We start from the raw sequence: 48,392 nt of genomic DNA, 5'->3' as shown, positions 1-48,392 counted from the left end.
GTGTGGTAACTTAACAATACAACATATACACAAAAACTGCTATTTTTTTTTGAAAAAAGTAGTGGTTTCACGTACTTAGGGCTAGCCGTCGCGCTAGCGACTTGGTACAATCCATAAGTAAAAAATACAATCTGAATGATTATTCCCAATATATTAATCACAATAAGCTGAATATCACTGTAATCAACTGCCTGTGATTGCAGCGGAAACCTAATTATCATATCAATTATTGTAATTAAGAATGAGAATACAATAAACGCATAGAGAGCAATCATTATATAATTTGCACTCTTTTTTTCTATTACAGGATTTCTTTCTACCAATTTTACCATTTCTTTTCCAGCCAGTAGATCGTCAAGACTTACATCCAGAATCTGAGATATTTTCTTTGTTGTAAGCAAATCAGGATATCTGTCACCACATTCCCATCTGGAAACAGACTGCCTTGTTACGTATAATTGCTCTGCAAGAGATTGTTGAGTCATTCCCTTACCTTCTCTTGCTCTTCTTAGTTGTTCGCCAAATTCGACCATATCAAATCTGCTCCTTTCATTTGATTTTATCATCTGCAGATGTGATTATAGTATCACCTAAAACCAAAACAACATCAAGCACCACCTTAAATTATGGTGTCACCATTATGGTGCGTTGCTCCAAAATCACTCAACTCCCTTAATCCTCTCAACAACAGTTCCATTCTTTTCCAAAACGATCCAGGTAAGCACTGGAACCATAGTACAAACCAGCAAACTGATTCCCAATGCAAATAAAAGTGGAAGTAATGGTACTGAAAACGCAATCCCCCGATAATTCATTGATTCATAAAGAAGATACGTTACTCCCATTCCTACTGTTAGCGTAACAAGCCATGCGCCGCCTGCATAGAGAACTCCTTCCCTGACCAGCATTCCAAGAAGCTGCTTCGGGGTCATCCCGATACTCTCCATAACCGAAAGCTCCGTCATCCGGCTCTGCACATTTACTACAAAGGTGTTCATATAGTTCATGATTCCGATAAAAGCCAGAATCAACACAATCCCGATTCCCACTTGCGGCATATTGCCCTGTGCTTTTTCAATCTCATCTGCATCTTCGATTTTGGATTCCCAGGAAAAGTCTTTTGCATTGTCATTTTCTTCTAATAACGCCAGGATTTCTTGCTCTGTATCTCTATCATATTCTTTGTGATATTTTATGCTGGTCTTTAGTGTAATCGGATTATTGGCAAATGTTTTCACCACCTGATCACTGGCTATAATCGTCGGTGGGTATCCAAGGAGTGCCGTATAATAATTCTCGTCCGTAACTCCTTCTATGGTAAAAGTTTTTGTCGTTTGTTGATCTTCATACAAAGCACATGTCACATTTTTTCCTATTATGTCAGCATCTGCGAAATCCAAACCATTTCGATAAACAATACATGCTTTTCCCGAAAGGAAGTCCTCTTTCTTTATCGGATGCGCAAGACTGTTATTTAAATAATCAAATTCCTGTTCATCAATTCCAATCAGAGAGGATCCAAAATTCTCAGGATGATTCTGATACTCGTCCTTTTCCTTACTATATGGAATGCTCATCCACTTTGCATAAAATTCTTTCATCCACATCTCAGCAAAATCCGGTTCCCATGGAACTGTAATCTCGGCAAATATCATAGAATGTGCTTCAGAGACTCCAGTATTTTCTTTGATTGACTTCACGAAAGATTCATCCAGAATGTCTCTTCTGTCTTCTGATTTTTCTTTGCATGCCGTATCATTATTAATTACAATATCCGTATCCATATAATTTGACACTATGGTTCTTGCTGCCTGACTGTCCAGCATGGTCACAATACAAAGGTACACAGACAGACTGGCTGCCAAAGACAACAGTACCACCGCAGTTCTTTTCTTATCCTTTGTAAACTGCTCCAGGGAAAGTCTTGCTATTACTTTCCCCTTTCCTGCTTTTCTTTCTTTTACGGTTTTGTGGGTCGGACGATAACCAAGCGCTTCTATTGGGGAGATATCTGCTGCCATTTTTGCCGGTTTCCGGCCGGCAAGAAAGATGGTAACTCCAACCAGTAAGATGGTTGTCAGCAGAACTGCCGGATGAAAACGAATCATATCTGTTCCAACATAACCACTTTTGATTCCAAGTGATTTTACTACAACAGGAATCAGGAAAAAGGATACCAGCCCACCTGACAGGCATCCAAGTACTGTCCCTGCAGATCCTATCAGAATCATCTGTTCCTTCATCATCCTTTTTATCTGCTTTTCAGTCATTCCGACCGTCTGAAGCAGACCATAATAACGAACTTTTCCAGCTACGGAAAGATACATAATATTATAAATAAGCAGATACGCACACAAACAGGTAACTGCAATCAAGCCAATAAGGCCTGCCAATATCTGAACCGATGCGCCAAGATCTTCCATGAAGAAAAGATTCTGCTGCTTTCCAAGGTCCATACTTTCGATAAAAGCATTCTGCTTTGTTTTTGTCATTATTTTCTGCTTAAAATCCATAAAGTAACGACCGGAAGCTGCCTGAGAAAGCTTCCATCCCGATTGATCATAGAATGCTTTCGAGACATAAAACTGCTTCTTGGGTCCATATCCGTCCCAGATCCCACAGATTCGAAAAGTCCCTGTAAAGATTCCCTCATGTGTTCCATAAGACATAGCAAGGGTATCGCCTACATCAAGATCTTCGTAACCACATTCTTTTAAAGCGGATTTTGTTACCATTATCTCATCCAAAGCTGTCGGATATCTTCCTTCCAACTTTTCTCTGACCGGCTCCATCATCTGTGTCCAATATCCATCATCTGCCCAGATCAGCCCCACATTAGGTGTGGAATCCTGATCTGTTTTTTCTACCCATCCACAGACTCCTACCGTACCTGTCAGAACAATATCCGGGTTGTTCTCACACATTTGCCTCTGTTCATCCGTCACTCCATACATGATTGCATCAAATTCAGCTCCTGACATACGGATGTTCTGAATTTTCTGAAGTCTAAAATAAGAATCTCCAACTGTGAATATTGTGAATACCAAAAAGGAAGAAAGAAGAACCGCAAGGAACAAAGTAATGGTCTTTCTCCTGTTTACTTTTAAAGCATTCCGTGCCATCCTTTTGATTACTTTCTGATTAGGATTCTTAAGCATAGGAATCACTTCCCTTCCTGGTATCTCCTACAATCTTTCCGTCCTCAATATGTACGATACGATCTGCAAGCTGTGCAATGTCTCTGTCATGAGTGATCAAGATCAAGGTCTGGCTGAACTGTCTTGCTGCCATTTTCAAAAGTCCGAGTACATCATGGCTGGTAACCGAATCCAGATTTCCCGTCGGTTCATCAGCCAGAATAATGGCGGGCTTCGCCGCAAGCGCCCTGGCAATCGCAGCCCTCTGCTGCTGTCCACCAGATAATGTTCCAGGAAGAGCTTCCCTCTTCTCTGACAACCCTAAAAGTTCCAGTATCCTATCCACATACTCCACATCAACCTTTCTCCCATCCAGTTCCACCGGAAGAATAACATTCTCATATACATTAAGATCCGGGACAAGATTATAATTTTGAAAAATAAACCCGATCTTTCTTCTGCGGAATATGGCAAGCTGTTCTTTTTTCAGCCCCAAAAGACACTTACCCTCTACCAACACTTCCCCTTCTGTTGGCACATCCAGTCCACCCAGCATATGCAAAAGTGTACTTTTTCCGGATCCGCTTTTTCCGATAATAGCAACGAATTCCTGATCTTTCACACGAAAATCTACGCCATCCAATGCCTTTACCGTATTTTCACCCATTTGATAGTATTTTTTTAAGCTTCTTGTCTCTACAATGTATTCTTTCATTGGTTTGCCTCCTTCTTTTGATATTCTATAGAATATCTCCTAAAAATCACAAACCTGTCTCAATTTTTAATTATCACAAGATTGTGACAATCCCCGATCGGTTATGTTACGATTTAATCACCGGTAAATACAGGCGAAAACACGCTCCTTTTCCCACTTCAGACTGTACTTCTATGTAGCCCTTCTGAAGTTCCATGATTGTTCTTGCAAGATATAATCCGATCCCAACCCCTGGTTTATCATGAACCTCCGGCTCACGGTAAAATCTTGTAAAGATCTCTGCCTGCCTCTCCGGGGCAATCCCTTTTCCAGTATCGGAAATGCTGATCTTAAAAAATAATTCCTGTCTTTCTGTCTGAATATGGATCTTTCCACCTGGTTCGGTATACTTGAGTGCATTATCCAGAATATTATAAATTGCTTCCTCCGTCCATTTGCTGTCATGACGGATTATCATATTTTCTTCGCAGTTCACATATAGATCAATACCCTTCAACGCCGCCCCCGGAACCACACCGGCAACTGCGTGGCGGATTGTTTCGTATAGATTTTTGTCTTCCTTATGTATTTGCAGAATTCCCGTTTCAAGCCTTGACATTTTTACCATGCTCTGCATTAAAAAATCAATTTTTTCCATCTGCCCTTTGATTTTTCCCAAAAACTCCTGACCGCTTTGCGAAAACTCCTCGTCCTCAAGAAGTTCCAGGTATAGTTTAATATTGGCAATGGGCGTCCTTGTCTGATGGGATATATCAGAAATCAATCCCTTTACTCTTTCTTTCTCACGAAAACCGTCTTCTTCTTTTTTCCGAAATACGTGCCCGGCTTTCACTAATTGTGTTCCTGTTCTTCCCCAGAGGCTATCCTCCAATTCTTCTTCCATATTCCATTCTTTTCCTGTTACGATAGCATCCAGAGCATCTTCCACCTTTTCAGCAAACAACTTTGCTTCTTTTTTTATCCGGTAGTTTTTCCATAACAATACCAGTACTGCTGCAAATAAAATTATCATCATGATATATATCAGCCAATCCATTGATATCCCATCCCATATACATTTGAAATATACCTGTGATTCTTATCTTCAACCTTTCCTCTCAGACGATTCACATTTACTGCCAGTGCGTGCTTGTCCACAAACTGTCCTCCACTGTCCCACAGCCGCTCCAATAACAGATCATAAGTCAGAAGCTGTCCCCGGTTCATAAGAAATTGACGAAGCAGACGGCACTCTGTCGGTGTGACGGGGCATTCCTGACCTTTTACCGTTACTCGTGCATGATCCAAATCTATATATAAATACTCATCTGCAAAAATCAGACGATTGACCGAAGCAGTTCTTTTTAAAATGACTTCTATTTTTCTAAGTAAAATCTTCATTGAAAATGGTTTTGTAACGTAATCTTCTGCCCCGGATTCATATCCTGCCAGAGCATCCTCCTCCATATCCCTGGCTGTCAGGTAAATGACCGGAACTTCTCTTTGCTTTTTTACCCACTGGCAAAAAAAGAAGCCCTCGCCATCTGGAAGATTCACATCCAGAAGGACCATATCTATCTGATTCTCAATAAAAATCTGCTTTCCTTTCTCCATAAAAGTCACACCATAAACTCCATATCCTGACTTTTTCAAAGAATAACAGATCGCCTGATTCAAATTATAATCATCTTCTACAACTAATATATTCTGCATATCCTAATTCCTCCAATACAGATTCTCACAAAGAAATCTCTGCATAGCAATGATACCTTTCAATATTGTACCACAGACTTTTCCTGGGTATGGAAAAAAAAGAAAGAATCTCAATTTTGTGATTATTCAGTGCACAAAAAAGAAAATATTTTACAAGTCTTTTCATATAATGAACCCGGTCAAAAATGACCGGGTTGACGCTAACATTTTTTACAATGCAATATTTTACAGTATCCATCCAATTAAAAATCCCACAATCAAAGTTCCAATAGAAACTATTTGCCAGAATTGCATTCTATTTTTCATATCTAGAACTTTATCGTTTGTTTTTTTGTTTACCTTATTAATTTCCTCTCTGAAATTCTTTTTTGCCATGAAAGTTTTCTGTCTTTCTTCTGCCACCTGATTCAAAGCATCATCTCTTTCTCTTCTCATCTTTTCGTATGCAGTTACGTTCGACATATTTACCAGTCTGTTCAGCCTAGAGTTCTGGACCCGAACGTCTGCGATTTCTCTTTCGAGCTTCTCTTGTTGCTCTCTCAGCGTCCAGCCTCCTCTGTTCCGCAAGTTGTCGTTCTCGATGCTCAGTTGTTGATTGAGCCTCGTTATATCGGACAGATCTGTTAGAACTTTCCGAAGTTCTTCTTGCAGATTGTGATTCACTTCTGATAGCTCCTGATTCAAACACAAGCTCTCTCTGAGCTTTTGTGACATTTCCTGCATCAATATCTTCGAGTTCTCTGTAGTACTGCTCAAGTTCTTGCTCTGACAATTCGGTGTTTTCTCGCTGTCGAATAAATTCACGTTCCAGCCCCTCCTTTCTTACATCCAGATGGAATGTTTTGAACAGATTAGAATCTCTCACTTTTTTACCATCTTTGTTTTCAAAAGTAATATGCTTTCTGGAATCTTTCCAATGAACATTCCATCCGGATAGCTTCATCCTCTCTATAAATTGATCTCTGCTTATACATTGCTTCATGGCATTCACCACTGCCATCGCACAATCCCATAAGTAACTTTTCTTTGCATCATTTTTAAACATCTGGTACTTGTCCTGATTCCAGGTAGTTACCTCTCCGGTTTCCATCGGTGTACCATCAAAATGTTTACCCTTTTCCGCTACCGTCAGATTCCGCTCCTTGCACATTTCATTTGTCATAAGCTTCATCCGCTCTAAGTCTTTTTTTGAAGTGTGATATTTTCTCCCATCTTCATAGCTGACGGAATTTGTTACCAGATGACAGTGAATGTGATCCCGATCCTGATGAACGGCAATGACCGTTTGAAATCCAGCAAACCATTTTTCTGCAAATTCCTGACCAAAGGCAAAGGCTTCTTCTTGTGTAATCTTTTCATCCTTGTGCCAAGAAATGATACTATGTGAACACATCCGTCCTTTATCCTTATGCCAGATTCTCTTTTCCTGCAAAAATGATTGATAAGCAAAATTGGCATTTAATTCCTTATGATGATATGAACCTGTGATTGCTGTCAGCGTTTGTTCTGTCTTATCGAATCGTAGCACATATGCTAAACAGTTTTTTAATCCGCTGTGGCTTTTTGGCGGCTTAGTAATAATCTTATTAATTGCCATGGACGTTCACTCTCCTCTCTCATCTTCTGTAACATTTGTTCAAGTTCGTGCAGTTCTTTTATCTGAGGAATCTCTCCAAATGTGTGTAACCGCTTTGTCATCTGATTCAGATTTACTGCCATTCCACGAAGCTGTCTGTTTTCATCAGCCATAAGCTGACTGATCTTTTGTACTTCCTCTAATTCTTCTTTTGGCATCACCGGTACATGAAGCACTGCATTCGTAACATAGGCCTGTTTTGTCTGGCCTGATTCTTTCACATTGGTACAGAACTGGTTGTATTCCTCATCATCCATTCGTACCATGACATTGTGTGATCTATTTCTCATTTTCAACCTCCGTATAGAACATAATTTCATCCTGGGTACAGGGCGGGCAGCGCCTGTTGGGGGATTCAAGGTGGGCAACGCCCCCTGACAAGTTTAGGAACAGCCCTTCGGCTGGTTCCGGTGCGAATGTGGTATACCACTTTGCGAAACTTGCCTTATACCGAGCAGCCTACTTAGGAGCTTAGGCGTTAGGCTGCCGGGATAAGAAAAGGTACACAGATGGCATATAATCCGTATCGTCATTCTAAAAATGATGAATACGGCAAATCATGCGTATACGTGTATTCATACACATATGGCTAATGTAAAAGCCTTTATATAACTGCAATATACGCATATACACGTGATTTTGCACATTTATGATAATGTGTATTTTATGTGCCATCTGCACGTATCTTTGTAAAAATACCCTTGAAACCACGAGCCTTTTTTCCACCATCAATTGGAATATTGGTGGAAGGCTCAATCCCAAGCTCCTCTGAATTTTGTTTCAGATAACCTAACACTGTTTTGGAAGACATCGGCTTTTCAGCATTTTCCTCACACCATTTGCAATACACATTATAAATTGCCTTACTGGTTGCTGTGGTTCCTTTTTCAAAACGAATATATCCTTCGGACTCCAAAAACGGAATTACGTTATTGGAACTTTGCATTGCCTCAAGAAGGTTGCCTTTTGCCCTGTCACTGATTGTGAACTTATAATTGTTTTCCAATAGCCGTTGCAATCCCTCCAACATCCAGAGAAAGATTCCTTCTTTTTCTGTTACGATTTTTTCTACCAGATAGGGATCATCTACTCGATCTTCTGGTGGTTTTTTCGTTGTAATAATCAACTGCCTTCTGTAAAATCCATAAGACTTATCATGAAGAGCACTTAGACTTCCATTTCCAAAAAGAAGGAATCGAACAAATAGTTTTCCCTGTACACTTTGCTTCTGCTTACGCTCCAGATCCATCTCGTCTTCCAATGTAACAATGGTTTTGATATAATTCGTATCTTTCAATGCTTCCATTTTCATATCATCGTCAATCATTACCAGTTTATTTTCCAAGTCAGCTCTGGCAAATTTGTTATGCTCCACTTTTTCAATACTGCTAAAGTTGAGTGCCTCTGAAAAAATCTTTTTGATGATTAGCCCCATGCGGGATTTGCCTTCTCCACCACGTCCTAAAATCATCATCAGCTTTTGTCCTTTGTTGGATGGAATCAACATATAACCCAGATATTCCTGAATGGTCGGGATATCCTCTTCCTCAACCAGATCCTTTAAATACTTCAACCACATTTCGGGTTTCGGAGCCTCCGGATTATAATTGACATTTAACCGGTTTCTACAGAACTGTTTTTCACCCTCAAAATTCCCATTCAGATAATAGACTCCATTTACAACATGAATACGATCCAATTCCAGCGGAAGTTCTTTCGTATGCGTTTCAAGTTTTAATGCTTCAATCAGATTATCCACTTTCTTTGCAACTCCATTGGTCAGTACTTCACAAATTAATTGATAAATATCTGCTCTCAGATTTTCAATTTCCACCACTCCATCCATTCCATAGAAAATTCCATTTACACATTTGATAGGATTGCTGGCTACAAAAGATTTACAAAATGACACCTCGTCAATCTTTCCATCCTCTGTAATCCAGGAGTAATCTCTTAGTGTAATCGGATCATCCACATTTTCGCTGTTCAATGCAGTTCCAATCTCTGTCCAGGATTGCTTTTCCTGCTCTGAATAATTGCTCTTCAAGCGCCATCACCCCCTTTCGTCCCTGTAAAAAGAACTCTTTCTGCTCTTCTTCTGTTCCAAAACACAAGATATCCATCCAATGATTCAGCTTTGGTTCTGCATGAAGCATTACTGCAAATGCATCATCATTCATTACCATTTCCGGATCTTTATCTGCCTGAGATTCTTTCACTGTTTGAATCAAATTTAATAAGTATAAAAAAGTATGACATTTGTTTGTGCACCATTTGTGAAATCTTTTTTTGATTTCTTCCACCTGATCATTTTCCAAGTCTTTCCTCTTCTTGATTGATTCAGGTGTTTTCCTTTTTCGTTTTTCTCTTTTTTCAAATTCAATAGGCAAATGAAAATCCTGTATTATTTTCTTTGCAGCTTCGATCTGGCTTAATCCAAATGTCTTGGCAACATAATTGATGGCATCTCCTTTTTCACCACACCCAAAGCAATAATAAGTCTGATCAATTTTCATACTTGGATGCTTATCATCATGAAATGGACAACAAGCCATCATATTTCTATTGATTTTCAAACCGTAGGTTTTTGCCACTTCTGCCGCACTCACACGGCTTTTCACTTCTGTAAAAATATTCATACGTATACCTCAAACTTTCCATTGAATCCAACGGATGCCTCTGATATACTGAATTTGCGAGATAGAGCATATCAGAAGCTCTTTGGATCAGTCCTTGCCTACTGTGCAAGGGCTTTTTCTTTTGCGACATTTCGGAAATACCCGGTTTCTTCCCAGACCTTTCGATCTGGACAATAATAGCTATATTCATTTGAATTCTCCATCTTCATTGCAACTCCGAATTTTAAAACTCCGGCCTGGATCGCCAAACGAATATAATGAGGATCTTTCCCTATTGCACTTGCAATTTCTTTAATCGGAACATTCCGTCCAGTAAAAGGTGGTAATTCCACATACAGCTTTTTCTCCATTTTTCATCACCTCCTCAAATATCTGTCATAACATACGTTACATCAATAGTTCTTCAACTCGAACTCCCAGTGCCTTAGCAAGCTTACAGGCTACCGGTGGAGAACAGCTTTTTCCTGCTTTAATACAGGAAATTGTCTGCCTTGATACTTCACTCTTTTCAGCAAGCGATTTTATCGACAGATCCTGTTCACCCATTAGAATCTGTAGTTTAAGTGCGTTTATTTTCATATATATCACCCCCGTTCCATTTAATACGCACTATTAGTTCGCATTTTGATTATACGCATAATTAATGCGCATGTCAACACATTTCTTTTGTAATATGTACTTGTAATTCGTATTTTCTTGTGTTACTATGTAATCGAAGAGAGGTGAACTCAAAAAAATGAAAGACAATAATAATGAAATAGGGCTTAGAATCCGAACTGCCCGAAAGCAAAAAGGTATGAATCAGACGCAGCTTGCAACAGAGCTTGGTAAATCTCTTCGTACAATCCAAAAATATGAAAGTGGAGAGATTGAAGTATCAATCGGTGTGATCAACGATATTGCCAAAGTACTGGACACCACCTCAACTTATCTCATTGGATATCAGGCTGAAACCAAAACCATCACAAATATGGCAGATGTGATGCAGTTTCTCTTCCATTTAGATCAGTTGAATGAATTAGGTTTTTCCATTGATGTAAAACGTCCACCAAATCACGATGGTTGGGAATGTTCTATTACATTCAATGGCAAAGATAACACTGCTTCTGAAAATGCCGATATGTGCCTGTTTCTGGAAGAATTTAATGAAAAACGAGAAGAATATGCTTCCTACGCTCAAACAGCACAGACGTACCAAAATTGGAAAGATAAAACGCTCGCCTATTATGCCAATACTACTCTTTCCGAAAAAGAAGTTGAGGAACTTACAGAGGATGAACGTATAAAAAAAAGAAATGCTTTTCTAGATGAACAGTTTGGAATTTAGGCTCTTAAGAGTTGCTATGTGCGACAAGAAGGAGGCTAAATTTTATGAAATTACCGAATGGTTATGGAAGTGTTACCAAAATGTCAGGGAAAAGAAGAAATCCCTGGGTTGTAAGAAAAACAGACGGATATGAACTCGATCCGAAAAAAGGGACAAAAAAACAGAAATATATCATTATAGGCTATGCTCCTACAAAGGCAGAAGGCTTGAAAATGCTAGCTGATTATAATAATAATCCATTCGATGCAAAGGCTGCCAAGATGACCTTTGAAGAAGTATTTGAAGAATGGTCGAAAACAAAGTTTCCTACCGTATCAGAAAGCAATGTAAAAGGATACAATGCATCCTACAGAGCTTGCAGCTATCTCTACAACAAGGTATTTAAGGATATTAAGCTGGCAGATCTTCAGTTTGTAATAGATGATTGCGGCAAGAATTATCCAACATTGAAAAAGATTAAGGTATTGTTCAATCAGTTGTATGCATATGCTTTGAAATACGATATCTGTAACAAAGACTACTCGACATATGTCGATGTTGTAAAGTATAAGGATCGTAATCCAAACAAACATGACCGGAACAAATTCAGTAAAGAAGAAGTCGAACGAGTATGGACAATGAAAGATGATCCATATTATCAAATTGTTCTGATGCTTCTCTACAATGGTTGCCGAATCAGCGAATTTCTGGATCTCAAGAAAGAAAACGTCCATCTGGAAGAACAGTATTTCGATGTCATCGCCAGCAAAACTGAAAATGGACTTCGAAAAGTTCCGATTCCAGATAAACTTTTACCTTTCTATCAAGAATGGTATGACCGTCATCCGGAATGCGAATATCTCTTAAGCACACCTGACGGGAAACACTTCCTTTATCGAAACTACAAAGACAGTTATTACACCACAATCATGGAACAGATTGGAATTAAGTGGTCGCCACACTGTACACGCCACACTACAATTTCCATGATGAAAGAACACAGCATTGATGAAACTACCATCAAGAAGATTGTTGGACATTCCGGAGCTATGACACTTACAGAACGTGTCTACACTCATCTTGATGTCCGGGTTCTGATCGATGCCATAAACAAAATTGTGGGAGAAAAAGAGAATGGAAAGGAGAATCTGACCACATAGTTGCTGTGATTTTTGATGCATATGTGCTGCATACTTGCTACATATCCACAAATTTCCACCACGTTTCTGGACATCCCATAAAGATTTGAGGGTAAAGAAAAACCCCAGAAACACAAGGTTTCTGAGGTTTTGTATGCATTTTCTCGTCCCAAACGATTATCTCTTTGTGAACCGAAATTAACGCTTGCTGAACTGCGGAGCGCGACGAGCGGCTTTGAGGCCGTATTGCGCGAGTTTTAGAGCCGATTTTCCTTGATATTCCGGGCTTTTCCGGCTTTTTAGCTCTCGGTTATCCTATGTGGTAACCACAAAAAACAGGGGGATTTCATTGAGCCGGAGCCTGATGGAAAGCACCGTTTACCACCCCAAACAGCTCCTCCGGTTTATTATACTTCACCTTGGCGTAGATGTCCATAGTTGTCTTGCTGTTTTCATGTCCCGCAAGATATTGAACCGTCTTTGGATCAACTCCCGCATAGAGAAGATTGGTGATGTAAGTGTGCCGCAGCTGGTGCGGGGTCACATCAAAGTCCAGCGTATATCTGATTTTGGGTTGATTTTTCTGGGTCATGCCCAGCGTTGGGGTAACCGTGTATTTGATGCTCTGCCCATTCACATACTTATAATAGTTCCGGGGCTTAGTGGAGCGGACAACGACATACTGCCACACTCTTTGAAACTGGGATGCGGCCAGCGGCTCTCCGTTGCTGTCTGCAATCACATAGTCCGAATGGGAGTTTCCCTTGGCTTCCCGTAGACAATCCACGAGACACTTGGGAATTGGAATATCCCTCTTGGCTGCTTTACTCTTTAGCACCGTAGAAACCACGGGCCTGTTATGCTCTGTACGCCATGCTCGCCTTACTGATAGATAAGGTGTAGGCTCGTCCAGAAATACGCAGTCCCATTGCAGCGCAAGGATTTCTTCTCGGCGCAGACCGGAATACAATCCAAGCATAACAAATAGGTAGGGGGGAAGTCCTTTGACTGTATCCAGAAGCACGGCTACCTGTTGATCTGTCAATGCCTCCCTCTTTTTTGCTGGCTTTCCTCCCTTGCCCGATATTCCCTCGCAGGGATTGTGTTCGAGAATTTGGCTCCGCTCTGCCGTGTAAAAAACGCATTTTAGGAGCATATTTACCTTATTATACAATCCCTCTGACTTTTTCGACAGCGGGACAAGCGCCAACCGAATATCATCAGAAGTGACTTCCTCCATATACATCTCGCCCAAGGGTTTGATGATATAGTTTTTCATGTCCCTCGTATAGCCTCTGAGCGTAGAGGCAGAAACTTTTGCCGACTGCATCAACAGCCACTTTTCGCAATACTCTGCCACCGTTGGATGCTGCCGATGAAAGATGATCTCCTCCACCTGCCGCCGCGCCTCTAATTCCTTCTCATACAATTCCTCGCAAGTAGTGGCGTACAGACTCACCTGCTTGCCATCTGCGTCCATAATCCGGGTCCTGTAATACTGGATTCCTTTTAATGTAATGGTTCCATACTTCGGGACCTCCGGTTTCTTTTTAGCCATCTTCGATCTTCCTTTCCTGATAAAGTGCAGTTTCCGTATCTACACTCTCTTTTTATCAGAAAGCCTCAATTTAATCAAAGATACGGCCTGGGCAAAACAAAGAGCGAGACATCCTTGCCTCGCTCCTGTTTCACTTCCTATTTTATTCTTAAACTGCTTCCCAGCCTGCAAATGCGCCGCTCATTGATCTCACCAGCTCATCCGGCCGATTGTATTTGACCTTTGCATAGATGTCCATGGTAATCTTGCTGCTTTCATGGCCTGCCAGGTATTGAACTGTTTTGGGATCTACCGACGCATGAATGAGGTTGGTGATGTAGGTATGCCGCAGCTGATGTGGAGTAACCTCAAAATCCAAGCTGTAAACCACCTTGCCATTATGAGCTGCCTTTTCTCCAAGAACAGGGGTAACCGTATGTTTTACACGCTTTCCATCTTCGTACCGATAATACGACCGTTCCTTAACGGTTCTGGTAACAATATACTGCCAGAGCCGCTTAAACTGTGTGTAGGACAGCGGTTCGCCATCCCGGTTTGAAACTACATACTCCGAAGTCGAGGTTGCTTTTGCCGCTTTCAAGCACTCTGCCAAACAAACAGGGAGAGGGATATTTCTCTCCGCAGCCTTTGTTTTCAATTCATCCAGGATGACCGGTCTGTTATGCTCTGTGTGCCATGCCCGCCTTACAGTCAGGTATGGGGTATCCGTATCCAGATATACAGAATCCCATTGCAGTGCAAGAATTTCTTCCCGTCGCAGGCCCGCATACAAGCCGATCATAACAAATACATAAGGCGGCAAGCCTCGGATAGCGTCTAAAAGGCGTTCTACCTGTTCGTCTGTCAAAGCCTGCCGATCCTCTTGGGGAACGCCGCCCCCTTTTGTCGTTAAATGAATTGTCGGGTTGTGGTCGATAATCCGGCTTTCCATTGCAGAACGAAAGATAGACTTATAAAGAATCACCACGGACTTGTAAACTGATACGGATTTCTTGGAAACCGGAACGAGGGCAAGCTGAATATCGTCCAAGCTGACCTCTCCCATCCGCTTATCTCCCAATTCTGCAATAATATGCCGCCTGACCTTTGAGGTATAGTCTGTCAAGGTGGTTGCTCGCACATGGACCGATTGCATCAGCAGCCACTTTTCACAATACTCGGCCACCGTGGGCGTTTTACGATGAAAAGTAGCATTTTCAATCTGCTCCAACGCAAGTGTTTCCCTATTGTAAAGTTCTTCAGGGGTTTTCGCGTAAAGAGCTATGAGCTTTCCATTCGCATCTTTGATTCTGGTTCTATAATACAGGACACCCTTTTTCATAACGGTGCCATATTGAGGAATTATTGTTTGCCGTTTGGCCAATTCCGTCACCTCCTAAGAATAATCTCCAGCGCTGTACCTTTGTTTTATCAGACATTTTAGATTCCAGCAAGGATACGGAATAGCTCAAACTCTTGCGCTTCGCGGCTTACGATATGTAGTGCTTTTTTCCATCGGCTTTGCACGATGGGTACATTTTGCGATATACTCCTGAAGACCAGCATCCGTAAAGTACACGCAACCGTTTTGCACATACTGAACATAGGAAATCAGCCCGCTGTTTCGTGCTGCATCCAAAGTTGCAATGCTGATCCCCAGTAATTTGGCAGCCTCTTTCCGAGAAATCAATTTTTCCATAGGTGTTCCCCCTTTCTGTTAAGGATGTGGTTGTGGCTTTCAAAATCACATGAATGCGCTGGCAACCAAAGCTGCCAGCGCATGGTATCTGACTTTGAAAAGAAAGCTATATCCACATTGCGCTCTGCTGTTGCTAACAGTAAATGGGTACAGCTTTCCTGATCTAATCGGTTATTTTTCGCCACATTTGCCACGCACCCCTGACGATGGGGACACTTCTGGTCTCCGCTGGCGCGGCTGTCATAACTCCACAGCGTCGTTTTACTCGTGCGCCACAGGGTTCCCCCCAAGTCTTTAGGAGGCCGTGAGGAAGTATCTTTAAGCCCCCATGTAGTCACCGCGCTCCGAAGTGCCACCTTCGGGTTCCAGGCTTGCGTTGATCGCTCAGGACAGCTCGTTCATCACCTCCTTGGCTTGTCCTTCTTGGCGGCGCGCCTGATTCGCTCGTACATGGGTTATGTACCAGAAATGCCGTCTATTCGGTTGTCAAAGTACCAATGAAGGGAAGAATTGTCCTTCTAATAGTAGTGAAGAAAACGGCGATATTTTGGCCATGTAAATTAACTTTTTTCAAATTTTTTTGCCAGATGCTTTAAGCCTCTCCTGATACTCTTATATACCCAGCTGAGATCGACACCTTCAATCTGGGCAATTTCCTTGACGGTCATGCCCAGATAGAACCGGGCGTAGATCCACTTGGCTTGCTTGTCCGGCAGCTCCATCACCGCAGCATAGAGATGATCGCGCAGCTGCTTGTCCTCCAGGACTTCTTCCGGGGTCGGCGTGTGCCGTACAATAGCCTTCTCAATGCCATTGTCGCAGTCCAAGGAATAGTGCGCTTTATAGTTATACATCTGCCGCAGGTAGCGTGCTTCAGCTCGTTTGTCGGCCAGAAACACGGCCTGTACTTCATCGGCCACTTCCAAAAAAGTATCTGTTTTATAAATATCGGGATACAGCTCCCGAAGATTGATTTTTTGCATTATGTACCTCCATTTCGGTTCACGGGTCCAGTTGGCGAGTGAGCCGAAATGGGGCGGAGAACGGCACCGGCATAATTCGGGGCCATTCCACAAAAATCGACAAGCAAAAACGCCAGTCTCCCGAAGCGGGAAACTGGCGTCAAGCTCATTTTTCTTGCAGCTGCCGATTAACCGGTAGGATAATGCCGGCGGAGGAACGAAAAGAGCCGAGGCGTAAGCAAGGCTTTTTTTGATGAACTACATATTACTGCTTTCACGGCGGCTCCCTCCCTGGGCCGCCGTTCCTGGTATCACTCTCCTTCAGACAAAATAAGAACGGCGGCCTTGATTTCTCAAAGCCGCCACTGGTTGTATGGGCGTGTCAAAAGGGTTGCTGAACGGCGGCTTTTTTTCTTTACCGTTGTTCGGCAACTTTCTTATTTGTTTCTGATTATAACTGGCAATTCTCGCAGAATTGTCTTTGCTAAACTTTATTTCGACATAATAACAAGCTCAAATCTCGCAGATTTGTGACATTTGAAAAAACCGGGAGAATTTTCTCCCGGTTTTCCCATCGGTTCTATTTAGTTTTGTCTCAGCCTTTCTACAACGCTTTCCTTAACGCCCTGTTTGAAAGTTATAACCGGAGTTACAAAACAGACCAGCAAAACAATAGCCGCAACAGATAACAAAGGAATCACAGGATAACTAAACGCAGCATAAGGAACCATTTTTCTAAAAACTGAGTATATCGGAATATATATCGCTGTTCCCAATGTGGCAAGTAGCAGAAAAGAGATGCTCCAATAATACCCGCCTTCCCAAAGTAGCACATTCCTAATTTGCTTTTTTGTCATTCCAATACTCTCAAGTGTGGCAAATTCATGTTTTCTGGTATTAACACTAACGACCATTGTGTTAATGAAATTCATAATTCCAATCAGCAAAAATACGGCAGACAAACCTGTGGCCAAAACTCTTGAAGTCAGTAAATATCCTGCCATTTCTTGCTGCTTCTCATATCGCGACTGAATATCAATGCCAGATGACAGGGCAGTAATTGATTGAAGTTGTGCCATGATCTCTTTGTCATAACTGCTGTCAACGGTATCAAAAGCTATACGGAAGATTTTAGTTTCCTTGGACAATTTCTTTAACGCTTGTTGGCTGACATACAGATCAGGGGCTGTACCTCTCTCGTTTCCTCGCCCACTTTGAAAATCAGCGTCCAAAAAGCCATTTGCCACCGTAAAGGTATGCTCACCATATTCACCAACAACAGTAATTGTTTGTCCGGGTTGAATCAATGGGTTTCCTTCAGCATCAGTCATGGCAGATAGAATAACCAATTCTCCATTCTCAAAGGCTTGCAGATCAATAGGATTCTCGAGAGTTTCATTAAGTTCCTCAACATATCTGGAATCTATTCCATAAACCCCACTCCAAAAATTATCCGTATAGTTTTTTAGCGTTTCCTCATTTGAAAAATCAAGACCCGACACGCCGTTTAGAGAATCAATATATTTGCCGAATACATTTTGGTCGTAAACAACATTCATTGTAGTTCGCGGCGAAGCTGAGTAAGTGACGCGCACATTTTCAATTCCTTCTATTGCCTCAATCTTTTGCAGCATTTCATCAGAGAGCAGATTTTCTTCTTCGGAAATGCTGTAAGTCAATGCAAAATCACTTTCGCCCCATTGATTTACAAAATTTTCGGGACTCAGGCTCGATAACAGACCGGCTGAAACCAGGAACAAAATTAGCCCTAAAAATAGCGATGCAAAGGTAAGGATGGCGCTTTTAGGATTTCTAAAAATGTTATTTCGGGCCATCCGGGATAGTTTTATTCTGTGGCTTTTATGCTCTCGGTATTTTCTTGCATTAACATTCGTGTAGCGTAAAGCTGCAATAGGAGAAATGCTTGCAGCTATTTTTGCTGGCTTCATACTGCCGATTACCGCAGTAAAAAAAGCAAAGATTGCGGCACCAACAAAGATGAGCGGAGAAAAAGATACTATCGCCCCAAGCTCTGTATTGCCGGAATACATCATATTCATAGCAACTGGGACAAGCCCCAGCGAAACAACTCCACCAGCAATTAAACCGCTGGGAATACCGATCATAGAGGTTCTAAATATTTGAGAACGCACAATTCTCTTGATTTGCCTTTTTGTTGCGCCTATCGTTTTGAGCTGTCCATAAAACTGTGTATCTCTGGAAATTGAGATATACAGAATATTATAGATAAGCAGATAACCACTGATAATGATGAAAACAATAATAGCGGCCAGCGGCAGAATAATTGAAACTGAATTACTCTGAACAGAAGGTACAATTTCAAAGGACTGCCCCTCTGTAAATATGATCTCACTTTTTAATTTTTCGCAGGATCGCTCAACATTGCTGTCATCAGAAAAAGAAATCATTGCGGTAGACACACTATCAAATGAAAGTCCTGTTTGTGTCGCAAAAAGTTCCGAGACATAAGCAGAACCACGGTTGCCTACACGAGAAGTCGAATAATCTGTGTAATAACCTGACAAAACAAATTCGCCAGATAGATATTGATAATCCGTTCCGAGCTGATATGAAACAGGAATGTTCATGCCCACTTGCGGGTCAGAAATCCCCATCGCGCTTAACGCCCAGGTCGGAAGCATAAGTTCATTTTCTGCTTGCGGGTAATTTCCGTGCAAATCCGAAATTGTTGGGACACGATGTTCCTTCCACTCTGCTTCGTCTATCCAGGAAATACTCAGCAGGGCATCGTCCATTCCAGATGTATCAACACTTCCCAATCTTTGACTGACTCCAACTACGGATACTAAACTGGAGCGGCGTAGTTCTTCATATTGGCTCTTTGTAAGATTTGTGATTGCCACATCAGCAGTTGTACCCATTGCACGAATTTGCTGCATTTGAAAAGTTTCAAAATAACTACACCCTAAACTAAATACGGATGTAATCATAAAGGCGGTTAAGAACAACGCAACAGTAACGAAGAAATTTCTTTGTTTATTGGCACGATAGTTCCTTTTTGCAAGGCGCTTAATTGCACCCTGATTATTATTGCCAAATAAAATATCATTCATCAATGCCACCCCCTGTTACTGTGCGATTTTTCCGTCCTCTATACGGACAATCCGATCAGCAAGCTGGGCAAGTTCGTTGTTGTGGGTAATCATTACAAGTGTTTGATGGAATTTCTGACTGGTTACTTTCAGCAATCCAAGAACATCATTACTCGTCCGGCTATCCAAATTTCCTGTTGGTTCGTCCGCCAGTATGATAGCAGGTTTAGAAACGAGCGCACGAGCGATGGCCACGCGCTGCTGCTGGCCGCCGGAAAGATTGTTTGGCATACTGTTCAGCTTATCTTCCAAAGCCAACATCCGCACAACATCCTGCATAAATTTTTTGTCAACACTATCGCCATCCAGTTCCACCGGCAAAACGATATTTTCATAGACATTGAGTACGGGTACCAGATTGTAATTTTGGAATACAAACCCGATTTTTCGCCTACGAAAAATGGTTAGCTGCTCGTCATTCATCGACGACAAATCTTTTCCATCCACAATGACCTTGCCGGAAGTGGGGACATCTAAGCCACCAATCATGTTGAGCAGCGTGGATTTACCACTGCCAGATGTACCAACAATAGCGACAAATTCCCCCGCTGCTATGGTAAGTGAAACCCCATCCAGAGCGCGAGTGATGTTCGGTTCTGACCCGTAGTATTTTTTCAAATCAATAGTTTCTAAAATGTTCATAGGAACACCATCCTTTCTTCCTGGTGGCCTTATTGTAACAATCAATCCTCACAGGAATGTCACGGTCATCCCCAATTTCATCTTGCGAAACCATTGAAATCTCACAATCTCGTGACATTGATATTCAAGAACGAGGCAGGAACACCGAAAAGGTAGATCCAGCACCGACTTCCGAAACGACACGGATAAATCCAGCTTGCCGAGTAATGATCTCGCGAGCCAGATACAGGCCGATCCCTATACCCGGTGCATCATGCACACTGTCCTCACGATAGAACCGCTTGAAAATTGTCCCTTGATGTTGTTCTGGAATACCGATGCCTGTGTCGGAAATATCAATCTTCGCATACATTTCCCAGCACGCCACAGCCACATGAATCTTCCCACCCTCTGGCGTGTACTTTACCGCATTATCCAGAATATTGAAGAGGGCTTCCGTAGTCCATTTCCGATCATGGGCCGCAGATACTGTTTCCGTGCAATCTACTGTAACCTCAATCTGCTTCTTTTCTGCATTAAGCAAAATGCCGCCCAGCGCAGCAGCAAGGGTATCATAGAGAGGTTGTCCTTTTGCTTGTAAAGAAATAACTCCTGTTTCCAGCCGAGAAGTTTTAATCATGGCCTGCATAAGAAAATCCAGCTTATCTAACTGGCCGCCCATAGCACAAAGAAACTCTCGCTGCTTTTCCGGGGATACGGTTTGCTCCAACAAAGTTGCATCAATCATTTTCAAGTTTGCAATAGGAGTTTTTACCTGGTGGGATATGTCTGAAATCAATTCCTGCAAATCTGCTCGTTCTTTTGCAATGCTGCTTTTGCCTTCGCGCAGCACTTCATAGAGCCGAGAAAGCCGGTGCTGGATTTTATAGAACAGGTTTTCTTCCACTGCGTATTGTGGCGGTTCCCGATCTGACGACATCATATCATCGAGCTGCTTGCACAAGGCATCTGAAAACAAGGTGAGTTTCCGCCGTATAAAGGCCAGAAAAAGCGTCAGACAGCCAAAAGCACCAGCAGCATAGAGCAGTCCACAGCATAGAACAAGTGTATTCTTTGTCAGAAAATACAAGAATAGGGACATAGATACCGACAACAGCAACAGAAAGGCACCGATGGCAATGCACACTCTGTTAACGGACAGTTTTTCCGCTTTCATTTGCCACCGCCCCCAATCCACATATAGCCCATGCCATAAACCGTTTTGATATAGGACTTATCCGTCCTTTCTATTTTGCCGCGTATTCTGCTGATTGCCGAAGTCAAAGCGTGTTCATCCACAAAATTGCCATCAATATCCCACAATTTTTCCAATAGCACCTGCCGCGTCAAGACGATCTGCGGATTTTTCGTCAGCACTTTCAAAAGCCGATATTCCAATGGAGTAAACGAAATTGTCTCTCCGTTGAGTGTAGCAGCCATCTCCGAAAAATTGACATACAGATTGCCGTCATTGTAACATTCGCCGCCGGATTGTTTCCTGATTCTGGCCAGCAGCGCAGCTACTTTTTTCTGGAATACGCTCATAGGAAAAGGCTTTGTAACATAATCGTCTGCGCCAAGCTCATAACCTCGGAGCATATCACTCTCCATATCGTTTGCCGTAAGGAAAATCACTGCCGTGTCCGGGGATCGTTCTTTCATGTCACGGCAAAAATCAAAGCCGTTTCCATCCGGCAGGTTAACATCAAGAACGATTAAATCATAGTCCTGTTTTTCACAAAGCCGTTCTGCAACACTTTTACTTAAAGCGGCCTCCACCTCATAGCCAGCGGCAGAAAGATTATAGCAAAGAGTTGTATTCAAAAGGCGGTCATCTTCGACCACTAAAATTCTCATGCGCTCACATCCTTTCTCTGATTATGATAAAAAAGAAATATCGCAGAAATCTCACAAAGAAGCATTTTTTTTGCGCTTATCTATTGGCTTATTGGCACTTTTAGGTATTAACCAGATTGTGGCCACTTTTATTGCACCCTCAATCCGATTAGCTGAACAATAATAATTTATCTGACGGGCAGAAACTCCCCATTTTTCACTTGCCTCTTTCAATGTCATGTAGTCCATTTTGGCACCTCCTGCAATTCATTCCATTATATTTCCGTTACTCGAATAATACAAGCCTACAACCATGCTATCGAAAAGAAAATCGGTATAATCATACCGGAAAACCGGAATGATAAGGTTATTCCTCAAATCAAACCGGAACGATACAATATTATTGAGGTGAACGATAATGCCGATTGACGATTTGACAGCCTTGGGAGACGCACTCCGAGCAGCAAGAAAAGAGAAAAATCTGACGCAGGAACAGCTGGCTGATAAATCCCATGTTTCTACCAAACAGATTGCTGATATTGAGAAAGCCAGGAGAAATCCTTCCTATCTGATTTTGAAAGCATTGGCAAAAGCGGTTCATCTTTCACTGGACTCGCTTATGTACCCGAACCTCACGCCGGACGAAGCAGGGCAGAATGAGATGAAGCTGCTGTATATGAACTGTCCGCCGGAGATGCGGGAAACCTTGTTGCACCACACTCGTGGATTTGCAGAGGAACTAAAGGAACTTTCCAAGAAACTTGAAACAAAGTAGGCCAGTGAGCGAAATTTGAAGGTTTCGTCACTGGCTTATTTTATTCCTACGGGAAAGAGGCAAGCAATGCCCCTGGATAGCCATTCGGCTTCCGGCGCTGCTTGTTGAGGGTGTCCCCCAAGCCCCCATGAACGCAGAATTTCATTCTGCGGCTGCGCGTCCGATGGACGCTTCTGACCATGCTCAGCTCACCGCTGACCGTGGTCTTTTTCTATTTATGCGGATTTTGAAATCACGCAAAATAGAAGCAGAATGCGGCCCGTAAAACGGGACCGCATCCTGCAAACTATTGGCTGATTGATGTTAGCAGAATCAGCCTATTTAAGCTAAGAGTTTCTTTCAGAAAGGCTCTTGGCCAGATGTATCAAACCGCGCTTGATGCTCTTATATACCCAGCTGAGATCAACACCATCAGCCTGGGCTATTTCCTTGACGGTCATGCCCAGGTAAAACCGGGCATAGATCCACTTGGCTTGCTTGTCCGGCAACTCCATCACCGCAGCATAGAGCTGATCGCGGAGCTGCTTGTCCTCCAGGATTTCTTCCGGGGTCGGCGGGTGCTGCACCACTGCTTTCTCAATGCCATTGTCGCAGTCCAGAGAATAGTGCGCTTTGTAGTTATACATCTGGCGCAGGTAGCGTGCTTCCGCTCGTTTGTCGGCCAGGAACACCGCCTGAACTTCATCGGTCACTTCCAAAAAAGTATCTGTTTTATAAATATCGGGATACAGCTCCCGAAGATTGATTTTCTGCATTATGTACCTCCATTTCGGTTCACGGGTCCAGTTGACGAGTGAGCCGAAATGGGGCGGAGAACGACACCGGCATAATACGAGTCCATTCCACAAAAAGCGACAAACAAAAACGCCAGTCTCCCAAAGCGGGAAACTGGCGTCATGCTTATTCTGTGTTGTCTGATTGCCGGTTAACAAGCAGGATAATGCCGGTGGCGGTGCGTAAGGAGCCAGGGCATGAGCAAGGCTTTTTTTGATGAACTACATATTACTGCTCTCATGACGGCTCCCTCCCTGGGCCGCCGATCCTGCACCGAACAATAAGAAAACGGCGGCCTTGATTTCTCAAAACCGCCGCTGGGGTATGTATATTGAGCGCACGAAATCAACCTGCCCGGCAACGGTTTTTTTCTTTCCCCGTCGGGCGGGGCAGGCTGTCGTTGTGTATTGGATAAAAAGAAGCCGATAACCACAAGGGATCAAACCTTGTGTGTTATCGGCTCTGCGGCTGTGCGTCTGGCGCTTTGATAACAGTTATATGAAATTGTTTAACGTCAATTAGGCACTCGCTTTTGCATTTCGGACAAAAGAGGGGGAAATTTTTTAGAATGGTATCTTCCCGTATTTTGTCGCGTGTTTTATTTCCACAGATGGGGCAAAGAATCCAATTTACCTCTTGCATTGTTCATCCCCTTGTCTATTTCAATTTTTTCCAATATTGTAGCCATATAAAAGAATCGTTAAATACGAAGCAAGCGTCGCTATGCCCTCGTCTATGTCTGGCCGGATGTTGTAAATAGTTATTTGATTTTTCTGTCCGTAAAATCGAATACATCTTCAATTTTCATATCAAATAACTGTGCAATATCGAAAGCCAACCAAATGGAAGGGTCACAGCACTCTAATTCTACTGCACAGATCGTCTGGCGAGAAACACTGACCATTTGCCCCAGCTCCGTTTGTGTTAGCCCATTTTCCATGCGAAGTTTTCGGACTTTATTTCTCAAACTGATCTCCCTCCACGGATATATCGTTCGTTTTGGAACAGCGCAGGGATTTCAATATGTTACACTTTTCAATTACCAGATGAATAATTAACTATATTTCCTTTTGAATAGGCCAACCGATAGAATATAGGACAGGGCAAAAATAACAATGGTGCTGACAAAGCCAATAGCCATGCTCAAATCAAAATTATCTACAACGAATCCCATGATCGCATTGTTTGTCATCCTTGACCAGATGCCTAATACCACCAGCAGAATGATTAAAATGAACATAACTGCGAATCCGGCGTTTACACCAAGCCAATAATTGGACGGTAAGATAAAAGCAAGGAACAACAGAACCATGCAGAAAGAAGCGATTGAAAGGAAAAGATAGAATCCAAACTGATATGCAGGGAAGCAAAAATAGGAAATCGTGTTTACAACGAGAGCCACACACAAACCTATGATTGCCGCGATTCCTCCAAAGGCATAACGGCTGCTAACGATCTGTCTTTTGGAGATTGGTAATGCGACTGCATATTTGCCCCATTTCCACTGTTCATCAGAGTTTGCAAGGGTAATCAGCATAGAGGCGACTTCCAACGGAACGAGCAGAAAGCTAATGTAGATAGAACCGGCTCCCTCCAATATAATCATCAAAGCAGCGATAATAGCCAAATCCATGATAAGGCGGGTAATCCCGTATTTTTTCTTTACTGTCAGAAAGTCTTTTGTCAGTAACCCTTTCATTGCATTTCCCCCTTTACATAGAACAACATGATTTCTTCAATCGTGGCAGGGCCAACAATAGCATTTGCATATTGTTTTGCCGCTTTGTTGCGGTCTTTCACCAGAACTTTGAATTGGTAATCTTCTTTGCGATAAGCAACAACTTCGGTTTTATCCAGAGTGTCAAATACGGCAGCGCCGCAATTCAAAATGCCGTAGTTGTCAATCAGATTATCTTTTTCGTGCGTGAAAATCAAATTGCCTTTATGAATAAAAGTGATATAGTCAGCTACTTTTTCCAGATCGCTTGTGATATGGGATGACACCAAAACAGAGTGGCTTTCGTCCTGAACAAAGTCAATCAGCATATCCAAGACATCATCACGAATGATGGGGTCAAGCCCGCTGGTGGCTTCATCCAAAATCAACAGTTCCGCATTGTGAGATAACGCTACCGCAAAAGCCAGTTTCACTTTCATGCCTTTGGAGAAATCCTTGATCCTCTTATCCTTGGGCAATTCAAACTTATCAAGATACTGGCGGTAAAGCGGCCAGTCCCAGCCGGTGTAAATTCCAGACATAAATTTACCGATTTCCTCTGCCGTAAAAATATCAGGGAAATGGTTTTCATCAAAGACCACGCCGAGTTTATCTTTGATTTCAATTTCATCCGAAATGTGATCTTTGCCGAAAATGAGAATTTGGCCGCTGGTTTTCCGTGTTTCGTTCAGAATACAGTTAATCGTGGTGCTTTTTCCAGCGCCGTTTTCACCGATCAGTCCCATAATGACACCGCGAGGAAGGGCAAAGCTCACTTTGTCGAGGACAAAATCCCCATAGTCTTTTGTTAAGTCTTTTATTTCCAAAATGTTTTCGCTCATTATGTGTCCTCCTGATACATGAGTGTTAGTAAGCCGGTCAACTTATCGAGAGATATACCGCTTGTGCGGGCGATCTCGATTGCCTCCGCAAATTTTTCTTCTATCTTCTTCTGTTGTTCTTCAAGATAGAAGTCTTGGTTTTGTGCTGATACATAGCAGCCTTTTCCAGCCGTTGTTTCGATGAAGCCATCTTCTTGTAGGGTGGCATACGCCTTTTGGACTGTAAGAATACTGATGTGCAATGATTTTGCCAGAGAACGCACAGAGGGAATGGCTTCCCCGGCTTTCAGTTCGCCACTCATAATAGCCGCCTTGATCTGTGAAGAAATCTGCTCGTATAGAGGTCGGCTTGCTTTATTGCTTACGACTATCTCCAAATTCTCACCTTCGTTTCCAATCTAACCGTATTACTGTTACAAGTACAGTATAATACATACAAATACGGCTGTCAAGATAGCAAGAGTTTTTTGAGGTTGCGGGAAGAACTGCCATATTTCTCGACGGAACAGACATAAGAAAAAAGAGTGCCGGACGTAAAGGCATACAACCCCTACGCCCGGCATTATACATACATGAAATGAAACGACCTCGTTTCAAATTTTTAATCACTTATAAGGTCTTATCGGCCATGCTCGTGGTCTTTATCTTCCTGTTTTTCTTCCTCCATGCTCATGAGCCGATCCACATTGGCCTTTGCTGCCAGCAGCTCCCGCATTTCCTCACGGGAGCGGCGGTACTCGGCATAGGTTTTTTTCTTTTCCTCCAGCAGCTGAGCATATTCAGCTTGCAGTTCCCTAACTTTGGGCAGCTTCTTGACACCCATATCATCAAAGGCATTTTTTGCCGCCTGATGGAGCAGGATTTCTTCCTCGTGTTCCTGGCGAAATTTCTTGGAGTAACCAGCCTGCCGATAGGCCACATAGGTCTCGCGGGTCTTGGCATAGTTGATAATATGGGTTCGCAGGACGGCGATCTCCGCCATGCGTTTCTCCGCTGCCTTGATTTTTGCGGATAGCTCATTATGGTGGGCCGTGGCCGCCGCAGCCTTTTCTTCCAGCACCGCATACTCCAGCAGGTTATGCTCCGTGAGATAATTCACGGTCTGTGCCATCTGTTTCAGATTAAAGACCTTGGCCCACCGTACATACCCGGCACCTTTTCCGGCCTGGAGCTTTGCCTGAATGTCAACCAGCAGATTGACCTTCGGCGGATCTGCTTGCTTGACCGGCTTCTGACGGGGTGTATGCTCCTTTTGACCGGCGAGGACAGCCAGTAGGTCCTCCAGGGTGTAGCCATCGCCCAGGCTATCTAGGCGGGACACTTTGCCCCAGCCGGGGAGCTTCAAACGGTAGGATTTGCCGCGCTTGGATACTTCGCAGCCGGATTCCCGGAGAATCTTCAGTAGCTCGTCCAGGTCAGCAGGCTTTTTTGCCAGGGCGTTATCAATGGCAGCACGGAGCAATTCCCGATGGGAGGGCTTCGCCTGATCGCCCAGCCATTGGTCGTAACTTTTGCCGTGGGGCTTTGGGTTCTCGACAATGGACAGTCCGTTCTCAATGCAGATGGTGTCGCTCAATCGACGGACGGCTTTTGTGCTGCCCCAAAAGTTGCGGAATTTCCGGTCACAGTCCAGGTTGACCGAACTCCAAATGATATGATTATGGACATGGGCCTTGTCAATGTGGGTACAGACGATAAAGGCGTGTTTGCCCTTGGTGAACCGCTTGGCAAATTCCACGCCCAGCCGGTTGGCTTCCTCCGGGGTGATCTCCCCAGGACAGAAGGACTGGCGAACATGGTAGGCGATCACATCGTCCGCGCCACGGACCCGTCCGGTGGCGGCAATATACTGGCGCTTGGCCAGCATGAACTCGGCGTCGGCTACACGGCTATCGCACTCATAACCAGTGATAAGCCTGCCGTGGTCAGTCTTTTGCGGGTTGGCCACATAGTCGATAATCTTGCTGATGGCTCGGCTCTCAGTCCGGCCCTTGCCGATGTGCAGCGGCATGATGCGTGTGGTTGCCATGAAGTTTCCCTCCCTTCAAAAAATGGGCAGCCTCAGCTGCCCATCTCGTCACGGTATGAAATAATCTGTTTCTTTTTCTGTCTGACGCACCGCAGCGTTGTGGCAGCTCCGCCCCAATCATGGAGGACATACGCTACTACCACATCGGCGGATTCTACCATCCAGCGGTTCCTATGAGAAATAGCAAAACGGCGCGGGACAGTTTCCAACGGCGGATACACGGTGCTGTCGTAACCGGAAGTGTTTCTCCCGGTGTTTAGATAAGCCAAGACAAGTACCAGCTCGATCTGCGGATATTGTTTCTTCTGTTCTCGCAGAACAGACGCTGCCAAGCTGTCAAAGGCTCCATAGCCGCCCAGGTAAAAGGTGGTCGCGCCTTGCTCAATCAGTTTCTGCGTAACATCGTATAACCATTTCTCTATTTTCTCGCTCTGCGAAATTTGTGCATGACCGCAAAAGGTAACAGTCATAAAAACACCCCTGTTCCCATCATAGCGCAAATAACGCCATTAGTACAGTTACAGGGACTAATTTTCGCGCACCTGCCCATATAATACTTTTAGTACAGGGACAGGGACGGTGAGTGAGATTGAAGCTAAATCAGGCGGTCAGCAGACGCCTTTCAGAATTGCTGGAGGAGCGTAAAATGACGCAGTATCAGCTGTATATGAAAAGCGGCGTTCCCAAGTCCACCATAGGCAATATCATCAACTGTTCTTACGATTCCGTAAAGCTGCGAATCATCCATGAGATGTGCCAGGGGCTGGAAATTGGAATAGACACCTTTTTCGCTTCACCGCTTTTCAAGGAAGATAATCTGGAACCATAAGACCTCCGACGAGCTTCGCCGGAGGTCTTATGGTTGTTATTTTGGCTTTTCCTGTTTTGATCGAATTGCGGGGCGCTGCTTAACCTTTTTTTCATTCTTTACTCGTTCCAGCGTAAAAACCATATCGCTGGTACGCTCAAAAAACCCAACATCCTTTTTCCAACTCATTCCGCATTTACAATGCTGTAATCCGATAAATTGACATTTCATTTTCCGGCCGCATACAGGACACACCTTATTGCTTTTTCCCATTAAAACACTCCTTAGCCATAAACCAAATCCTGAATTGCATATTTCAAATCCTGCACCTTGCCCAGCAGCCAAAAGGCCAGCTTCGGCAGCCCAAAGGGGCTTATGAGAAACGCGATCACCAGCAGGATAAGGCCGTTCTGCGGGGAGTATGTTATCAGGACGGCCACGCCCAGCAGGGCAATCACCGTGCTGAGCAGCCCCAGCACCAGGCCGGACACATAGACCAGCCCCACGCAAATCCAGATGGCCAGGGTGAGCAGCAGGATCACCGGCGCAATCACAATCTTCAAAATCAGCTTCAATGCGATCATTTCATGGCCTCCTCTCGACGATCCAAATACTTCTGGCACAGACGGCGGACCTGTTCCTCGTCGGCCTCGTTTTCCTCCCGGCGTCCCTTTGTCAGCTGAATGGAGGCAAAGGATTCGTACTCGACCAGCAGATGGTCAAATAGTTCCTCCGGGGTCCGGCACACATCACCCTCGCAATAGGGCGGGTCCGGGGGCGAGCCGTTGAAGGACACACAGACATATCCGTACCGGCTCTTGTAGACTTCCAGCTCCATATCCTGCACCAGATAGTCCTCGAAAATCTCTAAAACCTTTTCAAAGGTCAACATTGGTATCTCAACTCCTTTGTGAGATGTGAGAACACTTTGCTATCTGCCTTTATTATCCGGCAAGCCCCGTCAAAAGGCAAGGATACAGACAAAAAGAAAAGGCGGAGGGAGGCGCGGCGAAAAGAACGCCGTTCCTCCCTCCGCAGATGGGATATATACCCCTGTCACGATAGATTGGAGAGCTGGGTCAGGATTTTCTTCACGCCCGCCCATAGCTGTTCCTGCCGCTGGGCTATATCCTCCAGGTCAGCGTCATAGACACGCCCGGTCTCATGCACCCGGCGGGTGAGCTGGTTCAAATTGTTGCTACTCCGGCGCAGCAAGGACACCAGCTCCTTCAGCTCCGGCAGGTCCAGCTGCACCACATAACCGTCCAGGGCCATCTTCCGCAGATAGGCTTCCCGGTTCTTCGTCCCAAGTTGGGCCATTTTCTGCTCGATCAGCGCCAGCTCCTCCGGGGAGACCCGGAAATTCACCTGGACATCCCGCTTGCGCTTCGGGGCGCTCACCGCTCCGGCTCCCGTTTCTTCTGGCCCGGAGCTTTGGGGGCTGCCTGTTTCGGTTCCTGCTTCAAATGCTCCCGGACAGAGGGCCGGGGCTGGCGCAGCTCCTTGGAGCGATCCTCGCTGGCCAGGATGGTGGCATAGGTTCCGGGCATCCCTTTCATGCCGGTAAACGCCAGACTGCGAAACGGCAGGAGATTCATCAGCCGGTCATGGTCTTTGCTCCCGGCACGGTTCAAAAACTCCGGGGAAATGCGGGCCATGTAATGGGTTCCGTGGGGGCTGTTCGGCACATCCGGTGCGCGCAGCTCCCGCAAAATCCGTTCCGCCTCGGCCTGGATGTCCTCTGCCGTCAAGGGCTGGCGGCGCAGATGTTCCTCGCGCACCAGATCAATAAACCCATTCAAGACAGCAGGGTGGCTGTTTACTGCATAGCCAACCCGGACGGTATCGGAGTTATAGTTGGGGATGGTCTTGGCCCATTCCTTGTTCCGGGGCGAGTAGCGCCCATCCCAATCCTGGAGCTGGACGGTGTTGGCAAGGACCAGCATGACCCGGTCCATACCATAGGTCTCGATCACGCCCTTTGCGGTATCGTGACTGAGATACATCCCGTCGAAGTGTTCCCGCACCGCCGCTTCAATGGCTTCCTTGCATTGGAGATTTGCGTTGTTTGAGGCCCGGTACTGCTCCAGCTCCCCATGCTCTTTTGCATAGGCAGCCGAGTGAGGATAGACGGCAGCCTTCCGCAGCTCCTCCTGGGTTCTGCACACATCATCGGCCCTGATTTCGATACAGTCCCGAACCACATCCATGTGGTCGGTCTCCACTTTCTCAAAGTAGTGGTACACATCAGCCAGCGGCGTGGGCGAATCCAGCAGCGCCTGGGCCTGGGCATCGGTCAGCTCCAGTTCCTCCATCGCCATCACGATGTCCTCCCGGACAGTGTACGCATAGGCGTGGTTCAGGATCTCTGCCGAGGGCTGGCTTTTCAGCCAGTCCCGGAATTTGTCCTGCTCGGCGGCCATCTTCTCATAGAGGGCCGTATTCAGATCGTTGGGTTTCATGTTATCGCACCTCCTCATGCTGTTTTGGTTTCTTTTCGGGGCTTCGGGGCGGCACCGGGCGCTTCAAGCTGTCCAGCACCGAAGGCCGCGCACTCTTGGCAACCACAGTTTCCGGCTGGGCGTGGCCCTTGCCGTCAATGTTCAGCAGCGTGTCCAGTTCCACCAGACGAGCGGACTTGACTCGCAGATCGTCCTCAAAAGGAAACGGCTTTCCGATTTCCTCTTTGGCTGCGGCTTGCTGCTGGTAAAGGTTGTCCAGCTGGTTTTTCACGGCTTCCAAACGCTGAGGCATCTGAGCCAGTGCATTGTCGATACGGGTGAGGTTTCCGCGCGGGTCTGTGCCGAGGCTTGCCCGGTGGGTCATCTGGCCTTTCAACAGGAGCGTATATTCCTGTTTCCAAGCGGAAAACTCCACGGACATAGTAAAGCCCCGATAGCTGCCGATCTGCACCGGTTCGGAGCCTTTGACCTCCTTACAGGCGTCCAGCAAGGCTGCACCGGCGTTTTCTTTGTCAGTCAGCACATCTCCCCGGATATCCATCCCAGCAAAGCCATCCTCCGGGTGAGGATGGGCGGCCAGGGTCTCCAGGTCCGCTTCAAAGCCTTTGATAAATCCATTGTTGGTTTCGATTTCCTGGGGGAAGTATTTGAGCAACTGATCCTCCAGGCGGTACTGCTTGCTCTGGTGGTCGGCTTTCATCAGCTTCAGGCGGGCAACCTCCACATCCAAATCCATGCGCTCCTTGATACGAGGGTCTCCGGCGCACAGGGCCTTGATCTCGGCAAAGGACAGCGCCGTTTCGTCCACATCATCGCAGCTTCTCACCGGCGATTTGGAAGTCATAATCTGGCTGATGAATTTCTGTTTGTTCTCCACTGTCTGGTCGAGTAGGTCAGCGGTATTACTACCGCTTTCCCCTCTAAGAACCGTGCGTGAGAGTTTCCCCTCACACGGCTCAAGCACTTATAAGCCCTGCGTTAGCAGAACCAGTTCATCAACATTTTCGAGTAATGAAGTTCTCTATGGCAATCAGCATGTAATAAAACATTCTTTTCTTTAAAATCTGCTCCTACTTCCTTATGGATTCGGAATCCCCGTTCCACTGTGATAGGTTCACCACAATGCGGACAAATGCCTTTCTGCATTTTGTACAGTGCATTTAATTTCTTTCTTCCATTGATTTCCCGAAGCATTCTCTTTGTGTCTCTGTCCTCAAAATATTCTGTGAAACACTCGTCAAATGGTGTCGCTTCTGATTTTGTTTTCAGCCACCTTACTATTTTAGTATCAGTAGCATATATCAAATGTAATTCAAATGAGTCTGCCAAATTTACACTGAATGTCCAGTTCCTTGTGCCGACTCTCCTGAAATATTTCTTTGCTATCCATTTGTGGCTTTTCTTCGGATGCCTACGTTTGCACCATCTCCACAGACATCTCCATACATCGAAATCAAACCTGTCAAACGCCTGCGAGGAGACATTATACTTTTGGAAATTTACCCAACCTCTGATGACCGGATTTAACTTTCTTATCAAATCTTCCTGCTTCATAGATGGATTTTGCTTTATAATCCCCCGTATCTTATTCACAATGGCTTTATAGTTCTTTTTGGATGGTTTTGTAAGAAGCTTGTCTTTGTACCACCGTATATTACATCCGAGAAAATCAAAACCATCTTCGATATGGGTAATCACTGTCTTTTCTTCTGACAGTTCCAACCCTCTCTCTGATAAAAATTCCCGGATAATCGGGAGAACACCTGCTTCCAAAAGCTCTCTGCTTTCGCCTGTGACGATGAAATCGTCAGCATAACGTATAAAGTTCACTTTTGGAAAATATGCTTTTCCATCCCTTTTCGTTTTGTGGTATTTCTTCCTAATCTGGATTTCCAGACCATCCAACACCATGTTGCAGATAGTTGGTGAAATAGCCGAACCCTGTGGGCTGCCGAGGTCTGTCGGAAATAATCTTCCGGTCTCAACGTACCCACTCTTTAACCATTTACGCAGAATATCTCTGTCCATTGGGATATGGTTCAGTATCCATTCGTGACTGATATTATCAAAACAGCCTTTAATATCTCCTTCCAGCACCCATTTAGGGGATTTTGCTTTATTCAGACAGGTAAAACACTGTTCGATTGCATCCTGGACACATCTCTTTGCTCTAAATCCATAGGAGTTAGGGTCAGCAGTGACTTCCGCAATCGGTTCCAGTGCAAATTTGTACAATGTCTGCATCGCTCTATCCTTCATACATGGGATACTGAGCGGCCTCATTTTTCCGTTCTTTTTCGGGATATATACCCTCTTTAACGGTAATGGTTTGTAGCCTCTTCGTTTTAAACTGAGAATTGCTTCATATTTCAGTTTGGGAGTAGACCATAAGATTTTGTCTACACCTGCTGTCTTTTTGCCTTTATTACTCGTTACTCTTTTTACAGCTAAAGCACGTCCGTAGAAAGAGTGTGTAAGCAGCCATTGCAAAGACTTTACTTTGCCGGTTCTGCCCTGTTGATGAGCCTTTACGATACGCATTTGCAGTTTTTTAACGTATGCATTCGCTTTGTTCCAGTCGATGCTGTCCCATGCCTTTGCAACGTCAGAAGTCGCACACATTTTCATGTTCATTTGCCTTACTCCTTTCAAAAATTCTATAAACTCTCTCGTAATTAAGCACCATGCGGAATTCTGCTCCCCTTTCGGGTGGGGCAAATTTTGAACCCCTATCCGTCCTCATTACAAGGTCGGCATTCGCTTCCTCCGCACTCCTTTACCCGCATTCCCAACGGCTTCCCTTACGGTCCACTTGCCTTTGCAGGCGAGAATACGGGCTTGACACGTTCCACTTAATCAACAATCATTGATAGTTTAGGTTCCACCTCTACTCCGGCAGTCTTATGTCCGTGTATTCCTATCGTGGAGAGGAATATCCAACTGCACACCTTTTGGTTCAAGCCTGTCAGCTACTTTGGCTTGTTCAGCCTTAACGAAGCTTACGGTGATTCAGTTAATTAACCATGCTATCAGAAAGCCTGCACCCTAACCGCCTTGTAGCTGGCAGTTTTGCTTCTCCCTCACGGGATTTGCTCCAAATAGGGTTCCATTTATATCCGCTTCCGAACAATGCCATTACTGGCAAAGCCGGGGATATTGGCTTCATCCAACGGAATGGATGGTTTGGTCGGAATTACCGCCAAACAGTTAAATTAAGCGACTTCGTGTCGCACCCACAAATAGGCGTCAAAGGTTCCCTCAGTCACATAACGGTACACATGGACAAGAGGGTTCTGGTTGCCCTGGCGCTCAATACGGCCCTTGCGCTGGGCAAGGTCTCCCGGACGCCACGGACAATCCAGGTCATGGAGGGCCACAAGGCGGTCCTGCACATTGGTGCCAGCGCCCATTTTGGAGGTGCTGCCCAGCAGAACACGCACCTGTCCAGTGCGGACCTTGGAAAACAGTTCTTTCTTCTGCACCTCGGTCTTGGCTTCGTGGATAAAAGCAATCTGCTCGGCAGGCATTCCCTGGGCGATGAGCTTTTGCCGGATGTCCTCATAGATGGTAAAGGCAGGCTCCGGCTCATCCAACGGCACAGCCTGTTCCAGCGCATGAAGTGTGGGATTGTCCAGCTGTTTGGCTGCCTTTTTGGAGGGAGCTGCCTGGGGTGTGGAAATGTCGCAGAATACCAGCTGGGTCAGCTTGTCAGCCTCGCCGTCCCGCCAGATCTGCATGATATTACCCACACACTGATTGACCTTGGTTCCGGGTTCATCCGGCAGCAGCTGATTAATGATACGCTGGTCCAGACCCAGCTTGCGGCCATCGCCGGTAATCTTGAGCATATTGTCCTCTGAGGGGTCAACGCTGCCGCTGTGTACTCTGGAGGCACGCTCGGAGAGAACCTGCACCATCTCTTTTTGGTGTTCAGTAGGCTGGGCCACGATGTTGTGGTATTCCACCTCCGGGGTGGGCAAGTTCAGCTGATCGGCGGTCTTGATGTCCGCCACCTCTTTGAACAGGTTCATCAGCTCCGGGAGGTTGAAAAACTTGCTGAATCTCGTTCTTGCCCGGTAGCCGGTGCCTTCCGGTGCCAGCTCCAGCGCCGTGACGGTTTCTCCGAAGCGGCTGGCCCAGCAGTCGAAGTGGGTCATGTTCAGCTCTTGCAAGCGGTCATACTGGAGATACCGCTGCATGGTGTAAAGTTCGGTCATGCTGTTCGATACGGGGGTGCCGGTGGCGAAAATCACACCACGGTTTCCGGTCAGTTCATCCATATAGCGACACTTCGCAAACATATCGCTGGACTTTTGGGCATCGCTGGTGGAGAGACCTGCCACATTCCGCATCTTGGTGTATAAAAACAGGTTTTTATAGTTATGCGCCTCATCAACGAATAGGCGGTCCACACCCAACTGCTCGAATGTTACCACATCGTCCTTGCGGCTCTCGGCCTGCAATTTCTCCAGCCGGGCTTCCAGGGACTTCTTGGTGCGCTCCAACTGCTTGACCGTGAAACGCTCACCGCCGCTGTACTTCACCTCGGCAATGCCCTCGGTGATCTCGTCGATCTGCTCCTGAAGGAGCCGCTCCTGACGCTCTCGGCTGATGGGGATTTTCTCAAACTGGCTATGTCCCATGATGATGGCGTCATAGTCGCCGGTGGCAATGCGGGCGCAGAACTTCTTGCGGTTGTGGGTCTCAAAGTCCTTTTTGGTGGTGACAAGAATGTTGGCGGAGGGATAGAGCCGCAGAAACTCCGACGCCCATTGTTCGGTCAGATGGTTCGGCACCACAAAGAGGGATTTCTGACACAAGCCCAGGCGCTTACTCTCCATGGCGGCAGCCACCATTTCAAAGGTTTTGCCAGCGCCTACCTCGTGTGCCAGCAGCGTATTGCCGCCGTACAGCACATGAGCGATAGCACCCAGCTGGTGATCCCGCAGGGTAATGGACGGGTTCATACCTCCGAATGTGATGTGGGACCCGTCGTATTCACGGGGCCGGGTGGAGTTCATTTCTTCATTGTACTGGCGCACCAGGGTCTGGCGGCGATCCGGGTCTTTCCAAATCCAGTCCTTAAAAGCATCCCGGATGGCCTGCTGTTTTTGTGCTGCCAGCGTGGTTTCTTTGGCGTTCAGGACACGCCGTTCCTTGCCGTCCGCATCCTCCACGGTGTCGTAGATACGGACATCCCGCAAGTTCAAGGAATCCTCCAGAATCTTGTAGGCGTTGGCACGGCTGGTTCCGTAGGTGGTATAGGCTGCCACATTGTTCTGGCTTACGGAGCTTTTGCCTGTGACCTGCCACTCGGCGGTATAGGAGGCGTAATTGACCTGGATGGCGCGCTGGAGATAGTACGGGGTGTTGAAGGTCTCATACATAAACTGCTGGATGTACTCTTTGTCGATCCAGGTAGCGCCCAGGCGCACCTCGATCTCCGAAGCGTCCAGGTCTTTGGGCTGGGCTGCGGTAAGAGCCTCCACATTGACTGCAAAGGAAGGGTCCTGCTGTGCTGCCCGCTGTGCCTGACGCAGCTTGCGCCGCACATTGCCGGACAGGTATTCGTCGGCTGTTACATAATGGGCAGTGCCGTCTTTCTCCACCTGTCCCGGTACACGGAAGATCACGCCTTGCAGCTCGGCGGCCAGTTCGTCGCCGGTCTTGCCGGTCAGCTCCGCCATATACGCCATATCGACACAGGCTTTTTCGGAAATTGATACGGCCAGAGCTTCACTTGCGGTATCCACAGTGTCCACCGCCTTGTGGGGCTTGATGGTGCGCTTGGTGAACATATCCGCCTTACGCTCCAGCTTGCCGTCCTCGTCAATGACTTCCAGCGCGCAGAGCAGATAGTAGCTGGAATCATCAGCAAAGGCCAGCCGGTTCGCCCGGTCATTGATAAGGCCATATTTTGCAGAGAAGCTGTCATAGAGCCGGTTCAGTTCGGCCTGTTTATCCTGGATGGCGCTGTCCGGTGTGGCGGCGTCCATTTGCAGATCAATGAGCTGCTGGACACATTCCCGCAGCCCCACCAGCCCTTTCACACGGGCCTCAGCGGTGGCGTTCAGGTCAGGCCGCACCATACGGCTATTTTCACGGTAGTACACATCACCGTCCACAACGGTGTAGGAGTAGTTTTTCACATTGGGGTCAGCAGGGATAGAAGTGTCGATGGCTTCGCCCTCGCCCAGCTCCGGCAGCTCGGCCTCCTGGTAAGTGCCGCGAATGTACTTCACGGCATCATGCAGCTGATCGGCCAGCTCCAGCCCCTCAATGGGATTCACGGTGTAGTCCATACCATGGGCGGTGCTTTCCGGTTCCTGTCGACCCAGCACCATTTCCGGGTGGTCCAGGAAATAGCGGTTGATGGCAAAGCCGTCCTCGGTCTGGCCGGTCTGCGTCCACTCCGGCACAATATCCAGCGGGCGATCCCGCTTTTGCAGGAAAATGATGTCCGAAACGACCTCGGCACCGGCGTTCTTTTTGAAAGCGTCATTGGGCAGACGGATGGCTCCCAGCAGCTCGGCGCGCTGAGCAAGATACCGGCGCACGATGGAATCCTTGGAATCCATCGTATAGCGGCTGGTGACAAAAGCCACCACGCCGCCGGGACGCACCTGGTCCAGCGCCTTGGCGAAAAAGTAGTTGTGAATGCTGAAATTCAGCTTGTCATAGGCTTTATCCCGAACCTGATACTGGCCAAACGGAACATTGCCCACCGCCAGATCGTAGAAATCCCGCCTGTCGGTGGTCTCAAATCCGGCCACGGTGATGTGCGCTTGGGGATAAAGCTGCCGAGCAATCCGCCCGCTGATGGAATCCAGCTCCACGCCATACAGACGGCTGTTTTGCATTTCCTCCGGCAGCATACCGAAGAAGTTGCCCACACCGCAGGACGGCTCCAGGATGTTGCCAGTCTCAAATCCCATGCGGCCCACGGCTTCATAGATGGCTCGGATCACCGTGGGGCTGGTGTAGTGGGCGTTGAGGGTAGACCCTTTGACGGCAGCGTATTCCTCCGGGGTCAGCAGCTCCTTCAGCTGGGCATATTCCTTGCACCAGCTTTCCTTGTCAGGGTCAAAAGCATCCGCCAACCCGCCCCAGCCCACATACCGGGAGAGGACTTGCTGCTGCTCCGGCGTTGCCTGCCCGGTGGTTCCCTCCAGGTATTTCAGCAGCTTGATCGCCTCGATGTTGGCCTGGAACTTAGCCTTGGGACCGCCTTCGCCCAGGTGATCGTCCGTGATACGGAAATTCTCGGCGGTGCGGCGCAGGTTCTCCTTGTACTCCCCATAAGCGGCTTCCTCGGCAGCCCTGGCATTGGGGAAGGTCTGCCACTCGCCATTGACCTGGATGGAAATGGGATGTTCGTCCAGCACTTCATCCAGGGTCTTTTCCGGTTCGATGGCAGGTGCGGGAGGCTCCGGTTCATCGGTCCGCAGGGTCTGAACCACCACATCATAGGGCAGATGGTTCTTGTCGCCCGGATAGACAGCCACCGTCTCGGCGTGATAAGCCGGGGTTTCGGCAGCCGGTTCCGGGCGTTCCTGTCCAAAACCGTCCAGCTGACGGGCATACAGCCCGCGCAGCAAAGGCGCAACTTCGTCCCAGCGGAAAAACAGCATGGCCAGCCGCTTTTCCTCTGCGTCCAGCACTTCCAGCTCGATACCTTCAGGCATTGTGCGGTAGTCGGCGGTGTCGCCGGTCTCCAGCTCCATCGTTTCCACAATGTTGGGATAGGCCCGGCTCAGCCACAGGGCAACCTCCCGGTTGCTCTTGCCGTTGTGCAGCAGCTGGGAAAGCTCCGCCTTGTCCGCCTCACCGATCAGGCCATGTGCCAGCACATCCCGCAGGTCCTGGTCCACCGCATCCGGGTTTGCCGGAAGAAACTCGGTATAGAAGTCGTTGCGGTTATCTGCCCGAAGAAGCTGCTCAAACTGTTCCTGACGCTCGGCCCGGTAGATGGGATAGCTCATGCCCGTGGGCAGCAGCTCCACCGTGTCATCCCGCAGCTCTGTGATCTGGTGAGCGCGGTCATCCAGATAGACAATATCCCCCACATGGTAGGGAGGGACTGTTGGATCATAAGAAGTCCGCTCCCTGACCGTGCCACGGGCCGCAGCATATTCCTTGTCTGATACAGGAACACGCGAATTGCCGGAGGAAGGCTGTTCCGGCTGGTCTGCTTGGGCGGTCTCCCTGGATATGGCCTCCACATCCCGCATGACCTGCTGAACAAAGGGATCGTTGTCCAGCTTTTCCGGGTCCACCACATGACCATCCACAATGCCGCGTTGGGCCAGGGTCTCCCGGATGGCGATGGGGTCCACATCGTCCAGATTGTCCTGCTCGACCTGGGTATAGAAGCGATCCTCCTTAATAAGCTGGGCGATCCGGCGCTGCACCTTGGGCCAGGGAAGCGCCGTTCCTTCGGGGCTTTCCGGGCGTACTGCAAACGGGGTCTTACCGTCGCCGCCGTCAAATTCACGAGCCAGCCATGCAGCGGTGTCTTTTTCCCGTGCATGGTCTTTCATGTAGCGGACAACGGCGTGTTTGCTCTCAATCTTACCATTCCAGTCCTGGATAGCCCGGTCAATGTCATTGTCCGAGAGAGGACGCAGCAGCTCATGGAGCTTGGGATAGGTTTCGTCTGCCACTTCCCGGTGCAGCCGCTGGCGAAATTCCGGCACATCAGAGAACAGGCGGATCAGCTCTATATCGTGGGAATCAAGAATGGCGCGGCGCACAGCAGCATTACACTCGATCATAGCGTTTTCATAATCACTGTGACCGCAGGCGTTCCGGTATCTGATGTCCTGGGTAACGGCCTCCAGCACGATGGGCTTGTATCGCTCATGCAGCTCCCGGAGGGTGGGAATGGGCTGCTCCGGCACATCCTCCCGCAGAACATCGGCAGGTTCCGTGTCGGGCGGCTGGGCTTGCAGGGCATCTTCTTCGGCCAGAGCCTTTTCCGCCTGGATTTTGTCGAACTCCTCCTGTTCCTGTTCGGTGAGATAGCGGCCCTTCTGAATCAGATTGGTGATCCGCTTGGCAACCTTCTCCCATGTGAAATGCACATCCGGGCAGCCGCCTTTTTTGTAGTGCAGGCCCTTTCCGTCATGATCTTCCCAGCTGCCCCCAGCGCCTGACAGGGCATGGGAGTGGCCCCCAATGCCGTACTCGTGTCGGAGGAAATCCACCTTTTCTTTATCGGTGTGGGAATTTTGGAAATAGGCAAAAATGCGGCCTTTGCCACCAGAAACACCGCTTCCTCTGGTCATGGCGGCGTCGATCTCGTCCTCGGTGATAAACTGCTTGACCGTAGGTACTTCCGTCATCTGAGAGGTAAAGGCGGTGCGGGGCAGGGACAGATCTTTCAGGTTTCCCCAAATCTCCTTTGGCTTGTGGTAGTGGAACCGCAGCAAGTCCCGGTCCTGCTGATAGGCCGTCCAGAATGCTGCATATTCTTCTGCAAGGGTCTGGCGGAACTCCGGGCTTTTCAGCTGCTCGGTAAGCCACGCGGATTCTTCCGGGAAACCGCGCCCTGGATTGTTGGCAAGGCTGGGCAGATACCCGGATTCTCTGGCTTCATCGCTGAAATCGTGATACAGATTCCAGAACTTTTCCGCAAGGAGGGAACGTTCATAGCCCTCGGCCTCGGACAGCTCTACATTGGTGGCAAACTGGCCGGTCTGCAAAAGCTGGCCGATACGCTCGGCGGCGCTCTCCCAGGAAATGACCTGGGCGGACTTGTCATAACGGGCAGACTTTCCGTGAGACAGGTGGATGCCGTCCTCGGCATACCATGCGGTAATGCTGCCAATCCCGTTGCCGCCGGTATAGAGGTTTTGCAGATAGGCTGCGATCTCGGCGGTGGACTTCTGCTTTTCAAAAGCTGCCACAATGCGTTCACGCTGCCGGTCCGTGTTGCCTCCCAGCCGCAGCACATGGTCGATGTCGGTCTGGGCAAAAGAAAAAGCAGAGGATGTTTGCACATTCTCTGCTTCGTCTATTCTTTGGATTTGTTCCGCTTCGGAGAGGAACAGGTTTAAGGTCAGCTGTTGATAAGCTCCGCCATCAGAATCTCCTCGGCCTGGGCCTTGCAGGTGTTCATCAGGCCCACCCAGCGCATCGGATCGCGGGCTTTCAGCTCCTCCGTCGCGCCCGCCGACTCCGCCAGCTGGGGCATCATCTGCTCCAGACGGCTGTTCGCCGTCTCGTCGATCTCGATGAGGTGCGGGTACAGCTTCTCGGTTAGCAGCAGCTGGTTGTAGATCAGGGGCCGGTGTTCCTTCAGGTACGCTTTCCGCATCCTGCCGTACTTGCCCAGGGGCTTCTCCGGCTGTTCGCTCAGGCTCAGGTCGGGAATCAGGTAATCGCCGTTCCTCGTGTAAGTCAGGTTGTTCTCCATGTGTAACGCTCCTTTCCGCGAGTTGTTCGCGCTCATAGTTCTGGATGGTGACGCCGATCTGCCGCAGCACCTGCTGGTTCACCTGGCTGACCGCTGCGCCCAACGCCCCAACCGTGGCCGGGGTATTGAAATCGAAAATCGGCATGAAGTCCTCATGCTGGAAGTATTGTTCCGTATCCAGCCCACAACGGGACATCAGGGCGTAGGCGATGCTGACGGTGGCGGCAGACTTAAATTGGACTTCGATGTTGAGTTCATCGTACTCCTCCAGGAACGAACCGTCAACGATGTAGTGGAAGTCCTGCTGATGCTCGTCCCAATACTCACTCGCCAGCTTTCCGGCCACATCAATAAGCTGCTGGGCAAGATCGTCACCAGCAACGCCGTAGTTGCACTCCAGCATGGCCGACACAGGCCCAATGTGTTGTTCCTCCAGCTGCCACAGCCAGGGGGTGCGGGAATGTTCACGGGTGCCGGTGTCGGAAATATCAAACACATAGCGCAGCCGGGGCTTGTCGCCGGAATCATCCACCAGGGCGATCCCCTTGGAGCCACGGCGCACATACCGGCCCATTTTTTCATTCCATAAATCATACTCGGCGCAGGCGGTGGCGTCCGGGCGCTGGGCATAAATCATCATCTGTTCATGGAACGGATATTTGTAGAGGCGGGCGGCGGTAGTGAGAAAGGCCGTCCATTCCTGCCAGCTGCCCACAAGCCGGGTCGATACCTGTTCGGCCATCTGCCGGTAAAATTCAGCTTTGGATGGCATGGTTTTCTGTCCTCCCTTCATGTTAAATAGAAACGGGGCGGCACATCAGGCCGCCCCGCTGGGTCTTGGTGTGGTTCTTACTCGTCGAAGTCCGGGTACAGCTCCAGCTGGGCAAACTCGGCGTCGCTCATGGCCTGGAGCTTGCCCAAGGCACTGTCGGTCAGCTCCCGCAGCTCGGCTTCCTCCGGCGAAAGCTCACCACGCATCTCCGTCAGAGCGGCGATCAGCCCGGTGCGGCTGCCGGTGTTGTAGATACAAAGCAGGTTCGTTTCCTCAAAAGTGAAGTTTCCCATATCAAATCTCCCTTTCCGCGCTCTTTTTGGGCGCTGTCTTTTTGTATTCCGCTTTGGGCTGGCTTTTCAGCTGCTCCATGACGGACTTTTTCTTTTCCCGGTCCTCCCGGTGGGCGGCGGCAGCCAAATCCATGAGGGAAATCGGCTGGCCGCTGCGGGCCTGCTGTTCCAGCTGGGCCACCGTCGGCTCCTTGGGGCCGTTGTTGATGATACCGTCGATCATGCCATAGTCATCCTCCAACATCATCTCCGCATTTTTCAGCGGATTGTCCGGCAGGAATCCGGGAACCTGCTGAAAGCCGAAGCTGTCGCAGTAATGACAGGATACCTTGCCGTCCCGCTTGATGGCAACGATGTCGCTTACGCTCATGGACGGATGGCCGTAATCGGCGGGATGTTCATTGTTGAAACGGTAAAAGAGCTGTTCGGTGGTATCGCCTTTCAGGTCAGAGGGCAGCAGCGGAGCAGTGTAAACCAGCTCATAGTTATCCCGCTGCACCGTCCGCCCGATGGACTGGAGCCATTCCAGGCCCTCGTAGCGGATGTCCCGCAGCTCGTCGGTGTGCTTCACCTGATAAATGGCGAAGCAGTCCCCCTTGTGGTAGAGAAACGCCTGCTCCCGTTCCTCCTGGTGGTCCATGCGGTCCTTGACCAGCTTATCAAACTCCGGGCTTTCCTCCCATTCCTCGCGGGGCAGGGCGAAGATACCGTCATGAGCGTCCAGGTCGGCGGTATCAAAGGCCATCACCGGATTTTCGCCCTCCTGGATGATATAAACGGTCAGGTCACGCTCCATCAGCTCATAAGCCCGCTCTTTGGAGAGGGGCAGAAGGTCGCTGTCCAGGCAGCCGCATTTCTCCAGATCGTCCTGGGTCAGCACCGGGTCCGGCATGGGATACTCGTCCAACGCCTGTTCCTGGGCATCCGGCAGCTGGGCGGCTGCGGTTTCTGTGGTCTGCTGGCTGACCTGTTCCTGCATCTGCTGGGAGGCCGCCTCCTGCAAAGTTTCGATCATGGACAGCGAGGCATACTTGATGGACTTGCTGCCCATCCCCAGGTCCTCGCAGATATGGCTGACTGCTGCGGAACGGCCCATGTCGGTCCCATCCAGCTGGCCGCCGTCCAGCTGCTTCATAGTTTCCACATCGTAGAGCGTGTAGTCCCAGCCGGTGTCGCAGGGCTGAACATGAAGATAGGTGGTATCGTCCAGCACCAGCAGGGCCTCCCGGTACTCGGCGCTGGGCTGGGATACTTCTTCCGCAGGGGCTTTTTCCTCCACAGCCTGCTGGGGTGCCTGCTCCGGCTCCGGGGCGGCAGTCAGGTCGATGCCGCGCTCCTTGCAGATTTCCTTGTAGTTGCGCTCGATGTCGTTAATCAGCTCGCAGGAAGTCTTGTTGATGGTCTCCAGACTGGCCCGCAGCTCCTTCAGCTCCTTGTCCTTGGACCAGGAAGCGATGTAGCCGAAGCTGTTCTCGCCAGTCTGTATGCCGAAATACTGGCAGACCGCATAGGAAATGCTCTCGGCCTCCACTTCCTCGGTGTTGCGGTTCTTGGCGGCCTGTTTCACCGCCGTCAGATCTTCCTCTACCTCCAGCCGCCACTCAAACTGATTTTCGTCCACATACCGCCAGCCTTCCTCGGCGGCGGCCTGCTCTGCCTCCGCTTCGGTGGCAAAATCCTGTCGGAAGTCATGCTTGGTGCCGCCCTCACTCACCATCACGATCTTCCAGGTCGGCTCCGCCTCATACTTTTTGGGGTCATGGAGCTTGCTGTGCGCGGTCTCATGGACGGCGGCGGAAATGGTCTGCACCTCGCTCATGCCTTCCCGGAGGGCGATCCGCTGCTGCTCGGAGGAAAAATAGCCGTCCATGTTCTCAGCCATCGGCTCAAACTCGATGGGAACCGGGGCGGAGCGCCGCACCGCCTCCAGAAACGCCTCATAGTGCGGCACCGTCCCGGACAGGCTGGAGGCCAGCTCCGGCAGGGGCTTTCCGTCCGTCTGCGAAACATCGAACACTTTGACCGGGCGGAACATGGGGATTTCAATTTCCTTTTCCTCCATGACCGCCTTGCCATCCGCGTCCAGGATGGGGGCATGGGTGTCCGGGTCGCGCTTCATTTCCTCGATCTTCTTTTTGTAGGGCGTAGGGGCGATGATGGTAATGCCATGCTCACCCTTTTTCACATGGCGTTCAAACTGGTTTTTCCACTTGTTGAACCCGGCCACCAGGGTGGCGTCCGGGCGCTGCATATAGATGAGCATGGTGTTGTTGACGGAGTAGCGGTGGAACTTGGACATAACGGACAGGTAGCGCATATACTTCTCGCTCTCGAACAGCTCCTTGATACCCTGTTCAATGCCCGCCGTGATTTCCTGCAACCGCTCCCGGTTGGTGGGCTTATCAGCCATGATTTTCACTCTCCTTTCCAAATTGGCGATTTCTGATTGATGTTCGGCAATCCACAGTCTTTGTTCATCAGGGGTATCCTCCAGGAAAAAATCCAGCAGATAGCCCACATAGTCTTTTTTCTGGATTGCCTCCATGAATCGGGGATGTGGATTTTCCTCCGGTGTTTTGGGTGTGTAGTCCGTTTCCCACTTGCGGAGCAAATGAAAGTAGTCAGCCAGGACACGAAAGGCATGGTCCCGATCCTCTTTGAACTTCTGTGCCTCGGTTTTCTGCCGGACATAGCGCCTCCGGGGAGGGGCCTGACTGTCATAAGCCAAGCCAAAATCCTGGGCCAGCTTCTCGGCGGCCTCTTTGGGGGACAGATTGTAGAGCCGTGCGGTGAAGTCGATCACATCGCCGGTGGCTCCGCAGCCAAAGCAGTAGAAATATTCCTCGTTCAGCTTCATGCTGGGATTTTTGTCATCGTGGAACGGGCAACAGGCCATACCGCTCCGATTGACCTCGATCCCGTACATCTGCGCCGCTTCCCGGACGGTGATGGACTGCTTGACGGCTTCAAAGACGCTCTCGGCCATGCTTACTCGCTGCCCTTCTTGGGGGTGGGCGGCCTGTACCCGGCAGCCTTGGCCCGTTCACTGGCCGCCTTGCGGCGCTCGTCGCTGTACGGCTCCCGGACGGACACGCAGCGTTTGGGGACCGTGAAAGTCTGCCGGTCCTTTTTCACGATCTGGTCCGGGTATTTTTCCGCCAGCCGCCGCAGCTTCTCCAGCAGCCGGGGGTCATTGGTATAGACCTCGGCGGCGGCCTCGGCCTGGTTGTAGAGGATGATGGTTTCCTGTTCATAGAGGGAGAGCTTCATCGTTTGCCGCCTTTCTGCCGGTCAAAGGCCAGCTTGAAATTGGCGTACTTCCCATCGTCCTCCAGCACCACGGTGGCGTCGTAGGTCTTGCCGGTTTTCTCGGAGTACAGGCCGGTCACATGGGCGCGGCCATCTTTGAGCAGCGCCGTCACGACGGCCTTGGTGGGCTGCTTGCGCTTCAGCTCCCACCACTTGTTGTTTTTCCAGATAGCAAATTTGCAGCCCTCGTTCTGGCAGAAGAACCCCTTTTGCAGCTCCGCCACATCGCCACCGCAGCGGGGGCATTTGCCCACCACCACGCGGGGCGGGGTGAACAAATACTCGGTTCCCTTGATGACCTGATAGGTCCTCACCAGCTCCTGGAGCATGGTGCTGATCCTGGCCATGAAGTCCTCCGGGGCCAGCTCTCCGCGCTCGATCTCTCCCAGCCGGTACTCCCATTCAGCGGTCAGCAGGGGCGATTGCAGCTGCTCCGGCAGCACGGTGATAAGGGACACCGCATCATGGGACGGCAGAAGCTGCACGGTTTTCTTGCTCTTTTTGCGTTCCAGAAAGCCGGTGGACACCAGCTTTTCCAGGATACCGGCGCGGGTGGCCGGGGTCCCCAGCCCCTTGCGCTCGGCATTGTCCGGCATATCGTCCTTCCCAGCAGTCTCCATCGCAGAAAGCAGCGTATCCTCGGTGAAGTGCTTGGGCGGGGTGGTCTTGCCCTCCTTGACGGCAGCACCAGAAAGGGGCAGCGTCTGACCTTCAGACAGCTCCGGCAGAGCCTTGTCCTCGGTTTCCGGCTCCACATTTTTCAGCCCTGCGCGGTATGCAGCGTCCAGCGCCCGCCAGCCGTGATCTTTCACCGTGCGGCCTTTGGCGGTAAACTCCGCACCGGCGCACTCCACAACAACGGCGGTTTCCGCAAAAATATAGGGTTGAGCCACAGCGCACAGCAACCGCAGGGCCACCAGCTCCAGCACCGCCTTTTCGCCAACTGGCAAGCTGGACAGGTCCGCGCCCTGGAGGTTGCGGGTGGGGATCACCGCATGGTGGTCGGTCACTTTCTTGTCGTTGATGACCTGTGCCGCATTGCAGGCAAGCTCCATACCAGCGGCAAAGGGCAGCGCCCCAGCGGTAAGCCGGACCAGCTCCGGCAGACTTGCTGCCATATCCGAAGTCAGGTAACGGCTGTCCGTCCGAGGATAGGTGCAGAGCTTCTTTTCATAGAGGTTCTGCAAATAGTCCAGGGTTTGCTGGGCTGTGAACCCCAGCAGCCGGTTGGCGTCCCGCTGGAGGGTGGTCAGGTCATAGAGGGCGGGCGGCTTCTCGGATTTGTCCTTGCGCTCCACCTTTTTCACCGTAGCAGCCGCATCCTGGCAGGCCGTTTTCAGCTGCTGGGCGGTGCCCTTGTCCGCCATGCGTTCCCCTGAAACAGAGAAACCGGGCAGCTCCAGCGTCACCGTGTAAAACGGCACCGGCTTAAAGGTGTCGATCTCGGCCTCCCGCTGGACAATGAGGGCCAGTGTTGGGGACATGACGCGCCCGATGTTGAGGGTCCGGTGGTACAGCACGGAAAACAGCCGGGTGGCGTTGATCCCCACCAGCCAGTCCGCCTTGGCACGGCAGAGGGCCGCATCCCGTAAGCCGTCATAGTCCGCACCGGGGCGCAGGTTTGCAAAGCCCTCCCGGATGGCGGAATCCTCCATCGAGGAAATCCAGAGCCGCTTCATAGGCTTCTGGCAGCCCGCCAGCTCGTAGACGCTGCGGAAGATCAGCTCCCCCTCGCGTCCGGCGTCGCAGGCGTTTACCACTTCGGTCACATCCGGGGCGTTCATCAGCTGTTTCAGCACATCAAACTGTTTCTTCTTGTCCTTGCTCACCACCATCTGCCAGGGTTCCGGCAGAATGGGCAGATCGTCATAGCGCCACTTGGCGTAGTCCGGGTTATAAGCGTCGGCGTCGGCCAGCCCAGCCAGGTGGCCCACACACCAGCTGACCCGCCAGCCGCCGCCCTCCAGGTAGCCGTCCTTGCGGGCGGTGGCCCCGATCACGGCGGCCAGACTTTGGGCAACGGACGGTTTTGTTGGACAGCGAATTGAGGGAGACGCAAACGACAAATTATTTTTCCGTCCTTTAAAGAATCGACCGCGCAGTCTGGGAGCTAATGGCAGATTGACAGCGATAATACGGCA

43 protein-coding genes and 2 pseudogenes are annotated in these 48,392 nt (G+C 48.4%); 5 read left to right on the top strand and 40 right to left on the bottom strand.

What is annotated here, in order from left to right; translation table 11 throughout:
- The 12 genes from ACTNBR_RS10950 to ACTNBR_RS10895 form a co-directional block, all read right to left on the bottom strand.
- Positions 1-533 (bottom strand): helix-turn-helix domain-containing protein (locus ACTNBR_RS10950; protein ID WP_441018230.1); only part of this gene is annotated, 533 nt, incomplete at its 3' end.
- 126 nt (positions 534-659) lie between these two features.
- A complete protein-coding gene (locus ACTNBR_RS10945; protein WP_441018232.1) occupies positions 660-3,158 on the bottom strand; it encodes an ABC transporter permease in 2,499 nt (832 codons plus the stop codon).
- The gene (locus tag ACTNBR_RS10940) at positions 3,151-3,852 is read right to left on the bottom strand and encodes an ABC transporter ATP-binding protein (RefSeq protein WP_427761538.1); all 702 of its coding nucleotides are present in this window, start codon (positions 3,850-3,852) and stop codon (positions 3,151-3,153) included. Before ACTNBR_RS10940 ends, ACTNBR_RS10945 begins: the two co-directional genes overlap by 8 nt.
- 106 nt (positions 3,853-3,958) lie before the next feature.
- A complete protein-coding gene (locus ACTNBR_RS10935; RefSeq protein ID WP_178705928.1) occupies positions 3,959-4,888 on the bottom strand; it encodes a sensor histidine kinase in 930 nt (309 codons plus the stop codon).
- Positions 4,876-5,544, bottom strand: a complete 669-nt coding sequence (locus ACTNBR_RS10930) for a response regulator transcription factor (RefSeq protein ID WP_441018234.1) — start codon at positions 5,542-5,544, stop codon at positions 4,876-4,878. Before ACTNBR_RS10930 ends, ACTNBR_RS10935 begins: the two co-directional genes overlap by 13 nt.
- A gap of 225 nt (positions 5,545-5,769) precedes the next feature.
- On the bottom strand, positions 5,770-6,006 hold the full coding sequence (locus tag ACTNBR_RS10925; RefSeq protein ID WP_240578013.1) for a hypothetical protein: 237 nt from the start codon (positions 6,004-6,006) through the stop codon (positions 5,770-5,772).
- Positions 6,007-6,025: 19 nt separating this feature from the next.
- A complete protein-coding gene (locus tag ACTNBR_RS10920) occupies positions 6,026-7,141 on the bottom strand; it encodes a relaxase/mobilization nuclease domain-containing protein (protein WP_441018238.1) in 1,116 nt (371 codons plus the stop codon).
- Positions 7,090-7,470: a plasmid mobilization protein gene (locus ACTNBR_RS10915; protein WP_441018240.1), complete on the bottom strand. Its 381-nt coding sequence runs from the start codon at positions 7,468-7,470 to the stop codon at positions 7,090-7,092. Before ACTNBR_RS10915 ends, ACTNBR_RS10920 begins: the two co-directional genes overlap by 52 nt.
- 374 nt (positions 7,471-7,844) lie before the next feature.
- Complete coding sequence (locus ACTNBR_RS10910) at positions 7,845-9,227, bottom strand: DNA primase family protein (RefSeq protein ID WP_441018242.1); 1,383 nt, start codon at positions 9,225-9,227, stop codon at positions 7,845-7,847.
- Positions 9,148-9,819, bottom strand: a complete 672-nt coding sequence (locus ACTNBR_RS10905) for a CHC2 zinc finger domain-containing protein (RefSeq protein ID WP_441018244.1) — start codon at positions 9,817-9,819, stop codon at positions 9,148-9,150. The genes ACTNBR_RS10910 and ACTNBR_RS10905 overlap by 80 nt, the downstream gene beginning before the upstream one ends.
- A 98-nt stretch (positions 9,820-9,917) precedes the next feature.
- On the bottom strand, positions 9,918-10,169 hold the full coding sequence (locus ACTNBR_RS10900) for a hypothetical protein (RefSeq protein ID WP_291237025.1): 252 nt from the start codon (positions 10,167-10,169) through the stop codon (positions 9,918-9,920).
- Between the two features lie 37 nt (positions 10,170-10,206).
- On the bottom strand, positions 10,207-10,398 hold the full coding sequence (locus ACTNBR_RS10895; RefSeq protein ID WP_291237026.1) for a helix-turn-helix transcriptional regulator: 192 nt from the start codon (positions 10,396-10,398) through the stop codon (positions 10,207-10,209).
- Between the two features lie 157 nt (positions 10,399-10,555).
- Here ACTNBR_RS10895 and ACTNBR_RS10890 point away from each other — a divergent pair, with 157 nt between their 5' ends.
- A complete protein-coding gene (locus ACTNBR_RS10890; protein ID WP_441018246.1) occupies positions 10,556-11,146 on the top strand; it encodes a helix-turn-helix domain-containing protein in 591 nt (196 codons plus the stop codon).
- 44 nt (positions 11,147-11,190) lie between these two features.
- Positions 11,191-12,285, top strand: coding sequence for a tyrosine-type recombinase/integrase (locus ACTNBR_RS10885; protein ID WP_441018248.1), 1,095 nt, complete (start codon positions 11,191-11,193; stop codon positions 12,283-12,285).
- A gap of 325 nt (positions 12,286-12,610) precedes the next feature.
- On the opposite strand, the gene ACTNBR_RS10880 is transcribed toward ACTNBR_RS10885, so the two are convergent.
- The 9 genes from ACTNBR_RS10880 to ACTNBR_RS10840 form a co-directional block, all read right to left on the bottom strand.
- Positions 12,611-13,822: a tyrosine-type recombinase/integrase gene (locus ACTNBR_RS10880; protein WP_441018250.1), complete on the bottom strand. Its 1,212-nt coding sequence runs from the start codon at positions 13,820-13,822 to the stop codon at positions 12,611-12,613.
- A 148-nt stretch (positions 13,823-13,970) separates the two neighbouring features.
- Positions 13,971-15,143 carry a tyrosine-type recombinase/integrase gene (locus ACTNBR_RS10875; protein ID WP_441018302.1) on the bottom strand — a complete coding sequence of 391 codons (1,173 nt, stop codon included), beginning with the start codon at positions 15,141-15,143 and terminating at the stop codon, positions 13,971-13,973.
- Positions 15,144-15,269: 126 nt separating this feature from the next.
- The gene (locus ACTNBR_RS10870) at positions 15,270-15,500 is read right to left on the bottom strand and encodes a DNA-binding protein (RefSeq protein ID WP_441018252.1); all 231 of its coding nucleotides are present in this window, start codon (positions 15,498-15,500) and stop codon (positions 15,270-15,272) included.
- A 560-nt stretch (positions 15,501-16,060) separates the two neighbouring features.
- Positions 16,061-16,483 carry an RNA polymerase sigma factor gene (locus ACTNBR_RS10865; protein WP_441018254.1) on the bottom strand — a complete coding sequence of 141 codons (423 nt, stop codon included), beginning with the start codon at positions 16,481-16,483 and terminating at the stop codon, positions 16,061-16,063.
- 563 nt (positions 16,484-17,046) lie between these two features.
- Positions 17,047-19,557, bottom strand: a complete 2,511-nt coding sequence (locus ACTNBR_RS10860; protein ID WP_441018256.1) for an ABC transporter permease — start codon at positions 19,555-19,557, stop codon at positions 17,047-17,049.
- 15 nt (positions 19,558-19,572) lie between these two features.
- Positions 19,573-20,238, bottom strand: coding sequence for an ABC transporter ATP-binding protein (locus ACTNBR_RS10855; protein ID WP_441018258.1), 666 nt, complete (start codon positions 20,236-20,238; stop codon positions 19,573-19,575).
- Positions 20,239-20,362: 124 nt separating this feature from the next.
- A complete protein-coding gene (locus ACTNBR_RS10850; protein WP_441018260.1) occupies positions 20,363-21,394 on the bottom strand; it encodes a sensor histidine kinase in 1,032 nt (343 codons plus the stop codon).
- Positions 21,391-22,074, bottom strand: coding sequence for a response regulator transcription factor (locus tag ACTNBR_RS10845; protein WP_441018262.1), 684 nt, complete (start codon positions 22,072-22,074; stop codon positions 21,391-21,393). The genes ACTNBR_RS10850 and ACTNBR_RS10845 overlap by 4 nt, the downstream gene beginning before the upstream one ends.
- Before the next feature lie 51 nt (positions 22,075-22,125).
- Positions 22,126-22,302: a DNA-binding protein gene (locus ACTNBR_RS10840; protein ID WP_441018264.1), complete on the bottom strand. Its 177-nt coding sequence runs from the start codon at positions 22,300-22,302 to the stop codon at positions 22,126-22,128.
- Between the two features lie 169 nt (positions 22,303-22,471).
- Between ACTNBR_RS10840 and ACTNBR_RS10835 the strand changes: the two genes are divergently transcribed.
- On the top strand, positions 22,472-22,828 hold the full coding sequence (locus ACTNBR_RS10835; protein WP_441018266.1) for a helix-turn-helix transcriptional regulator: 357 nt from the start codon (positions 22,472-22,474) through the stop codon (positions 22,826-22,828).
- 127 nt (positions 22,829-22,955) lie between these two features.
- On the top strand, positions 22,956-23,093 hold the full coding sequence (locus ACTNBR_RS10830) for a hypothetical protein (RefSeq protein WP_441018268.1): 138 nt from the start codon (positions 22,956-22,958) through the stop codon (positions 23,091-23,093).
- 61 nt (positions 23,094-23,154) lie between these two features.
- Here ACTNBR_RS10830 and ACTNBR_RS10825 read toward each other — a convergent pair whose 3' ends face one another.
- From ACTNBR_RS10825 to ACTNBR_RS10790, 8 genes are all read right to left on the bottom strand, one after another.
- Positions 23,155-23,583 carry an RNA polymerase sigma factor gene (locus tag ACTNBR_RS10825; protein ID WP_441018270.1) on the bottom strand — a complete coding sequence of 143 codons (429 nt, stop codon included), beginning with the start codon at positions 23,581-23,583 and terminating at the stop codon, positions 23,155-23,157.
- 472 nt (positions 23,584-24,055) lie between these two features.
- Positions 24,056-24,244: a cysteine-rich KTR domain-containing protein gene (locus ACTNBR_RS10820; protein ID WP_441018272.1), complete on the bottom strand. Its 189-nt coding sequence runs from the start codon at positions 24,242-24,244 to the stop codon at positions 24,056-24,058.
- Between the two features lie 118 nt (positions 24,245-24,362).
- Positions 24,363-24,569 (bottom strand): helix-turn-helix transcriptional regulator, encoded by a 207-nt coding sequence (locus ACTNBR_RS10815; RefSeq protein WP_441018274.1) that lies wholly within the window; start codon positions 24,567-24,569, stop codon positions 24,363-24,365.
- 87 nt (positions 24,570-24,656) lie between these two features.
- A complete protein-coding gene (locus ACTNBR_RS10810) occupies positions 24,657-25,301 on the bottom strand; it encodes an ABC-2 transporter permease (protein WP_441018276.1) in 645 nt (214 codons plus the stop codon).
- Complete coding sequence (locus ACTNBR_RS10805; RefSeq protein ID WP_441018278.1) at positions 25,298-26,161, bottom strand: ABC transporter ATP-binding protein; 864 nt, start codon at positions 26,159-26,161, stop codon at positions 25,298-25,300. The genes ACTNBR_RS10810 and ACTNBR_RS10805 overlap by 4 nt, the downstream gene beginning before the upstream one ends.
- Complete coding sequence (locus tag ACTNBR_RS10800) at positions 26,161-26,538, bottom strand: GntR family transcriptional regulator (protein ID WP_195271058.1); 378 nt, start codon at positions 26,536-26,538, stop codon at positions 26,161-26,163. Before ACTNBR_RS10800 ends, ACTNBR_RS10805 begins: the two co-directional genes overlap by 1 nt.
- Positions 26,539-26,780: 242 nt before the next feature.
- A complete protein-coding gene (locus tag ACTNBR_RS10795; RefSeq protein ID WP_441018280.1) occupies positions 26,781-28,190 on the bottom strand; it encodes a relaxase/mobilization nuclease domain-containing protein in 1,410 nt (469 codons plus the stop codon).
- Positions 28,191-28,222: 32 nt separating this feature from the next.
- Positions 28,223-28,660, bottom strand: coding sequence for a hypothetical protein (locus ACTNBR_RS10790; protein ID WP_441018282.1), 438 nt, complete (start codon positions 28,658-28,660; stop codon positions 28,223-28,225).
- Between the two features lie 119 nt (positions 28,661-28,779).
- On the opposite strand from ACTNBR_RS10790, the gene ACTNBR_RS10785 reads away from it, so the two are divergent.
- Positions 28,780-29,019 carry a helix-turn-helix domain-containing protein gene (locus ACTNBR_RS10785; protein ID WP_204882632.1) on the top strand — a complete coding sequence of 80 codons (240 nt, stop codon included), beginning with the start codon at positions 28,780-28,782 and terminating at the stop codon, positions 29,017-29,019.
- A 263-nt stretch (positions 29,020-29,282) separates the two neighbouring features.
- Here the strand turns inward: ACTNBR_RS10785 and ACTNBR_RS10780 are convergent, their stop codons facing one another.
- The 11 genes and pseudogenes from ACTNBR_RS10780 to ACTNBR_RS10730 form a co-directional block, all read right to left on the bottom strand.
- Positions 29,283-29,582, bottom strand: coding sequence for a CD1845 family protein (locus tag ACTNBR_RS10780; protein ID WP_441018286.1), 300 nt, complete (start codon positions 29,580-29,582; stop codon positions 29,283-29,285).
- A complete protein-coding gene (locus ACTNBR_RS10775) occupies positions 29,579-29,890 on the bottom strand; it encodes a hypothetical protein (protein ID WP_441018288.1) in 312 nt (103 codons plus the stop codon). Before ACTNBR_RS10775 ends, ACTNBR_RS10780 begins: the two co-directional genes overlap by 4 nt.
- Before the next feature lie 164 nt (positions 29,891-30,054).
- The gene (locus ACTNBR_RS10770; protein WP_441018290.1) at positions 30,055-30,399 is read right to left on the bottom strand and encodes a plasmid mobilization protein; all 345 of its coding nucleotides are present in this window, start codon (positions 30,397-30,399) and stop codon (positions 30,055-30,057) included.
- A gap of 359 nt (positions 30,400-30,758) precedes the next feature.
- Positions 30,759-31,460 (bottom strand): annotated as a pseudogene (locus ACTNBR_RS10765) (DUF3849 domain-containing protein); the annotation flags it as partial.
- Between the two features lies 1 nt (position 31,461).
- Positions 31,462-32,343, bottom strand: a pseudogene (locus ACTNBR_RS10760) (SNF2-related protein); the annotation flags it as partial.
- Between the two features lie 95 nt (positions 32,344-32,438).
- Positions 32,439-34,094: a group II intron reverse transcriptase/maturase gene (gene ltrA, locus ACTNBR_RS10755; protein ID WP_441018292.1), complete on the bottom strand. Its 1,656-nt coding sequence runs from the start codon at positions 34,092-34,094 to the stop codon at positions 32,439-32,441.
- Between the two features lie 578 nt (positions 34,095-34,672).
- A complete protein-coding gene (locus tag ACTNBR_RS10750; protein WP_441018294.1) occupies positions 34,673-42,649 on the bottom strand; it encodes an SNF2-related protein in 7,977 nt (2,658 codons plus the stop codon).
- Between the two features lie 77 nt (positions 42,650-42,726).
- The gene (locus ACTNBR_RS10745) at positions 42,727-42,942 is read right to left on the bottom strand and encodes a transposon-transfer assisting family protein (RefSeq protein WP_441018296.1); all 216 of its coding nucleotides are present in this window, start codon (positions 42,940-42,942) and stop codon (positions 42,727-42,729) included.
- A 1-nt stretch (position 42,943) separates the two neighbouring features.
- A complete protein-coding gene (locus ACTNBR_RS10740; protein ID WP_441018298.1) occupies positions 42,944-45,928 on the bottom strand; it encodes an LPD16 domain-containing protein in 2,985 nt (994 codons plus the stop codon).
- Between the two features lie 2 nt (positions 45,929-45,930).
- Positions 45,931-46,212, bottom strand: a complete 282-nt coding sequence (locus ACTNBR_RS10735) for an immunoglobulin (RefSeq protein ID WP_441018300.1) — start codon at positions 46,210-46,212, stop codon at positions 45,931-45,933.
- Positions 46,209-48,296: a DNA topoisomerase 3 gene (locus tag ACTNBR_RS10730; RefSeq protein ID WP_441018304.1), complete on the bottom strand. Its 2,088-nt coding sequence runs from the start codon at positions 48,294-48,296 to the stop codon at positions 46,209-46,211. Before ACTNBR_RS10730 ends, ACTNBR_RS10735 begins: the two co-directional genes overlap by 4 nt.
- Between the last annotated feature and the right edge of the window lie 96 nt (positions 48,297-48,392).

The sequence above is a fragment of the Bariatricus sp. HCP28S3_F11 genome (assembly GCF_052065395.1).
Taxonomy (GTDB): Bacteria; Bacillota; Clostridia; order Lachnospirales; family Lachnospiraceae; genus Allocoprococcus.
This window is presented reverse-complemented; position numbering and strand designations above follow the sequence as displayed.

Bases quoted from the DNA above. Each gene is read 5' to 3' on its own strand.
- ACTNBR_RS10820 (WP_441018272.1), bottom strand. From the start codon at position 24,244: ATGCAAGAGGTAAATTGGATTCTTTGCCCCATCTGTGGAAATAAAACA.
- ACTNBR_RS10935 (WP_178705928.1), bottom strand. From the start codon at position 4,888: ATGGATTGGCTGATATATATCATGATGATAATTTTATTTGCAGCAGTA.
- ACTNBR_RS10885 (WP_441018248.1), top strand. From the start codon at position 11,191: ATGAAATTACCGAATGGTTATGGAAGTGTTACCAAAATGTCAGGGAAA.
- ACTNBR_RS10745 (WP_441018296.1), bottom strand. From the start codon at position 42,942: ATGGGAAACTTCACTTTTGAGGAAACGAACCTGCTTTGTATCTACAAC.
- ACTNBR_RS10805 (WP_441018278.1), bottom strand. From the start codon at position 26,161: ATGAGCGAAAACATTTTGGAAATAAAAGACTTAACAAAAGACTATGGG.
- ACTNBR_RS10895 (WP_291237026.1), bottom strand. From the start codon at position 10,398: ATGAAAATAAACGCACTTAAACTACAGATTCTAATGGGTGAACAGGAT.
- ACTNBR_RS10775 (WP_441018288.1), bottom strand. From the start codon at position 29,890: ATGTTGACCTTTGAAAAGGTTTTAGAGATTTTCGAGGACTATCTGGTG.
- ACTNBR_RS10880 (WP_441018250.1), bottom strand. From the start codon at position 13,822: ATGGCTAAAAAGAAACCGGAGGTCCCGAAGTATGGAACCATTACATTA.
- ACTNBR_RS10740 (WP_441018298.1), bottom strand. From the start codon at position 45,928: ATGGCCGAGAGCGTCTTTGAAGCCGTCAAGCAGTCCATCACCGTCCGG.
- ACTNBR_RS10840 (WP_441018264.1), bottom strand. From the start codon at position 22,302: ATGGACTACATGACATTGAAAGAGGCAAGTGAAAAATGGGGAGTTTCT.
- ACTNBR_RS10930 (WP_441018234.1), bottom strand. From the start codon at position 5,544: ATGCAGAATATATTAGTTGTAGAAGATGATTATAATTTGAATCAGGCG.
- ACTNBR_RS10870 (WP_441018252.1), bottom strand. From the start codon at position 15,500: ATGGAAAAATTGATTTCTCGGAAAGAGGCTGCCAAATTACTGGGGATC.
- ACTNBR_RS10750 (WP_441018294.1), bottom strand. From the start codon at position 42,649: ATGCCATCCAAAGCTGAATTTTACCGGCAGATGGCCGAACAGGTATCG.
- ACTNBR_RS10780 (WP_441018286.1), bottom strand. From the start codon at position 29,582: ATGATCGCATTGAAGCTGATTTTGAAGATTGTGATTGCGCCGGTGATC.
- ACTNBR_RS10830 (WP_441018268.1), top strand. From the start codon at position 22,956: ATGAACGCAGAATTTCATTCTGCGGCTGCGCGTCCGATGGACGCTTCT.
- ACTNBR_RS10735 (WP_441018300.1), bottom strand. From the start codon at position 46,212: ATGAAGCTCTCCCTCTATGAACAGGAAACCATCATCCTCTACAACCAG.
- ACTNBR_RS10860 (WP_441018256.1), bottom strand. From the start codon at position 19,557: ATGAATGATATTTTATTTGGCAATAATAATCAGGGTGCAATTAAGCGC.
- ACTNBR_RS10810 (WP_441018276.1), bottom strand. From the start codon at position 25,301: ATGAAAGGGTTACTGACAAAAGACTTTCTGACAGTAAAGAAAAAATAC.
- ACTNBR_RS10900 (WP_291237025.1), bottom strand. From the start codon at position 10,169: ATGGAGAAAAAGCTGTATGTGGAATTACCACCTTTTACTGGACGGAAT.
- ACTNBR_RS10915 (WP_441018240.1), bottom strand. From the start codon at position 7,470: ATGAGAAATAGATCACACAATGTCATGGTACGAATGGATGATGAGGAA.
- ACTNBR_RS10850 (WP_441018260.1), bottom strand. From the start codon at position 21,394: ATGAAAGCGGAAAAACTGTCCGTTAACAGAGTGTGCATTGCCATCGGT.
- ACTNBR_RS10855 (WP_441018258.1), bottom strand. From the start codon at position 20,238: ATGAACATTTTAGAAACTATTGATTTGAAAAAATACTACGGGTCAGAA.
- ACTNBR_RS10825 (WP_441018270.1), bottom strand. From the start codon at position 23,583: ATGCAGAAAATCAATCTTCGGGAGCTGTATCCCGATATTTATAAAACA.
- ACTNBR_RS10905 (WP_441018244.1), bottom strand. From the start codon at position 9,819: ATGAATATTTTTACAGAAGTGAAAAGCCGTGTGAGTGCGGCAGAAGTG.
- ACTNBR_RS10875 (WP_441018302.1), bottom strand. From the start codon at position 15,143: ATGAAAAAGGGTGTCCTGTATTATAGAACCAGAATCAAAGATGCGAAT.
- ACTNBR_RS10945 (WP_441018232.1), bottom strand. From the start codon at position 3,158: ATGCTTAAGAATCCTAATCAGAAAGTAATCAAAAGGATGGCACGGAAT.
- ACTNBR_RS10795 (WP_441018280.1), bottom strand. From the start codon at position 28,190: ATGGCAACCACACGCATCATGCCGCTGCACATCGGCAAGGGCCGGACT.
- ACTNBR_RS10925 (WP_240578013.1), bottom strand. From the start codon at position 6,006: ATGTCGAACGTAACTGCATACGAAAAGATGAGAAGAGAAAGAGATGAT.
- ACTNBR_RS10790 (WP_441018282.1), bottom strand. From the start codon at position 28,660: ATGACTGTTACCTTTTGCGGTCATGCACAAATTTCGCAGAGCGAGAAA.
- ACTNBR_RS10865 (WP_441018254.1), bottom strand. From the start codon at position 16,483: ATGCAAAAAATCAATCTTCGGGAGCTGTATCCCGATATTTATAAAACA.
- ACTNBR_RS10920 (WP_441018238.1), bottom strand. From the start codon at position 7,141: ATGGCAATTAATAAGATTATTACTAAGCCGCCAAAAAGCCACAGCGGA.
- ltrA (WP_441018292.1), bottom strand. From the start codon at position 34,094: ATGAACATGAAAATGTGTGCGACTTCTGACGTTGCAAAGGCATGGGAC.
- ACTNBR_RS10940 (WP_427761538.1), bottom strand. From the start codon at position 3,852: ATGAAAGAATACATTGTAGAGACAAGAAGCTTAAAAAAATACTATCAA.
- ACTNBR_RS10835 (WP_441018266.1), top strand. From the start codon at position 22,472: ATGCCGATTGACGATTTGACAGCCTTGGGAGACGCACTCCGAGCAGCA.
- ACTNBR_RS10890 (WP_441018246.1), top strand. From the start codon at position 10,556: ATGAAAGACAATAATAATGAAATAGGGCTTAGAATCCGAACTGCCCGA.
- ACTNBR_RS10845 (WP_441018262.1), bottom strand. From the start codon at position 22,074: ATGAGAATTTTAGTGGTCGAAGATGACCGCCTTTTGAATACAACTCTT.